We start from the raw sequence: 57,671 nt of genomic DNA, 5'->3' as shown, positions 1-57,671 counted from the left end.
CACCGAGGAATCGATCGACGAGCTCGATATCGACGACCTGATCGACCTGGCTTACAACAACTCCTCAGAAGACTGACGGCGACATTCGCCGACGAGTCACGCTGACCCTAGGAAGAGCTAGCACACTAATGACGAAGCCCGAAGACAATACTCAGAAGCTCGCTCAGGCATTGCGCGTCTCGCTCAAGGAGACGGAGCGGTTGCGTGCCCGCAATCGCAAGCTCGACGCGGCTCTTCGCGAACCGATCGCGATTGTGGGTATGGCCTGCCGGTACCCGGGTGGGGTCAGTTCGCCTGAGGAGCTGTGGAATCTGGTCGCGGAGGGAACGGACGCGACCTCGGAGTTCCCCGGCAATCGTGGCTGGGATATCGATCGCCTCTATGACGCGACCGGGGAGACACCGAACACCACCTACACCCGCGAGGGCGGATTCCTGCATTCCGCAGGCGAATTCGACCCCGCGTTCTTCAACATCAGTCCCAATGAAGCCGCGCTCATGGATCCGCAGCAGTTCCTGCTGCTGGAGACCTCATGGGAGGCGTTCGAACGGGCGGGCGTCGACCCCGGCTCACTGAAGGGCAGCCGGACCGGCGTCTGGGTCGGCATGATGTACCACGACTATCCGGCCAATGCGAATTCGGGATCCATTGCCTCCGGCCGGGTCTCCTATGTGTTCGGCCTGGAAGGGCCGTCGGTCACCGTGGACACGGCGTGCTCGTCCTCATTGGTGGCAATGCATTCCGCGGCGGCCTCGCTGCGGTCGGGGGAGTGCGATCTGGCTCTGGCCGGTGGTGTGGCCGTGATGGCGACGCCGGAGACCTTCGTGGAGTTCAGCCGTCAGCGGGGCTTGTCTCCGGATGGTCGGTGTAAGTCCTTCTCCGACACGGCCGATGGGGTCGGCTGGTCCGAGGGCGTCGGTGTTCTGGTGTTGGAACGACTCTCCGACGCCCAGCGCAATGGGCATCAGATTCTCGCGGTGATCGCCGGTTCGGCGGTGAATCAGGATGGCGCATCCAATGGTCTGACCGCACCCAACGGTCCCTCGCAGCGACGGGTCATCCGCCAGGCTCTGACCAATGCGGGGGTGTCCCCGGCGGATGTGGATGTCGTCGAAGCCCACGGCACCGGTACGACTCTGGGTGATCCGATCGAAGCCCAGGCGCTGCTGGCGACGTACGGGCAGGAGCGTGACGCGGACCGGCCATTGTGGTTGGGCTCGCTGAAGTCCAATATCGGTCACGCCCAGGCCGCGGCCGGCGTGGGCGGTGTGATCAAGATGGTCATGGCGATGCGCCACGGTGTGCTGCCCAGGACCCTGCATGTGGATCAGCCCTCCACGAAGGTCGATTGGTCCGAGGGTCACGTGCGTCTGCTGACCGAGCCCGTGGCATGGCCGGAGGCGGATCGTCCGCGGCGTGCCGGTGTGTCCTCGTTCGGTATCAGCGGCACCAACGCACACGTCATCGTGGAGCAGGCCCCGGTGACCGAGCCCGTGGTGGATCAGGTGCCGGCGGTGAAGACCGTCCCGGCCGGTGGGCTGCTCCCCTGGGTGGTTTCGGCACGCACCGCCGAGGCTCTCGCCGATCAGGCTGCTCGTCTGACATCGCATGCGGCCGAACATGATCCGATCGATTTCGGCTTCTCGCTGGCGTCCACGCGGGCTGTTTTCGAGCATCGCGCAGTGGTGGTGGCCGAGCACCGCGATGGTCTCCTGGCGGGAGTCGAGGCGCTGGGCCTCGCCGAAACCACTCCCGGCGTCGTGACCGGTCGTGTGGTGGCGGGCTCGACCGGTGTGGTGTTCTCCGGTCAGGGTGCGCAGTGGGCCGGTATGGCTGCCGAACTGCGCGCCGCGTACCCCGTGTTCGTCGAGGTGTTCGATGCGATTGTCGCCGAGCTGGATCCGCTGCTGGGGCAGCAGGTTTCGTTGAGCGAGGCGTTGGCGGACGCTGATCTGGTTGATCGGACAGTGTTCGCGCAGGCGGGTTTGTTCGCGTTCGAGGTGGCGCTGTTCCGTCTGCTCGAATCCTGGGGAGTGCGTGCCGATGTGGTGGCCGGTCACTCGATCGGTGAGGTCGCTGCCGCGCATGTGGCCGGAGTGTTGTCTCTGACGGATGCGTGTGTGCTGGTGGCCGCGCGCGGCCGTTTGATGCAGGCGCTGCCCGCCGGCGGGGCGATGGTCGCCGTCGGTGCGTCCGAGGCCGACGTGCTGCCGCTGCTGGTGTCCGGCGGGGTGTCGATCGCGGCGGTGAATGGTCCTGCGTCGGTAGTGCTCTCCGGTGTCGAAGACGCGGTCGCCGCCGTTGTCGAGGGGTGTGCCGAGCGTGGTTGGCGTACACACAGGTTGCGGGTGTCGCATGCTTTCCACTCGGCCCTGATGGAGCCGATGCTGGCCGAGTTCGCCACGGCGATAGCGGGTTTGGCGTTCGCTCGTCCCACCATCCCGCTGGTGTCCACGGTCACCGGCGCACGGATCACCGACGAGATGATCGATCCGTCGTATTGGGTCGGTCAGGTCCGCGACACCGTGCGGTTCGCCGACGCGGTTGCCGCGATGGCGAATTCGGGTGTGTCCCGGTTCGCCGAGGTCGGACCCGACGCCGTGCTGACCCCCATGATCGCCCAGACTCTCGACGACGCCGCCACGGTGGTGGCCTTGGCGCGCCGGGATCGGGCCGATTCCTTCTCCGTGCTGTCCGGGGTGGCCGGGCTGTTCGTGTCCGGTGCCGACGTCGATTGGGCCGGTTTCTATGCCGGCTCCGGAGCTCAGCGAATCGACCTGCCCACCTACGCTTTCCAGCATCGGCGCTTCTGGATCGCCGCGGGCGCCGTCGGTGGCGATGCCCGGGCGATGGGCCTGGCGGCCACCGGACATCCCCTGGTCCCGGTGGTGGTGTCGCAACCGGATTCCGACGCGGTCACCCTCACCGGCCGACTGTCGGCGCAGACGCATCCATGGTTGGCCGATCACCGGGTGATGGACACCGTGCTGTTTCCTGGCACCGGTTTGGTCGAACTCGCCTTGCAAGCCGGGCAGCAGGTCGGTTGCTCGACCGTCGAGGAGTTGGTCCTGCGGGTGCCGCTGGTGCTGCCGGAGTCGGCAGGCGTCGCGGTGCGCGTCGTGGTCGGTGCCCAGGACGCCGCAGGCCGACGCGGGGTGAAGGTCTATTCCTGCCCCGATGACGGTGTCGATGCGGTGCCGTTGTGGACATTGAACGCCGAAGGCGTACTCGCATCAGGATTCGACAGCGCGCCAGCGGATTTGGCGCAGTGGCCGCCCGTCGGCGCCACCGCCGTCGATATCGACGGTGTCTACGACTCCCTTGATGCGCAGGGCTATCACTATGGTCCGGTGTTCCAGGCGCTGACCTCGGTGTGGCGGGGAACCGACGGCCTGCTCTACGCCGAGGTCGAGCTGCCGGAGCCGGCCCGTCCGGACGCCAAGCGGTTCGGCGTGCATCCGGCATTGCTCGATGCCGCTCTGCATGCCCTGCGCTTCGCCGATGGCATGCCCGCGGAGGGTGCCGGGCTGGCCTTGCCGTTCGAGTGGTCCGGTGTGGCCGTGCACGCGACCGGAGCGGGCGCGCTGCGCGTCCGGCTCACCCGCGTCGGCGAGCACGCGGTCACCCTGGATCTGGCGGACCCGACCGGTACCCCGGTGGCGACGGTGCGGCAGCTGGCTTCCCGGCCCATCGATCCCGCGCAGCTCACGGGCGGCGCATCCGCGGTCGGCAATGCGCTGTTCCAGGTCGGCTGGGCGCCGATCTCGGTCGGCGCGGCCGAAGTCGGCGCGGTGTCCTGGGCGGATCTCGGTGACGAGGTTCCGGCCGCGGTCGTGCTCGATTGCCCGCAGGGCAACGACCCCGCGGACATCCACGCCGCGACCCATGCAGCTCTCGCGGTGGTTCAGTCCTGGATCGCCGATTCTCGGTTCGCCGAGTCGACGCTGGTGGTTCGGACCAGTGGAGCCGTATCGGTTGCCGGGGAGGACATTACGAACCTGGCCGGTGCCGCCGTCGGCGGCCTGGTTCGCTCCGCGCAGGCGGAGAACCCGGGCCGGATCGTCCTGGTGGACACCGACTCCGCGCTCGACGGGCTGCTCGGCGGGATTCTGGCCGCGCAGGAACCACAGGTGGCCGTGCGCGCCGGGCAAGTGCACGGTGCGCGGCTGAGCCGGGCCACCGCGACGAACGCTTCGGCGACCGACCCCTTCGATCCGGACGACACCGTTCTGATCACCGGTGCGAGTGGTCTGCTCGGTGGACTGTTCGCCCGGCACCTGGTCGACACCCATGGTGTGCGTCGTCTGTTGCTGCTGAGCCGACGCGGAGAGGCCGCTCCCGGCGCGGCCGAGTTGCGCGCAGAGCTGCAGCGGCTCGGCGCAGAGGTCGAGTTCGTCGCGTGTGATGTCGCCGATCGCGACGCGCTCGCGCAGGCGATCGCGACTGTGCCTGCCGCACAACCGCTCACCGGCGTGTTCCATATGGCCGGCGTCCTCGACGACGGCGCCATCGCCTCGCTGACACCGGCCCGGATGGACGCGGTGCTGGGACCCAAGGTCGATGCCGCGCTGCACCTGCACGAACTCACCGCCCAGCTGCCGCTGAAGGCGTTCGTGCTGTTCAGCTCGGTGGCCGGTGCGTTCGGCAATGCCGGACAGGGCAACTATGCCGCGGCCAATGCGTGCCTGGATGCGCTCGCGGCACTCCGCAGGGCCTCGGGCAGCCACGGGCAGTCTCTGGCGTGGGGTCTGTGGGACGGGGGCATGGCCGGGCAGCTCAGCGACGCTGACCTGCACCGCATTTCGCGTTCGGGCCTGCTGCCGCTGTCTGAGGACCAGGGCCTGGCGCTGTTCGACGCCGCCACCGCGAGCGAGGTGACCGCCCCCATCCTCGCCCGCCTGGACCTGGACAACCTGCGTGGCGCCGAATTCGCCGTGCCCGCACTGTTTTCCGGCTTGATCCCGGCTCGCCGCCGAGCGGCCTCGGGTGCGGCGACACCCTTGCGTGCTCGTCTGGCCAACACTCCCGACAGCGAGCGTTTCGGTGTGCTCGTGGAGATCGTGCGCGGTCAGGTGGCGGCGATCCTCGGTCATCAGGACACGAACGCGATCGCGGCGGACAAGGCCTTCGGCGAGCTGGGCTTCGACTCGATCACCGCTGTCGAGTTCCGCAACGCCCTCAAAGCCGTCACCGGCCTATCGCTGCCCGCGACACTGGTATTCGACTACCCGACACCGCAGGCGCTGGCGAAATATCTGGCCGATGAATTCACCGGCACCGGCCGGGAGGCCGAGGTCACCGCCAGCGCGGCCGTCGGCGACGAGCCGATTGCGGTGGTAGCGATGAGCTGCCGCTATCCGGGCGGCGTCGCCTCCCCCGAAGACCTGTGGAATCTTGTCACCTCCGGCATCGATGCCACCGGCGAGATGCCGACGGATCGTGGGTGGGACATCGAGGGCATCTACGACCCAGAACCCGGTCACGCGGGCAAGACGTACACCCGTCAGGGCGGATTCCTGTACTCCGCAGCGGAATTCGACGCGGAATTCTTCGGGATCAGCCCCAACGAAGCCGCGATCATGGATCCGCAGCAGCGCTTGCTGCTGGAGGTCTCGTGGGAGGCGCTGGAGCGCGCCGGTGTGGATCCGGCGATACTGCGCGGCAGTTCCACCGGTGTCTTCACCGGCATGATGTACCACGACTACGCCCAGGGAACCGGGAACAACGCAACCGGGAGCTTGGTCTCGGGCCGGGTCTCGTATGTGTTCGGCCTCGAAGGCCCCGCGGTCACCGTGGACACGGCGTGTTCGTCCTCGCTCGTGGCCATGCATCTGGCCGCACAGTCGCTGCGGTCGGGGGAGTGCGACCTGGCGCTGGCCGGTGGTGTGGCGGTGATGGCCACCCCGGAGACCTTCGTGGAGTTCAGCCGTCAGCGGGGCTTGTCCCCGGATGGTCGGTGTAAGTCCTTCTCCGACACCGCCGATGGGGTCGGTTGGTCCGAAGGTGCCGGTGTGCTGGTGTTGGAGCGGTTGTCCGACGCCCGCCGCAACGGTCATCAGGTGCTCGCGGTGATCGCTGGTTCGGCGGTGAATCAGGATGGCGCGTCGAATGGTCTGACCGCACCCAACGGTCCGTCGCAGCGGCGAGTGATTCGCCAAGCGCTGGCGAATGCCGGTGTCTCGCCGGTCGAGGTGGATGTGGTGGAGGCCCACGGCACCGGTACGACGCTAGGCGATCCGATCGAAGCCCAAGCGCTGCTGGCCACTTACGGCCAGGATCGTGCGGCGGATCGTCCGCTGTGGCTGGGGTCGCTGAAGTCCAATATCGGTCACGCCCAAGCCGCGGCGGGTGTCGGTGGCGTGATCAAGATGGTGATGGCGATGCAGCACGGGGTCCTACCCCGAACGCTGCACGCTGATCAGCCCAGCACGAAGGTCGATTGGTCCGAGGGCCATGTGCGGTTGTTGACCGAGTCGGTGGCGTGGCCGGAGGTGGATCGTCCGCGTCGTGCGGGCGTGTCGTCCTTCGGTATCAGCGGCACCAACGCGCACCTCATCGTCGAGCAGGCTCCGGTAGCTCCAGTGGCGGAGTCGGCGCCGGTGGTCGAGACCGTTCCGGCGGCACTGCCGTGGGTGGTTTCGGCGCGCGGTAGTGACGCTCACGCCGGCCAGGCTGCTCGCTTGGCATCGTCTGTGGGCGAACATGATCCGATCGATATCGGCTTCTCGCTGGCGTCCACGCGCGCTGTGCTCGAGCATCGTGCTGTAGTGGTGGCCGAGGGGCGTGAAGGATTCCTCTCGGGACTACGGTCGTTGGCTGCCGGTGTGCAGGCACCCGGCGTGGTGTCCGGTCGCCCCGTGTCGGGTTCGACAGGTCTGGTGTTCTCGGGTCAGGGTGCGCAGTGGGCCGGTATGGCTACCGAACTGCGTGCGGCTTACCCGGTGTTCGGCGAGGCTTTCGATGGGATTGTCGGGCAGCTGAATCCGCTGCTGGGGCAGCAGGTTTCACTGAGCGAGGCTTTGGCGGACGGTGATCTGGCCGACCAGACGGTGTTTGCGCAGGCGGGCCTGTTCGCGTTCGAGGTGGCGTTGTTCCGTCTGCTCGAATCCTGGGGTGTGCGTGCGGATGTGGTGGCCGGTCATTCGATCGGTGAGGTGGCTGCCGCGCATGTGGCCGGGGTGCTGTCTCTGACCGATGCGTGTGTACTGGTGGCCGCTCGCGGCCGGTTGATGCAGGCATTGCCCACCGGTGGGGCGATGGTCGCGGTCGGCGCATCGGAGGCCGATGTGCTGCCGCTGCTGGTGGCCGGTGGGGTGTCGATCGCGGCGGTCAACGGCCCGTCGTCGGTCGTGTTGTCCGGTGTCGAGGACGACGTCGTGGCTGTTGCCGATCGTTGCGCCGAGCAGGGTTGGCGGACCCACCGGCTGCGTGTCTCGCACGCTTTCCATTCGGTTCTGATGGAGCCGATGCTGGCCGAGTTCGCCACGGCGATCGAGGGTTTGGCGTTCGCCCGTCCGAGCATCCCGCTGGTATCGACCGTAACCGGCGCTCGGATCGTCGACGAGATGTGTGATCCGTCGTACTGGGTGGGTCAGGTTCGGGAGTCGGTGCGCTTCGCGGATGCCGTTGTAGCGATGGCTGATTCGGGTGTGTCCAGGTTCGCCGAGGTCGGTCCCGATGCGGTACTGACTCCGATGATCGCCCAGACCCTCGAGGACGGCGCGGCCGCGGCGGTCGCGTTGGCGCGTCGGGATCGGGCCGATGCGCCGACACTGCTGGCCGGAGTGGCCGGGTTGTTCGTCACCGGCGCCCAGGTCGATTGGGCCGCTCTGTATGCCGGTTCCGGTGCTCGGCGAATCGACCTGCCCACCTATGCTTTCCAGCGTCGGCGCTATTGGATGGCCCCGACGTCCACCGGTAGTGGCGACGCCCGGGCGATGGGTTTCGTGGCCAGCGGGCATCCGCTGGTTTCGGCCGTGGTCTCGCAGCCGGATTCCGAGGTGGTCACGCTCAGTGGCCGTTTGTCGGCGCAGACCCAGCCATGGCTGGCCGATCACAAGGTCATGGACGCTGTCCTGCTGCCCGGCACCGGACTGGTCGAACTCGCCCTGCAGGCCGGAGAACACGTCGGCTGCCCGACCCTGGACGAGCTGATCCTGCAAGCGCCGCTGGTACTTCCGGAGTCTGCCGGGGTCGCGGTGCGCGTGGTGGTCGCCGCCCCGGACGGCGCGGGTCGTCGCGGTGTGCGGATCTTCTCGTGCCCCGACAGTGGCGTCGATTCCGCGTCGTCGTGGACGTTGAACGCCGAGGGCGTGCTCGCGCCGGACGAGGTGGTGGCGGATTTCGATCTTGCCGCGTGGCCTCCGGCCGGTGCGCAGCCGATGGATGTCGACGGCGTCTACGACGAGCTGTTCGATCTCGGATACGGCTACGGCCCCCTGTTCCAGGGTTTGCAGGCCGCATGGCAGCGTGATGGAGAACTGTTCGCCGAGGTCGCGCTACCGGATCCGCAGGGAGCCAACGGTTTCGGCATCCATCCCGCATTGTTCGACGCCGCTCTGCACGCCGGAATCGTGCACGGTCGTCGCAGCGGCGGCGGTGATGCGCCGGTGCTGCCCTTCACCTGGAATCGGGTGGCGCTGCACGCGGTCGGCGCTGCCGCGGTGCGGGTGCGTATCGCGGTGCAGGACAACAGGTTCGCCGTCCAGCTTGCCGACGCGCAAGGGCAACCGGTGTTGTCGGTGGATGCCCTGGTTTCCCGGCCGGTGTCGGCCGAGCGACTCGGCGGCCGGCGCGCGTCGGAAGCCCTTTTCGGTATCGAGTGGGTCGCCGCCGGGTTGTTGGACGGGGTGACGGTCGAGCCGGATCGGCTGGCGCTCCTCGGTTCTGACCAGGGCGCTGACGGGGTGCCCGGCCACCGTGATCTCGCGGCATTGATCACCGATCTGGATGCGAACCCCGATGTGGTTGTCCCTGAGATCGTCCTGCTGGACTGCCCCCGTGGGGACGGCCCCGAGCCGGAGGCCGCCCGGCAGGCTGTCACCGGTGTCCTGGATACCGTTCAGCGGTGGCTGGCCGAATCCCGTTTCGCCGGTTCCCGTTTGGTGGTGCTCACCAGGCAGGCAGTGACCGTCGCCGATGTGGAGCAGGTGCGCCTGGATCAGGCCCCGGTGTGGGGGCTGGTGCGGGCAGCGCAGGCGGAACACCCGGGTCGTTTCCAGCTTCTCGATCTGGATGACGGCGGTGAGCCGTTCGCTGCCGCAACCGCGGTCGCCGCTGTCGCGTCGGAACCCGAGGTCGCTCTCCGGGGCACGAGCGTGCTCGTGCCGCGTTTGAGCCGCCACGCATCGGGCACGATTGTTCGATCGGCGGCGTCGGGCACGGTGCTGATCACCGGAGGCACCGGTGGCCTCGGTGCGGTGATCGCCCGGCATCTGGTGACCGAACACGGTGTGCGCCAACTGCTTCTGACCGGTCGTCGTGGCCCGGATGCGCCGGGAGCCACCGAACTTCGGGACGAACTCGTCGAGCTCGGCGCCGAGGTCACCATCGCCGCGTGCGACGTGTCCGATCGAGACGCGCTGGCCGCCTTGCTCGACACCATTTCCGACCAGCACCCCCTGACCGGAGTGATCCACGCGGCCGGAACCGCCGACAACGGCCTGATCGAATCGATTACGCCCGACCGCATCGAGCAGGTTTTCCGGCCCAAGGTCGACGCCGCCTGGCATCTGCACGAACTCACCCGCGACCGGTCGCTGGAGTTGTTCGTGCTGGTGTCGTCGGCCGGTGGCCTGGTGCTGGCCGCCGGCCAAGCGAACTACGCCGCCGCGAATGTCTTCCTGGACGCCCTCGCCGCCCACCGTCGCGGCCTGGGACTGGCCGCGACATCCATCGATTACGGGTTGTGGGCGCGGTCCACCGCGCTCGGTGCCGAGCTGTCCGAGAGCGACTTCGACCGGATGCGGCGGCAGGGCTACCCGCCGCTGGCCGAGTCCGAGGGCCTGGCACTGTTCGACTCGGCGATCGCCACCGACCAGGCCCAACTGGTCGCGCTGCGAGTCGATCCGGCCATCCTGCGCACCCAGGGCGAGCGGATCCCGGCGCTCCTCCGTTCGGTCGTCCCGACGCCCGTGCGCCGCCAGACTCGCACCGCGGCAGGTCAGGCCTTCCTACGGAAGCTGGCCGGTCTCTCCGACAGCGATCGCGACAGCGCGCTGCTCGAACTCGTCCGGTCCACTGCCGCAGACATTCTCGGGCACGCCTCCATGGCGGCTGTCGAACCCCAGCAGGCATTCCAGCAGCTCGGTTTCGACTCGCTCAGCGCTGTCGAGTTCCGCAACAAACTCAATACCGCGACCGGTCTGCAACTACCGGCGACCCTCGTCTTCGACTACCCCAATCCGCAGGTCGTCGCGGAGTTCATCGGTTCGCAACTCACCGGCACCGGAGCCGTCGACGAGCTCGCGACCAGTCGTGTCCGAGCCGACGACGAGCCGATTGCCGTGGTGGCGATGGGATGTCGCTATCCGGGTGGCGTCATGTCGCCGGAGGATCTGTGGAGCCTCGTCGTATCGGGTGCCGACACCACCGGTGAGTTGCCGGTGGATCGTGGCTGGGACATCGAGGGCATCTACGATCCCGAACCCGGCAAGGTAGGCAGGACCTACACGCGCCGGGGCGGATTCCTGTACTCCGCAGCGGAATTCGATGCGGAATTCTTCGGGATCAGCCCCAATGAAGCCACGATGATGGACCCCCAGCAGCGATTGCTGCTGGAGGTCTCGTGGGAGGCATTGGAACGCGCCGGGGTGGATCCGGCGGTGCTGCGCGGCAGCTCGACCGGTGTGTTCACCGGTGTGATGTACCACGACTACGCCCAGGGAACCGGGACCGGAGCCAGCACCGGCGGCAGTCTGGTCTCGGGCCGGATCGCTTACACACTGGGATTGGAGGGCCCGGCCGTCTCGGTGGACACGGCGTGTTCGTCGTCGCTGGTGGCACTGCATCTGGCCTCGCAGTCGCTACGGTCGGGGGAGTGCGATCTCGCATTGGCCGGTGGTGTCGCCGTGATGGCCACCCCGGACATGTTCCTCGAGTTCAGTCGTCAGCGCGGGCTCGCACCGGATGGACGATGCAAGTCCTTCGCCGACGCCGCCGACGGCGTCGCCTGGTCCGAGGGCGCCGGAATGCTGGTGCTGGAACGACTCTCCGACGCCCGGCGCAACGGCCACCAGATTCTCGCCGTGATCGCCGGTTCGGCGGTGAACCAGGATGGCGCGTCGAATGGTCTGACCGCACCCAACGGTCCCTCGCAGCGGCGGGTCATCCGCCAAGCGCTGGCCAATGCCCGCGTGACTTCGGCCGACGTGGATGTGGTCGAAGCTCATGGCACGGGAACGACTTTGGGCGATCCGATCGAAGCCCAGGCGCTACTCGCGACCTACGGCCAGGACCGCGAGGCGGATCGTCCGCTGTGGTTGGGTTCGTTGAAGTCCAACATCGGTCACGCTCAGGCCGCGGCCGGTGTGGGTGGTGTCATCAAGATGGTCATGGCGATGCGCCATGGCCTGCTGCCGCGAACACTGCACGTGGATCAGCCCAGCACCAAAGTCGATTGGAGCGAAGGCCACATCCGGCTGCTGACCGAGGCCGTCGCGTGGCCGGACGTTGATCGTCCGCGTCGTGCCGGTGTGTCCTCCTTCGGTATCAGCGGCACCAACGCCCACCTCATCGTCGAACAGGCTCCGGCAGCGGCCCCGGCTCCGGTGGCCAAGACCGCTCCGGCCGGTGCAGTGCTGCCGTGGGTGCTCTCGGCACGCACGGACGAGGCTCTTGCCGAGCAGGCTGCCCGCCTGACGTCCCACACTGACGACCACGATCACGACCCGATCGACATCGGCTTCTCGCTCGTGACTTCGAGAGTGCTGTTCGACCATCGCGCCGTGGTGTTGTCCCCCGAGCACGACGGCCTGCGGGCCGGCACTCGGGCGCTGGGGCGCGGCGAAACGGCTCCGGGTGTGGTGTCCGGTCGCGTGATGCCGGGCTCGACCGGTGTGGTGTTCTCGGGTCAGGGTGCGCAGTGGGCCGGTATGGCCACTGAGCTGCGCGCGGCGTACCCGGTGTTCGCCGAGGCGTTCGACGCGATCGTCGCCGAACTGGAACCGCTGCTGGGGCAGCAGGTTTCGCTGAGTGAAGCCTTGACCGGTGCTGAGCTCGTGGACCAGACGGTGTTTGCGCAGGCGGGTTTGTTCGCGTTCGAGGTGGCGCTGTTCCGTCTCCTCGAATCCTGGGGCGTGCGTACCGATGTCGTGGCCGGTCACTCGATCGGGGAAGTGGCAGCTGCCCATGTCGCGGGTGTGCTGTCTCTGACGGATGCGTGTGTGCTGGTGGCCGCGCGCGGCCGGTTGATGCAGGCATTGCCCACTGGTGGGGCCATGGTCGCTGTCGGCGCCTCCGAGACCGACGTTCGGGCGCTGCTGGCGGCCGGTGACGTGCCGGCCGGTGAGGTGTCGATCGCGGCGGTCAACGGCCCGTCGTCGGTGGTGCTCTCCGGTGTGGAAGCTGCTGTCGTGGCTGTTGCTGAGCGGTGTGCCGAGCAGGGTTGGCGGACGCACCGGTTGCGGGTGTCGCATGCCTTCCATTCGGCGTTGATGGAGCCGATGCTGGCCGAGTTCGCTTCGGCGATCGAGGGTTTGGCGTTCGCTGGCCCGAGCATTCCGTTGGTGTCGACGGTGACCGGCGCCCGGATCGGTGACGAGATGTCGGATCCGTCGTACTGGGTCGGTCAAGTCCGGGACACCGTGCGCTTCGCCGACGCGGTCACCGCGATGGCGGGTATGGGTGTGTCCAGATTCGCCGAGGTCGGTCCCGACGCGGTACTGACCCCGATGGTCGCCCAGACTCTCGATGACGGTGCTGCCGCGGTGGTGGCGTTGGCGCGTCGTGGTCACGCGGATCCGTCGGCCGTGCTGGCTGGAGTGGCCGGGCTGTTCGTGACCGGCGCTCACGTCGACTGGGCCGGCCTCTACGCCGGCACCGGAGCCGGGCGAATCGACTTGCCCACCTACGCTTTCCAGCGCAGCCGCTACTGGATGCTCGACGGCTCCGCCGCCGGCGGTGACGCCCGGGCCATGGGTCTCGCCGCCACCGGACACCCCCTGGTCTCAGTGGTCGTGTCCCAACCGGATTCCGACGCGATGACCCTCACCGGCCGGCTGTCGGTGCAGGCACACCCCTGGCTCGCCGACCACACGGTCATGGACACCGTACTGTTCCCCGGTACCGGGCTGGTCGAACTCGCCCTGCACGCCGGCGAACAGGTGGGCTGCTCGACCCTCGAGGAACTGGTCCTCCAGGTCCCGCTGGCACTCCCGGAGTCCGCGGGACTCGCGGTGCGGGTGGTGGCCGGTGCTCCGGACGAGACCGGCCGTCGCGCGGTGCGGATCTTTTCCCGCCCCGAGGACGGTGTCGATGCCGCGCCGGCGTGGACCTTGCACGCCGAGGGTGTGCTCACACCCGGAATCGGCAGTGCGCCTGCCGATCTGGTGCGATGGCCGCCGACCGGTGCGGTCGCTGTGGACATCGACGGTGCGTACGACTCGCTCGATGCGCAGGGCTATCACTATGGACCGGTGTTCCAGGCACTGAAGTCGGTGTGGCGCGCCGCGGACGGGCTGCTCTACGCCGAGGTCGAACTGCCCGAGGCGGCCCGCGCCGAGGCGGAGCGGTTCGGTCTGCATCCGGCGCTGCTGGATGCGGCGTTGCACGCGTTGCGTTTTGCCGAGGACACATCGGCGGAGGGCGCCGGGCTGGCGCTGCCGTTCGAGTGGTCCGATGTCACCGTGCACGCGGCCGGCGCCGACGCCCTGCGTGTCCGGCTCACCCGTGCCGGTGAGCACGGCGTTGCCATCGATCTGGCGGACTCGACCGGTGCTCCGGTGGCCACTGTGCGGCACTTGGCCTCCCGGCCGATCGATCCCGCACAGCTGACCACGGGCGCTTCCGTCGTCGGCAATGGGCTGTTCCAGATCGACTGGACGCCGATCACGGTGCGTCCTGCCGAGGCCACCGCGGTAGCGTGGCCGGATCTCGGTCAGCAGGTCCCGCCGGTGGTCGTGCTGGAGTGCCCCACGGGCAACGACCTCGCCGCCATTCATGCTGCGACGCACGACGTTCTGGAGATCCTCCAGTCCTGGATCGCAGACCGGCGATTCACCGAATCGGTGCTGGTGGTTCGAACCGGCGGCGCGGTTTCGGTTGCCGGGGAAGACATTACGAACCTGGCCGGTGCCGCCGTGGGTGGTCTGGTCCGCTCCGCGCAGGCCGAGAATCCCGGCCGGATCGTATTGATCGACAGCGACTCCGCACTCGACGGGCTGCTCGGCGGCATCGTGGCCGCGGCCGAACCGCAGGTGGCCGTGCGTGACGGGCAGGTGCACATCGCGCGGTTGGGCCGAGCGGCCGCCACCGGGGCGACCGTCGCTCCCGCCTTCGATCCGGACGACACCGTTCTGATCACCGGCGCGGGCGGGTTGCTCGCCGGGATGTTCGCCCGGCATCTGGTCGCCGCCCGCGGCGTCCGTCGCCTGTTGTTGTTGAGCAGGCGCGGCGAATCCGCGCCCGGTGCTGCGGAACTGGGCGCAGAGCTGCGGCAGCTGGGTGCCGAGGTCGAGTTCGCCGCGTGTGATGTCGCCGATCGTGGCGCTCTCGCCGAGGTGCTGGCAGGCGTGCCCGCCGATCGTCCGCTCACCGGCGTGTTCCACATGGCCGGTGTCCTCGACGACGGTGCGATCGCTTCGCTGACCCCGGCACGCATGGATACGGTGCTGGGGCCCAAGGTCGATGCCGCGCTGCACCTGCACGAACTCACCGCCGGACTGTCATTGCAGGCGTTCGTACTGTTCAGCTCGGTCGCCGGTGCGTTCGGCAACCCCGGCCAGGGCAACTACGCCGCGGCCAACGCGTGCCTGGATGCGCTGGCGGCACACCGCCGGGCTTCGGGTGGCCGCGGTAGTTCCCTGGCCTGGGGCCTGTGGGACGGTGGCATGGCGGGGCAACTCAGTGACGTTGACCGTCAACGCCTTTCGCGTTCGGGCATGCTGCCGCTGTCGGAGGAACAGGGCCTCGCACTGTTCGATGCCGCTCTCGAGATCGACGCGGCGGCACCGGTCCTTGCCCGTCTCGATTTCGAGAGCATCCGCAGCGCGGGCACCGCCGCGCCGACGCTCTTCGCGGGCCTGATCCCGGCCCGCCGCAAAGCGGCTTCGGGTGCCTTCACGGCGCTGCGGGCTCGGCTGGCGAACACTCCCGAGAGTGAACGTTTCGATGTGCTCGTGGAGATCGTGCGTGCGCAGGTCGCCACGATTCTCGGTCATCAGAAGGTGAACGCGGTCGCGGCGGACAAGGCCTTCGGCGAGTTGGGCTTCGATTCGATCACCGCTATCGAGTTCCGCAACGCTCTCAAAGCCGTCACGGGGTTGCAGCTGCCCGCGACCTTGGTGTTCGACTACCCGACACCTCAGGCCCTGGCGAAATATCTGGCCGACGAGTTCGCCGGCATCAGCCGCGATGTCGAGGTGACCGCCAGCAGAGCCGTCGACACGGATCCGATCGCCGTCGTCGGAATGGCCTGCCGCTATCCCGGGGGCGTCACGTCCCCCGAGGAACTGTGGGAACTGGTCCGGGTCGGCGGGGATGCGGTGTCGACCCTCCCGACCGATCGAGGCTGGGACATCACCGGCATCTACGATCCGGAACCGGGCCGCGCGGGCAAGTCCTACACCCGGGAAGGCGGATTCCTGCACACCGCTGCGGAATTCGACGCGGACTTCTTCGGCATCGGCCCCAACGAAGCCACGATGATGGATCCGCAACAGCGCCAACTCCTGGAAACGACCTGGGAGGCGCTGGAACGCGCCGGTGTGGATCCGGCGGTGCTGCGCGGCAGCTCGACCGGTGTGTTCACCGGCGTGATGTACCACGACTACGCCCAGGGCAGCGGGAACAGCGCGACCGGCAGTCTCGTCTCCGGTCGCATCGCCTACACCCTGGGATTGGAGGGCCCGGCCGTCTCGGTCGACACGGCCTGCTCGTCGTCCCTGGTGGCCATGCATCTGGCCGCGCAGTCGCTGCGGTCGGGTGAATGCGACCTGGCGCTGGCCGGTGGTGTCGCGGTGATGGCCACCCCGGAGACCTTCGTGGAGTTCAGCCGTCAGCGCGGGCTCGCACCCGATGGACGGTGTAAGTCCTTCTCCGACACCGCCGATGGTGTCGGGTGGTCGGAGGGCGCCGGAATGCTGGTGCTGGAACGACTCTCCGACGCCCAGCGCAACGGTCACCAGGTGCTCGCGGTGCTCGCCGGTTCGGCGGTGAATCAGGATGGCGCGTCGAATGGTCTGACCGCACCGAATGGTCCGTCTCAGCGCCGAGTGATTCGCCAAGCGTTGGCCAACGCCGGGATCTCGCCGGTCGAGGTCGATGTGGTGGAAGCCCACGGCACCGGTACGACGTTGGGCGATCCCATTGAAGCCCAAGCGCTTCTGGCCACCTACGGCCAGGACCGTGCGGCTGATCGTCCGCTGTGGCTGGGCTCGTTGAAGTCCAACATCGGTCACGCTCAGGCTGCGGCCGGTGTGGGTGGCGTGATCAAGATGGTGATGGCCATGCGCCACGGCGTGCTGCCCAAGACGCTGCACGTCGATGCACCCAGCACCAAAGTCGATTGGAGCGAAGGCCATATCCGGTTGCTGACCGAGGCAGTCGCGTGGCCGGAGGTGGATCGTCCGCGTCGTGCCGGTGTGTCCTCGTTCGGCATCAGTGGCACGAATGCCCACGTCATCGTCGAGCAAGCTCCGGTGGTGGATCAGGCACCGGTCACGACGACGGACCGTGCTGAGGGACTGCTGCCCTGGGTGGTTTCGGCACGAAGTGGCGAGGCGCTCGGCGGTCAGGCTGCTCGCCTGGCGTCCCATGTGGCTGATCGCGACCTGAATCCGGCGGATGTCGGCTTCTCCCTGGCGTCCACGCGTGCTGTTTTCGAGCATCGCGCGGTTGTGGTCGCCGAGAGTCATGGCCTGCTCCCGGGCGTGCGGTCCTTGGCTGCCGGTGAGCAGGCCCCCGGTGTGGTGACCGGCCGCGTGACGTCGGGTTCGACGGGTCTGGTGTTCTCGGGTCAGGGTGCGCAGTGGGCCGGTATGGCCACTGAGCTGCGCGCCGCGTACCCGGTGTTCGCCGAGGCATTCGACGCAATTGTCACCGAGCTGGATCCGCTGCTGGGACAGCAGGTTTCGCTGAGTGAGGCGCTGGCGGACGCTGATCTGGTCGACCAGACGGTGTTTGCGCAGGCGGGCCTGTTCGCGTTCGAGGTGGCGTTGTTCAGGCTGCTCGAATCCTGGGGAGTCCGTGCCGATGTGGTGGCCGGTCATTCGATCGGTGAGGTCGCTGCTGCGCATGTGGCGGGTGTGCTGTCTCTGGCGGATGCGTGTGTATTGGTGGCCGCGCGTGGCCGGTTGATGCAGGCGCTTCCCACTGGCGGAGCGATGGTGGCGGTCGGTGCTCCCGAGGCCGATGTGCTGCCGTTGCTGGTCGGTGAGGTGTCGATCGCCGCGGTGAATGGCCCTGCGTCGGTGGTGCTTTCCGGCATCGAGGACGATGTCGTCGCCGTCGCCGACCGTTGTGCCGGAAAGGGCTGGCGCACGCACAGGTTGCGTGTTTCCCATGCCTTCCATTCGGCGTCGATGGAACCGATGCTGGCCGAATTCGACACAGCGATACAAGGTTTGGCGTTCACCCGCCCCCGCATCCCGCTGGTGTCGACGGTGACCGGTGCACGGGTGACCGACGAGATGTCGTATCCGTCGTATTGGGTGCGCCAGGTCCGGGAGACCGTACGGTTCGCCGACGCGGTCGCCACGGCCGCCGAGCTCAGCGTGTCCAGGTTCGCCGAGGTCGGTCCCGATGCGGTGCTGACCCCGATGATCGCCCAAACTCTCGACACCGCAACCACAATCGCCCTCACCAGACGGGACAACGCGACCCCCGTGACCCTGCTGACGGGCCTCGCCCGCCTGCACGTCACCGGTGCGACGGTGGATTGGACCCGCTACTACGCCGGAGTCGGTGGCACCAAGACCGACCTCCCGACCTACAGCTTCCAGCACCGCCGCTTCTGGGCCACCGGCCCACTGCACACCGGCGAGGCGCACGCGCTCGGCCTGCGGTCCACCGAGCACCCCATGCTCGGCGCGATGGTGGCACAGCCGGAGAGCGGCGGCGTCAGGTTCACCGGCCGCCTGTCCACGGCCACCCATCCCTGGCTGGCCGATCATGACGTGCTCGGCACGGTGCTGCTCCCCGGCACCGGATTCGTCGAGCTCGCCGTGCACGCCGGAGACCAGGTCGACTGCCCGGAACTCGAGGAACTCACACTGCTGGCCCCGCTGGTGTTGCACGGCCACGGCGGAGTGCAGATCCAGGTGATCGTCGGCGACAGCGACGAGACCGGTCGCCGAGGGCTCGACATCTACTCGCGCAAGGACGCGGACGATCCGTCGCTCACGTGGACCCACCACGCGCACGGCACGGTGAGCCCGGGCCAGGAGGCCGGCGACGACGGCTGGGCCGATTTCGTGCAGTGGCCACCGGCCGGTGCCACGGCCGTGCCGTTGGACGGCGCCTACGACGAACTCGCGGGGAACGGGTACCACTATGGGCCCGCCTTCCAAGGGCTGTCGGCCCTGTGGCGTCGCGGAGAGGATCTCTTCGCCGAAGTCGCTCTCCCCGAACAGACCTCGGCCCAGGGCTACGGTGTGCATCCCGCGCTGCTCGACTCGGCCATGCACGCACTGTCCTTCGGCCTTCCCGAGGGCGTGGACGAGCATGCCGAGCGGCCGACCCTGGTGCCGTTCGCGTGGTCTTCGGTGCGTGTGCACGCGGACGGTGCCCGCCGGGTGCGGGTCCGGTTGACCTGGCGGAATCAGGCAGAAGTCACCCTCACGATGGCCGATTCCGTCGGTGCGCCACTGCTTTCGGTACGGTCGCTCGCCTTGCGCCCGCTGTCGGTCGAACTGCTCTCGGGGGCGGCCCGGTCCTCGCAGGACGCGCTGTACGAGCTCACCTGGCGGCCCGGTCCGGAACTGCGTCCGGCGGCGGGAGTCTCGTGGGCCGAATGGGGCGCGGCGGAGCCGGCGTCGGTCCTGCTCTTCCGGCCCCCGGTCGACGGCGACGACGTGCCGGTCCGGTTGCGGGCGGTGCTGCACCGCACGCTCGGCGTCATCCAGCAGTTCCTGAGCGAAGAGCGGTACGCCGCAACCACTTTGGCTGTCATCACCGACTCCGAGGCCGACCCGGCCGCGGCCGCGGTGTGGGGTCTGGTGCGCGCGGCGCAGGCGGAGAACCCCGGGCGGATCGTGCTCGTCGAGGCGCGTGCGGAGACAGCGGCGGATCACCTTGTCGGCGCGGCGATCTCGGGTGAGCCGGAACTGGCTGTCGATGCCGACGGGGCGCGGGTGCCGCGCCTGGTTCGCGCCGCGTCGCCCGACCCGGAGCCGCAGGCACCGTGGGATCCCGAACGGACGGTGTTGATTACCGGTGGTACCGGCGGGATCGGCCGCCACATCGCCGAGCATCTGGTGACCGAACACGGTGTGCGGAACCTGGTGCTGGCCGGTCGTCGCGGACCGGACGCCGTCGCGGATCTGATCGCGGAACTCGGCGCTCTCGGCGCCCGGGTCCGCGTGGCCGCTTGCGATGTCACCGACCGGAATGCCTTGCGGGACCTGCTCGCTTCGATACCCGCGGAGCATCCGCTCGGTGCGGTCGTGCACGTGGCGGGCGTCGCCCACAACGGTCTGGTCGACACCTTGACGCCCGAGCAGATCGACTACTGCCTCGGTGCCAAGGCCGACGCCGCGTGGTATCTGCACGAACTCACCCGCGACGCCGGACTGTCCGCATTCGTGATGATCTCCTCGGTGGCAGGCTCGATCCTGCCTGCCGGGCAGGGCGGTTACGCGGCGGCCAACGTCTTCCTCGACGCCCTCGCCACCTCCCGGCACGCCGAGGGCCTCCCGGCCACCTCGCTCGCCTACGGCCTGTGGGACATCGAAACCGGCCTGTCGCAGTGGCTCAGCCAGGCCGACCGGCTGCGTATGCGTCGCCAGGGCATGCCGCCGCTGGCCGCGGACAAGGCGCTCGAATTGTTCGACGCGGCCGTGTCCACGACGCGTCCGGTGCACGTGCCGGTCGAGATCGACCTGGCGGCGTTGCGCGCCCGGGACGCGGTGCCCGCACTGCTCGGCGACCTGGCCAAGCGGGCCGGGCGTCGGCACAGCGGCGGAACCCAGGACGCGGGAGCGCTGCGCAGGCAGCTGGCACAGCTCTCGGAGTCCGAGCAGGAACAGTGGCTCCGGACCCACATCCTCGAGAACGCCGCCAGGCTGCTCGGGCACGAGAGCGCCGACGCGCTCGACCCCGAGCGCGACTTCCTCGAGGCCGGGTTCGACTCACTGGCCGCCATGGAGTTGCGGACCACGCTGAATGCCTCCACCGGCCTGACCCTGCCGACCGCCGCGATCTTCGATCACAAAACGCCTGCGGCACTGGCCCGATACCTGCGGAAGGAGCTCACCACAGCCACCCGAGACGACAGCGAGCGGGTGAGCGAGGACGACTCGTTGTACGGAATGTTCCGTGGCGCAGTGGAATCCGGGCGAGTCGGCACCGGCTTCGCCCTGTTGAATCTGGCGGCGGAGCTGCGCGAGCAGTTCGCGTCGGCGTCCGAGCTGGATCGGCTACCGGTGCCGGCGCGAGTCGCGGCGGGTTCGGCGCTGCCGCGGATCATCTGCCTCACACCGCCACTGGCCACCGGCGGCGCGCATCAGTACGCCAGGATCGCCTCGCACCTGCGCACTGCCCGTGAGGTCGTGGCGCTGTCGCCGATCGGCTGCCGGACGGGAGAACCCCTGCCGGCGACGCCGACGGCGGCCTTGCAGGCCCTGGCGCGCAGCGTTCTCGAAGCGGCGCAAGGAGATCCGTTCGTGCTGCTCGGGTACTCCTCGGGCGGCCTGCTGGCCTACCTCCTCACCGAGCACCTGGAGGCGGTGGGCGGACCCGCCCCCGCGGGCGTGGTCATGCTCGACACCTACCGGGTGGACGATGGCGGCGGCGAATGGCTGCTGCGGGCGATGGCTGAGCACATGGTGTCCAACGAGGCGACATTCGGCCGCTTCGACCAGGCCCGCTTGTCCGGTATGGGTTGGTATGTCCGGCTGCTCCAGGAGATGGCGCCCGGTCCCGTTGTCACGCCGGCCTTGTTCGTCCAGTGCGCCCAGTCATTCCTGGAAAGTTCGGCGGAGCGCGCGGACTGGCAGGCCCAGCCCTGGGACGCAACGCATTCCGTCGTGCCGGTCCAGGCCGATCACTTCACGATCCTGGAGGACGGCTCGGCGGATGCCGCGGACGTGATCGAGGGCTGGCTCGCCGGTTAGGGGCGACGACCGGGTGAGCCCAGGCTCACCCGGTCGTTCTCTCCTGGGTCCGGTGTCGAAGTCGGCGAGTGTGAGCCCGGAAAGTCTGTACTCGGGGCTCGTCTCCGGGGTCCTGGCCGCCGGGTACCCGCCGGTCGAGGAACTAACGTGGTGGATTGACCGTCACGGGGAATGACTTGATAGTCGCAAGGACAGGTCCCGGGTTGTTTATGTCCTCGAGCTCCATCGGCTCCACGAGCGCGTAGACATCGTTCTGTGGGGGAAAGTTGGTGACATTGGAGTTCCTGAGAATGGCCCGCTTCACCGTGTCGGTTTTGATGACTCTCACCGAGGAGATGGTGTCGTTCATCGAATCGCCGACGTAGGCGATGTCGCCGGTGTAGATCATCTCCGCGCCCTTGCAGTCGCCGTCCTTATAGGCAACAACCGAGATGCCTGGAGCCACTTTCAGCGAGGACACAACGTCGTTGCCGACGTGCCCTGTGCCGTCGCCGAGGTTGTAGGTGCCCTCCTCGAGAATCACGCTTGCGCCGCCATAGTCGCGGTCGGCGAACAGCTGAACCTTGCCAGATGATGGAGGCATAGCAAATCTCCCAACTAGTGGATGATCATCCGAGGGTGTTCACAACAACGTCTCCCAGCGACACCTGTGCTGGGTGGCTGTACGGTTGCGAAGCTGGTGGGTGCCTTGCGTGCCTGGTTCGATCTCGGTGTCGTACATGACCATACAGTTGTTAGCTAAATTGTTGCTGCCGTTTCGACTAAACGTTCAACCGGCGGCCCGCCCTCACTGCTGTCGGAGCCATTGGTTGATCGCGGCGATGTGGATGGTGGCCAGGTAACGGATGGCGAGTTTGTCGGCGCCTTGTCCGAGAAGGTCGATGCGGTATTCGGGGCGGCGATTGCTGCGGGTCCCGGAAAGCTATGTGCGCCAAGTGATCTGACAAGCGGTGCCGAACCAGCGGATCACTGGTGTGAGCGTGCCGCTGCTTCCCGGTATCGGGCCAGCAAGTCCGGCGACGGGTCTGCGGTAAAGGTGCGGGTTGTGGCCAATGGCCAGGCAGGGGGCTGCGGGGCCGACGACATCACCCACGCGGCCTGGCGAGCGGCTCCTGCGGCGACGTATTCACCTGGAACGGGAACATCGACGGGCACCCCGAATACCGCCGGCGCGATGGCGCACACGGCTGCCGAGCGTGCACCGCCACCGGTCAGCGTGACCCGGTCGACGGGCACCGAACCACGACGGAACACGTCGGCAGCAGCGGCGGTCAGGCACAGCAGCGACTCCACCGCCGCCCGGGCGATATTCTCCCGGGTCATCGACTCCATCGTCATGCCGTACAAGGAGCCGGTGGCGTGCGGAAGATTCGGCGTCCGTTCGCCTTCCAGGTAGGGCACCTGCACCAGCCCGCCCGCGCCGGGTGCCGCCGCCAGCGCCAACGCCGACAGCTCGTCGAGATCCACGCCGAGGACGGTGGCAGTCGCCTCGAGGATCCTGGCGGCGTTGAGCGTGCACACCAGTGGAAGGAAACGGCCGGTAGCGTCGGCGAAGCCCGCCACCGTGCCGGACGGGTCCCGGACCGGCGTGGTCGTGACGGCGGCGATCACGCCCGAGGTACCCAGCGAGAGCATCACCTCACCGGCGTGCAGTCCCAAACCCAGTGCTGCGCCGGCATTGTCGCCGCACCCGGGCCCGACGATCATCTCCGACCGGCCCAGCGCAGGGTCGGAGGTGCCCGCGGGCGCTGTCGGCGCCGAGACCGCCGGCAACACGATGCCCTGCGCGTGGGTCTGGCTGTACCGCAAGGCCATTGCCAGCAGCTCACGCCGGTAGACACCGGACACCGGATCGAAATAGCCGGTGCCCGACGCTTCGCTGCGGTCGGTGACCAGGTCGTCGAGCGACCTCGCACCGCACAACCGCCAGGTGAGCCAATCATGGGGCAACGCGATCGCTGCGATCCGGGCGGCGTTGGCGGGCTCGTGGTCGGCGAGCCAGCGCAGTTTCGTGATGGTCAGCGACGCGACCGGTGCGGTGCCGACCGCGTCGACCCAGCGCCGCACACCTGCGTCGTGATCGCCGTCGCCCATTTCGTGAACGAGGTCGCGTGCGGCAGCAGCGGATCGGGTGTCGTTCCACAGCAGCGCCGGACGGATCACCGCGCCGCGGGCGTCCAGGCAGACGAGTCCGTGCTGCTGCCCGCCGACCGAGACCGCGGCCACGTCGTCGAGGCCGCCGGCCTGCTGTATCGCCGATTGCAGTGCCTGCCACCAATATTCGGGATCGACCTCGGTGCCGGGCGGGTGCGGGGCGGCACCCGAGCGCACCGGGCGGCCGCTGTCGGCGTCGCGGATGACAACCTTGCACGATTGGGTCGAGGAATCGACCCCAGCCACCAGTGTCATGGCCTCATCCGATCACATGCTCGACGGCGAGCTGGTGCAAGCGCACGAAACCGTAGTCGCGCGTCGCGGCGGTGTCGGGGTCGAACAGTTGGTCTCGCGCCGCCGCGAACGCCTGTACCGATTCCCCCGCGCCCAGCGTCGGCTGGGCGAGGTCGAACACTCCGGCGTGTGTCATCGCCTCCTGCACGCGAGGGTCGGCCCGGAACGCGCGGGCCTTGTCGGCCAACATCAGGTACGTCGACATGTTCGCTCGTGCCGATTCCCACACCCCCGGCATGTGTTCGGTGCGTGAGGGTTTGTAGTCGAAGTGCCGGGCCCCGGTGTAGGGCGGGCCGTCGGGGTAGCCGGGGAACCCGTTCTCGAGCAGGTCCACGGTGAAGAACGCCGACATCAAATCGCCGTGGCCGAAGACCAGGTCCTGGTCGTATTTCGCGCCGCGCTGCCCGTTGAGGTCGATGTGGAACAGCTTGCCGCTCCACAACGCCTGCCCGATCGCGTGGGTGTAGTTGAGTCCCGCCATCTGCTCGTGGCCGGTCTCGGGATTGACCCCGACGAGATCGGCATGGTCGAGCTCCGCGATCAGCGCGAGGGCGTGTCCCACGGTCGGCAGCAGGATGTCGCCGCGTGGTTCGTTGGGTTTGGGCTCCAAGGCGATGCGCAGGTCGTATCCCTGCGCCTTGATGTAGGCCGCGACGGTGTCGATGCCCTCCTTGTACCGTTCGAGCGCGGCGTAGAGGTCCTTGGATCCGTCGTATTCACTGCCCTCACGGCCGCCCCACATGACGAAGGTGGTGGCATCGACCTGTCCGGCCAGATCGACCGCGTGCAGGATCTTCCGCAACGCGAAGCGGCGGACCGCCCTGTCGTTGGCGCACAGTCCGCCGTCCTTGAAGACCGGATGGGTGAAGGTGTTGGTGGTGACCATCTCGATTGCCAGACCAGCGCGATCGGCCGCGTCCTTCACCCGGGCGACTCGCTGCTGCTGAGTGGCCTCGTCGGCGTCGAATGGGTAGATGTCGTTGTCGTGGAAGCTGATTGCCCACGCCCCGAGCTGGGCCAGCCCGTCGATGTAGTCCCACGGAGCCAGTGTCGGCCGGGTCGCAGTACCGAACGGATCGATGCCGCTCCAGCCGACTGTCCACAGTCCGAACGAGAACCTGTCCTGCGGGGTGGGTTGGCGGGACATCGCACGATCCTCTCATTTGTTTATCCGATGAACTTAATTGTCGGGTGGGTTACGGTCAATCCGTGAATCGAGGTTCTTCGCTGGCCGGACGCACGGCGCCGACAAGTGCCCGCCAGACATCGCTCCGGGCGGCGAACTTGGCGTTGGTGCTGACCACGGTGCTGCGGAACCCTGCGGGTGTGTCGCGCGCGAGTATCGCCTCGGCGACCGGCATGACCCGAGCCACCGCGTCTCGCCTGGTCGACGAGCTGGTCGCCGGTGGCATCCTCGCCGAGCTGCCGCGCGCGGCCGCACCGAGCCGCGGGCGGCCGGCGACGCCGATCATCGCCGCAAGTCGCCTCATTGCCCTAGGGCTGCAGGTGGATACGAATCGTTTGACCGCTCGAGCGATCACGTTGTCCGGGGAGATCGCCGGCGAACGCAGCGAGATCGGCGACTGGCGAAACAGCCGACCCGCCGCCTGCTTGGCCCGACTCGGCGAGCTCAGCACAGAACTGATTACAGCGCTGACCGACGACGTGCGGATCGTCGGGGTCGGCTTGGCGCTGCCCGGGGTCGTGCGCGCCGACACCGCCACACTCATGACCGCACCGAATCTGGGGTGGCCCGAAGTGCGTCCCGCGGAGTTCATCGCTGCCGGGGCACGCGCCGGGTTGTCGGTGCGAGTCGGCAACGAGGCGGATCTGGCCGCCCGGGCAACGGCCGAATACGCTCCCGGCCGCCCAGGAGCGGTCCGGGACTTCTTCTACGTGTCCGGCGATACCGGTATCGGCGGGGCGGCGGTGATCGACGGCAAGGTGATGGCCGGACCATACGGGGGCAGCGGCGAAATCGGGCATGTCACCGTCGATCCCGGCGGCGGTGCCTGCGCGTGTGGTTCCACGGGCTGTCTCGAGTTGTACGCCGGCAGGCAGGCCCTGGTTGCCGCCGCCGGATTGCCCACCGGCACCGGCATAGCCGAGCTCGCCGCTCACGCGGTCGCGGGGAACGCCGCAGTTCTGCACTCCCTCGAGCGTGCCGCGTGGGCCCTCGGTATCGCGCTGGCGGCGGCGATCAATATTCTCGGCATACCGGTCATCGTGCTCGGCGGGCATTTGGCAGCGCTGGCCGATTTCCTACTGCCCCCGCTCATCTCACACCTCCACAGCCGCGTGGTGGCGGCACAGTGGATTGCCCCGCGAGTCGAGGTTGCCCGACCGGATACGGCGCCCGGCACAACCGGTGCCGCCTATCTGGCCTTGGAGGAACTGATCCACGACCCGGCAGGCTGGATCCCCGAGCGGGCAACCGACGGCACCGCCTAGCTCGGCAGCGCCGCCGATCTGTGCCGGCGGATCAGCTCGGCCACCGCTCGGCAATTCGCATCGATGAAGAAGTGACCGCCCGGAAACGATTGCGCGGCAAAGCTTCCGGAGGTGTGTGCGCTCCACGCCTGGATATCCGCGAAACTCGCATCGGGGTCACGGTCGCCGACCAGTGCGACGATGGGGGACTTGACCATCGCGTCCGTCGTGCACGCGTAGGTCTCGATGGCTCGGTAGTCGTTCCTGACGATCGACAGGATCAATTCCCGAAAGTCGGGATCCTCGAGCAATACCGCGGGCGTGCCGCCGATCCGAAGCAATTGTTCGCACAGTTCTCGATCGCCGAGCAGATGCACGCGCCCGGTTTGTGTCGCCGCCGGAGCGCAGCGGCCGGAAGCGAACAGCACTGTCGCCGTTGCCCCTACCTCGTCCTCGAGCCGCCTGCACGCCTCGAAAGCCACGACGGATCCCATGCTGTGGCCGAACACGGAAAAATTCTCGGCATCCCCGACAGCCTCGATGACCTCGGGAAGCAAGCCGTCGACCAACCCTGAAATATCGCCCACGAGCCGTTCGTGCCTTCTGTCCTGCCGCCCCGGATATTGAACGGCGAGAACGTCGAACTCCGAACCGACGGACTCGGCCAATGGTCCGAAAGAGAGGGCGGATCCGCCGGCGTGGGGAAAGCAGACCAACTTGTGGGAGCCATTCCTCGGTGCAGGGGTCAGGTGACGCAGCCAGCTATTGCCCATAGGGTGGAGAGCCTTTCCTCGGATTCAACATCCGAACGGTACCGTGCAAGGGCTCGAGCCGGGTGCGGGGGAGCGTCAGGGCTGTTGTGGCGCAGGGGAATCCGTAGGGGCGCGGCGGAACGGGGCGGCCACGTCGGGGCGCAGGGGGAGCGCGGTGGCCGATTCGCGGCGTCGGAGGGCCTCGGTGGCCTCGGGCTCGTTGTTGGCCGTCAGGCGGTAGACGGCGCGTTCGAGGATCGGAAGGACTTCGGAGACCCGGAGGGTGCCGTCGGCGCATTGGCCGAGCAGGGAGAAGGTCATGTTGGAGAGGACGACGGCGATGTCCTCGAGGTAGCGGGGCTCGGCGCCGGCGAGCACGGCGGCGGCGATGGGGAGGACGGCGTCCAGGCCGTGATTGTCGAGGCGTTGGTTGGCCGGACCGATGCGGGCCCGATGGTAGGCCTCGAGCATGATCGGGTGGCGTTCCCAGGGGTCGAAGACGTGGCGGATGACGCGGAGCAGGCCGTCGCGGATGGATTCGCCGGGGGGCGGGGATTCCATCGGGATATAGGTGTTGTCCTCCATCCAGGCTTCGATGGCGGAGACGAGCAATTCGTCGCGCGTGGGGAAGAGCTTGTAGATGGTGGTGAGCGAGACGCGGGCGCGGCGCGCGACTTCGCGCAGCTGGACGGCGTCGTAGCCGTCGGATTCGAGCAGGGTGCGGACCTCGAGCAGGATCCGTGCCCGTAATGCCTCTTCCGTCTCCTTGGCCATGCAGTTACAGTAACGCCGTTACTTGAGTAACCGGGTTACTCGTCGAGTCCGCACGAACCTTCCAAGGTGTCCAATGCCAGATATCTCGCGTCGCTCCCTGCTGTCCGGAGCAGCCGCCACCGCTGCTCTGCTCGCGACCGCGCCGGTCGCCCGCGCAGGAATCGCCGCCCGGGTCGAGCGGGTGGAGCTCACCCGTGAAGACCATCGCGTCATCGTCATCGGCTCGGGTTTCGGTGGCGGCGTCACCGCCCTGCGCCTGGCCGAGGCCGGCGTCCAGGTGCTGCTGCTCGAGCGCGGACTGCGCTGGCCCACGGGGCCGAACGCGCAGACCTTCCCGCATGCCACCGCACCGGACAAGCGCATGCTGTGGCATCGCTCGAGTCCCGAATTGTTCGGCAAGCCGGTGGCTTTCGACAAGTACACCGGTCTCGTCGAGGCGGTGCCGGGGCAGAACATGACCGCCCTGTGCGCGGCGGGTCTGGGCGGTGGATCGCTTGTCTACCAGGGCATGTCGCTCCAGCCCACGGAGGCGGTCTTCAGCGCCCATTTCCCGGACGGACTCGACTGGGCATCCCTGAATTCCGTTTACTACCCCCGGGTCGCCCGCATGCTCGGTCTGGCCGTGGCCCCCGACGAACTGATCAACACGCCGAACTACACCGCCGCAAGGGTTTTCGCCGATCACGTCCGCAGCGCCGGTCTGCCACTGTCGAAGATTCCCATGCCCATCGACTGGAACTTCGCACTCGCCGAACTCCGCGGCGAGATGGCCCCCTCCTACACCAATGGTGACGGGGCCATGGGCGTCAACAATGGCGGCAAGCACTCGGTCGACGTCACCTATATCGCCGCCGCCGAGGCCACCGGCCGCGTCACCGTCGAGACCCTGCACGAGGTCACCGATATCGAGCGCGCGCCGGACGGCCGCTGGGTCGTGCACGTGAACCGCACCGATACCGCGGGCACGGTGCTGGAGAACAAGATTCTCACGACCAATGCCCTGGTCATGGCCGCGGGCAGCCTCAATACCACCCGTCTGCTGGTGCGCGCGGGGGCGAAGGGCCAGATCCCCGATCTCCCTGACGATCTCGGCCGCGGGTGGGGCACCAATGCCGACCGCATCTACGTCTGGTCCGCTCCCACCGAGGAATTCGGGCCCGCCCAGGGCGGTCCGGTCGTCTACGGGAGCCTGAACTGGGACGACCCGGACAGCGCGCACACCGTCATCCAGGCGTCCATTCCGCCGCTGTCGATGGACGCGCACAGCACCATGATGGTCGGCTATGGGCTCAGCACCGGCCGCGGCGAGTTCCGCTACGACTCGGCGACCGATGCCGCGACCCTGTACTGGCCCGCCGACGGCGATGCCGCCATCCAGGACAACCACATCGGCCCCGCGGTGCAACGCATCGCCGGACCGTCGAGCGTGCTGCTCGACACCAATCTCGCATTCCCCTCCACCTGGCATCCGCTGGGCGGCGCGAGCATGGGCCCGGTGTGCGACCTGGACGGCCGCGTCCACGGCCAACCCGGCCTGTACGTCCTCGACGGCGCGCTCATGCCCGGCAACACCGCCGCCTGCAACCCGTCGATGACCATCGCGGCCCTGGCCGAACGCGCCCTGGACCATTTGGTGGCCACCGATGTGGGGCAAGCGATTTGACCTCGCCTACGGATCGCGCGGTACCGACCTGGGCTTGATTTCCTGCGGTCCGCACGCAGATTGCGGCGATACCGCAGGTCTGCTGGCAATCCTGGCGTGGCGTTTTCGGGTTGGTGTTAGATTTCGATCGGACTCCGGGTGGCGTTCGAAAGTGCTGGCGCCGTGGCGTTTTCGGCGGGCGACGGGGGTGGAGCCGGGGAGATGCCAGTGATCGAGCCGCTGGGGGCGGGCGAGCCGGGGGTGATCGGGCGGTATCGGCTGCTGATGTACTCGGCAAGGGCGGACCGAATGGGGCGGTCCGACTCGCCGCGTCGAGCATCCGCGTACGCACCGTGCGGTCCTGCCCGAACGGTGAGGCGGTGCTCACAGCCGGCGCACAGGTCTCACAGCTGACCCATAGCTTCGGTACAGCTTCGGCCCAGTGATCTCCCCGACGCTGTAACAATGTCAGTTCTGACCTCGGGAAACACCCCGATCGAGCGCTCCGCCATGCGGCGTGCCGACGGCAGTCCCGTCAGCGTGCTCGTGGTGGACGACGAACCGGCGCTGGCCGAATTGCTCGCCCTGGCCCTGCGTTACGAGGGCTGGACCGTCGGCACCGCGGGGGATGGGCGCGCGGCCGTCGCCAGGGCGCGCGAATTGCGGCCCGATGTGGTCGTGCTCGATGTGATGCTGCCCGATATGACCGGTCTCGAGGTGCTCGACCGGCTGCGCTACCTGCTCCCGGATCTGCCGGTCCTGCTGTTGACCGCCAAGGATTCGGTCGAGGACCGGATCGCCGGCTTCACCGCGGGCGGCGACGACTACGTCACCAAGCCCTTCAGCATCGACGAGGTGGTGCTGCGGCTGCGGGCGCTGCTGCGGCGCGCGGGCATCGCGACCGAGGACAGCGGCTCGCGGCTGGTGGTCGGCGATCTGACGCTCGACGAGGACAGTCACGAGGTCACCCGCGACGGCGTCGACATCGCGCTGACCTCAACGGAATTCGAGCTGCTGCGGCTGTTCATGCGCAATCCCCGCCGGGTACTGAGCAAAGCGCAGATCCTGGACCGGGTCTGGAGCTACGACTTCGGCGGCCGCTCCAACATCGTCGAACTGTATGTCTCCTATCTGCGTAAGAAGATCGACAGCGGCCGCGCGCCGATGATCCACACACTGCGAGGTGCGGGCTATGTCCTCAAGCCGGCTCAGTGAGTCCACGCAGGAGCTCGGCGAATCCGAGCTCGGTCCCTCCACCAACGAGCGGGGTGAGTCCATGAATCGACGCGATGAGCCCGTGAACGAGCTCCCCGTACCCTCTGGCCGGCCCGCCGAGCCGAGGCCCCGCCGCCGCTGGTCGCTGCGAAGGCGGCTGCTGGTCGGACAGGTGGTGCTGCTGGTGGCCGTGGTCGCGGGCATCGGCATCGCGACCGAGCTTGCGCTGCAACAGTTCCTGGTGCACCAGGTGGACGTCGACCTCACCCAGACGACAGAGCATGCCCTCGGCGACGTGGGTGGCGGCCCCAGCCTCGGCCCGCCGCCGGACCAGCACAATGCCCCCGGCCCGCCGCCCTCGACAGGCGAGTCGTCCGGTCCGGGACCGGAATTCCTGAATCGCCGCAGCATCCAATCGGATACGGTCGGCGCGCTCGTGGACCGCGACCACTCGATGAGCGCGGGCCGTGTCGGCAACGACGGCGTGCAGTCCGCCCTGTCGGAGTCGGCCCGCAAGCAGCTGGCCGCCGTCACTCCCGATAAGCCCGTCTCGATGGATATCGAGGGCCAGGGCCACTATCGTGTGCTTGCCGAGACCACCTGGTCGGGCAAGACGGTGATCATCGGTCTGCCGCTGGACTCGGTCGACGCCACCCTCATGCGGGTGCTCCTGATCCTGCTGATCGCCACCGCCGTGGTCCTGGTGGTGGCGACCTCCGCGGGCATCTGGCTCATCCGGCGCGCCCTGACCCCGCTGGATCGGGTCGCCGCCACCGCCGCGCGGGTCGCGGACCTGCGGCTGGATCGCGGGGAAGTGACACTGCCCGTGCGGGTTCCGGTCGCCGACGCCGACGCCCGCACCGAGGTCGGTCAGCTCGGCATGGCCATCAATCGCATGCTCGACCACATCGCGGGCGCGCTGGAGGCCCGGCACGCCAGCGAGACCCGGATCCGGCGGTTCCTGGCCGACGCCAGCCACGAACTGCGCACCCCGCTGTCCTCCATCCGCGGTTACGCGGAACTGGCGCTGCGGGAACGGGATACGTTGCCGCCGGTGGTCGCGCACGCCATGAGCCGCGTCGACTCCGAGTCCCGGCGCATGACGACCCTGGTGGAGGACATGCTGCTGCTGGCCCGCCTGGACGCCGGGCGCGGGATCGAGCACACGCCGGTGGATCTGACCCGGCTCACCGTGGACGCGGTGAGCGACGCCCACATCGCCGGACCGGATCTGCAGTGGGCGCTGGAATTACCGCCCGAGCCGATCGTGGTCACCGGCGACACGGCCCGCCTGCACCAGGTGCTGGCCAACCTGCTCGCCAATGCGCGTGTGCACACCGGACCCGGCACCCGGGTCACCACCGCCCTGGCCGAGGACGGCCGGGGCGGGGCGATCTGGCGGGTCACCGACGATGGACCGGGCATCCCCACGGAATTGCAGCCGGAGGTCTTCGAACGCTTCGCGCGCGGTGATTCGTCGCGCTCGCGACGTGCCGGCAGCACCGGGCTCGGCCTGTCCATCGTGGCGGCGGTGGTGAAGGCGCACGGCGGCGCCATCGACGTCGAAAGTCGTCCCGGCCGCACCGAATTCACCGTGCGCTTGCCCGCCGCGGGCTGAGCGCACGGCGGCGGTCAGCCCGCGGCGGTGACGGTCAGCCGAAGGAGCCGGTCGGCGGCTGCGGCTGGGCCTGGGGCTCGGGCTGGGGCTGCGGCTGATCCGGGCCGCGATCCTGGTCGCCCGGCCGGTCGTGCCGATCCTGGTCGCCGGGGCGGTCGTGGCGGTCCTGGTTGTCGCCGCCGCGATCGTGATTCCAATCGGGGTCGGCGATCTGGCTGACCACCGGAATCCCGGAGTCGGTGGTGGCGGCCGAGGCGGGGATGGCCAGCGCGGCCACCGGCACCGCGGCGAGCGCACCGGCCACGGCGATGCGGGCGGTCACGCGGCGCAGGCGGGACGGGGTCACAGACGAGGATTTCAACGCGCAGAACCTTTCTCGGAGGGACGGCGGGCCGACCGGCCTGCCATGACTCCTATCCAAAAGCCCCTACGTGGGCGGGCCATGGGTCCGACCTATGTGCCAGCTGGGAATCCGAGCCGGTGCCGCGCCACAGTAGGCTGAGCCGCGTGGGACGACCGGACGCAGCACACACCGCCCCCGCCGCCCAGAGCGGCGCACCCATGCAATTCGTCGCGGACCTGCGCGATCTCGCCACCCCCGACCCGGATTCACGCCGTCTCACCGATCCCGGGCACGCCGCCGAACTGGTGGCGGCCGAGACCCGGGACCGGCTGCGCGCGGTATTCGCGGCCATGCCCGCCGACCCGGTCATCCTGCTGTCCGGCGGCGTCGACTCGATCTTCCTGGCCGCCACCGCCGTCGCCCTGGGCCGGCGCCCGCACGCCCTCACCGTGCTCACCGCCGACGGCACCGACCGTGCCAACGCCACGGCCGCCGCCACCGCTCTCGGCCTGCCGCACGACATCGTCGAACTGGACGGCCCCGCCGTCGCGGCATTGGCGCGGGAATCGCTGGAACGCCTGAAAGTGCCCGAGCTGTGGGAGGTTTCGTACGCCGTCCCGATGCTCGCCATCCAGCCGGTCCTTGACCGCCTCGGCGTCACCGGCCCGATCCTGACCGGCAGCGGCGCGGACGCCATCTTCGCGGGCGGCAAAACCCTTGCGCACCCGATCGATTCACCCGAGGCCACCGCGGAACTCGACCGCATCACCCGCACGGAATCCGGCCACAACTTCACCGTCGACCGGCTCGTCCCGGACTTCTATCCCCGCATCCTGGGTGACCGCGCCGACCATATCGTGCACGTCTTCCAAACCGTCCGCTTCTGGGAGCTCGCCCAAACTCTCGCGCCCCCAGCACTGTTCGGCCTGCACAACAGAGCCCCCGCCGACAAGCTGTGCGTCCGCATCGCCTGCGAGCGGCTGCTGCCCGAATCGGCCCGCTCCCTGGCGTGGGCCGAGAAGTCCGCCATCCAGCGGTCGGCAGGCATCATGGGTGCGCTGGCCGAGGCCGCCCGTGCGTACACCGCCGACCTCCCCGGCGCACGCACCTACTCCGATCCCGGCACCGAGCCCTTCGACGCCGTGGCCACCCGCCTCTACCTCGCGCTTCTCCTGCGCGACTAGGTTCTGTCTCGCAGTGGTGTGGGCGGGCCTGTGGCCCGCCCTCACCACTGCCGGAGCCATTGGTTGATCGACACCGTGGAGCTGGATGCCACCCTCGAGGCGTAGCGCGCGAGTTCCCGGCTAACCCTTCTGGTTAGCCATGAACTAACTCTTTCGGCTATTTCTTCCGCGAATCGGGCATTGGGCTCGGTTTTCTCGTGCGTGCCGAATTAGCCTCGCTGTCATTGCCAGTCGAAATCCTGGAGGTGGGCAAGGTTATGGGATCGCCGGCGTCGGTTACCGTGCCGCAAGAATCGGATGCTTCGAATTCGCTGCCACGCGTCCTCGCGCTCGACGCGGCGCGGGGCATCGCGGTGCTGGGCATGTTCGCAGTGCATGTCGGGCCGCCGCGGGGCCAGCCGGGCGCGTCCTGGCTGACGGTCTTCGAGGGCCGGTCCGCCGCGCTGTTCGCGGTATTGGCGGGTGTGTCGCTGGCGCTCATGTCCGGCGGGGCGCACCCTGCCACCGGGATCGCGGCCCGCCGCAGCCTGATTCGCATCGGCTCCCGAGCCGTGTTGGTCGCGCTGCTGGGTCTGGCGCTGGCGCAACTGCATTCCGGCATCGAAATCATGATCATCCTGACCTACTACGGCCTGTTCTTCCTGCTGGCCCTGCCCGCCCTGCGGCTGGAGGCCCGGGCGCTCGCGATACTCGCGGCGGTGTGGGCGATCGCCGGGCCGGTCCTGTCCTTCGTCATCCGAAGCCACATGCACCAGAACGCTTCCGGCGGCAACCCCATCTTCGAGATGTTCACCTCGTGGTCGGGTCTGCGGCAGGCGGGCCAGATGCTGGTGCTCACCGGCGGGTACCCGGCGCTCACCTGGATGCCGTTCCTCTTCGCCGGTATGGCCCTGGGCCGCTGGGGGATTCGCGCACTCCGGCCGCTGCCGGTGATTGGCGTCGGTGCGCTGCTGGCCCTGCTCGGATACGGCGGTTCGTGGCTGGTACAGCACCCGCTGGGCGGACGCGCGCACCTGGTCAACCTGCTCACCGCGAGTATGAGACAGGCCGGGGTCACCGACTTCGATCCGGGCCAGATCATCGATATGACGGGTTTCGGCGCGGTGGCGACAACGAGCTGGTGGTGGCTGACCGTCGCCACCCCGCACAGCGGCACCCCATTCGAGGTGTTCGGCGCGGCCGGTGTCGCCTTCCTGGTGATCGGTGTCCTGATGGCACTGGTCCCGCGTGCCGGTATCGCCTTGCGGCCCTTGATCGCCGCGGGCTCCTGCGCGTTGAGCCTCTACATCCTGCAGGCGGTGGCGGTCAGCGTCCTGGTGCCGATACCCGACGAGAACGCGACCGCACCGCCGGGCGGCATCCACGGTCCGGGCTGGGAACTACTGGCACTACTCGCCATAGGTTCCCTGGTGCTGGCGACGCTGTGGCGCAGCCGGTTCCATCGCGGTCCGGCGGAACGGCTGCTCCACACGATCACTCGGGGTGTGACGAATGCTCTGGTCAGGCGTTCTTCCCTGCCACATCCATGACGACCTCGAACTCCAGCAGCGACGCGTCCATGGAGACCGGCTTGCGGGCCTTGCCCGCGTGCGCCTCGCGGGCCGGACTCACGCCACGCGGCGAAAGAGTCCTCCGAATCCCACTGGGTGACAATGAAGTACCCGGTGCGCAAAACTCTTCTCCAGCTCGGGTATATGCCTACGTGGGCAACAGCTTTCACCGAACATGCTGATGGGGTGGCACCGCACCGCGATGCCACCCCATCACACACTTCGAGACACTTGCTACCGGCGAGGCGGGCGACCGATCCGACTGTCCTGGTTCAGTTTCCGGACGCCTGCAGCCCCGCGACGCGGAATTCGTGACTCATCCCCGAGCACACCACGTCATTGCGGACCGAAACCGTGCACGTGGCCCCGGCGTAGTAGACCGAGGTCGTGTACTGATCGACCGCCGGCACGATCGCGGGATTGCCACCCTGCTGGGTGTGGCTGCCATTGGAGCTCCACTGCGGGTGCGAGGGAAAGTAGGCGGTGTCGATGGCAACGGCCGGCACGTAGGGCACCGGGATCGTCATACCCGCGATCGTCATCGACATGATCGACGCCGGAGTCGGAAGATCGCACCCCACAACACCATTCGGCGTAATCGAACAGTTGTTTCCCGCCATGTTGAACCATGCCACCCCATTGGCGTCCACGTAGGGCGCCGGATCGATGAAATCGGCGTGGGCCACACCCGGAACGAAGCTTGCGAACAACCCGGCGACCATTGCGCCGCCGGTGACCACTGCTGACCTAACCTGCATCGCACATCTCCTTTGATGAGTGTTCAACGGATCATGTCGTATACGTGTAGAGGCTGGTGGGAGATCTTGTCACGCATGAAGAAGGGGAGCCCGGACACCACGCCCAGACTCCCACAGTCGTCATGGCCGGTCAGGACCGGTCGAACTTCCCGTCCTTCACGGCCGCGTTGAAGATAGCCCATTGGTCGGCGGGGAACATCAACTCGGGGCCGCCGGGGTTCTTCGAATCCCGGACGCCGGTCTCGGTGCCGAAGTGCGCGACCTCCACGCAAGCCTCCTGAGATGCTGAACGGCTGCTCTTGTACCACTGGGCACCCAGTCGGGTGGTGCTCATACCGCATACTCCTTCGCTTTGTGGGCCAACAAGTCCCGTGTGCATTGCTCATCCAACGCACGGCGCTTGATTTCCACAAGAGCGCTACGGTAACGGTCTACCTTGTCGGCCTGATCGAGATAGAGAGCCCCGGTGAACCCTTCGACGTAGACCACGGGCGGCTCGATCCACTTGGTCTTCAACTCCGGTGATGATCGGGGCGGAAACTCCAGCAGAACGAAGTGGTACGTCTGAAGCCCCAGATGCGCGCCGACCGCTTGCGGCACAACACCGATCGACACATTACGCCGCTGCCCGATCTTGATCAGTTGATGAATTTGATCGGCCATGACAGCTGGTCCGCCGATCTCGTGGCCCAATACCGACTCCGACAACAGGACGGCTGCCGAGAACGCCGGATCTTCCAACCGCTCTTGGCGTTTCATGATCAATTCCACACGCTGTTCGACGGCCGAAGTGGGCATTCCGGGGAAGGCCGTCCACTCCAGGGCACGCCGATAGGCCGGCGTTTGGATCAGGCCCGGAACGAAGGTCGTCTGCCATGCGGTGAACCGCCGGGCGGACTGCTCGAGCCCTAGGTAAAGGTCGAAGTGTTCCGGCACGCAGTCGCCGTACGAGTGCCACCAACCGGGGCGCTGGGCTTCTTCTATCAGTCCGAGCAGGGCGGCAGTATCTTCGTCGGAGGCTTCGTAAAGCTTACAAAGGGCTTCGACGTATAGGGTTTTCAGTTTGACCCCGCCCTGTCCGCCTTCGAGCCGCCACATGGTCTGCGGTGAACACTGAATGACGGCACAAGCCTTGGAGACGCTGACTCCGGATGTCTCACGCAGCCTCCGAAGCTCACGCCCCAACATTCTGCGGGGAACAGTCGAACCGATCATTCCGTTAGCCTCACTATCCTTTGTGTGCTGATTTGGAATGGTTTTCGTGCTGGGGTTTGGAAGACGGGGAGAAAATTCGAGTACTCCTGCCCTGGAATCTTCCGCCAATGAACGGGCGGCTGTCTACTGGTATTCACCCCCGGCCGCCGGGAACCTGAACAGCCAACCCGGTCAACAAGTTCCGATCGCGTGCCTTCGAGAGCGGGTCGCACGTTCAGGCCGTACCGGCGGCCGGGGGCCACCAAACATCAACGCCGACAACCGGAGCGTCAGCCATGTACGGCATACCCATCGAAAACCACGAAGCGATCAGCGCGATGTCGATCGGTTACGCGCGCGATGTCCTCCGAGTCCACGACTCCTGCCCGATGTCCGTGTGCGGCAAGAAGCGTCAGGCCGTCGCCGTGATTCGTGCGGGCGACCGGACGACAGGGAGCAGGCCATGACCATCATCTCGCATGACGCACCGGACTATCCGGTCATGAATCTGGAAGCGGCACAACACGGTCTGAAGCAGCATCAGCACTGCGACGACAACTGCGACGCCCGCCGATACTTCACCGACCTGGTCCCGAATCTGGAGCGCGCAGACCGGGAGGTCAAGCCGCTCAGGGGAACCTGGAACATCTGGTGATCGCTGCACCGGCGTGGCCGGGAAGGTCCCCACTCCGCAATACCGTTCGCACCATCTCGGCATCGCTCAACCCGGATTCCCGCGATTGCCTTCATCATCCGCGCGGCAGGAACTGGCCCTCCTCCGCACTCGATGGCGGCCCGATGAATTCGAACCGCCACGGGTGGTGAGCGTCGTCAGTGAGCCCGTTGAGGCAGCGGGATTGCCGTAGCGTCCGTGACTTTCCTCAAGGCGATCAACAGAATTGCCCATCAGCGATGGTGCTCACTGAACTTCCCCACTGACGCTGACCGAAATTCCCCATCTGTCCCGTGTGGCTCCGCCGTGAAGGGCGGGCCCCTCCGATGCTGGTGGTTACCGTACCTGACCAGCACTTTCATTCGGAGGAGGACCGCTTTTCCAGGTTGACACGTGAGGAAGACGTGGAAATCAGTGCCCTACGAGCGCGAGGTTGGACGATCTCTCAGATCGCCCGGCATACCGGACGTGACCGCAAGACGATTCGCGCCTATCTGGCCGCGCGTTCATCGCCCGGCCACCTTCAGGAGGATCTTGCCGCCACGGAGGAGATGCTGCACCGCGTCCTGGATGTGCTCGAGGGGGTACACGCCCGACACGGGGACAACGAGGGTGCCGTCGGCCACCAGCGGTGCCGCCTCACGAATGACGGGCACCACCTTGTCGCGGTAGTCGAAGTCGCCGACAAAGAATCCGCGGACGGTGAGGTGCTTGCCGACCAGTGCCGAGGTGTCGACCCACATGGGCTCGTCCCTGGCCCAGGCATAGCTGACCAACCATCCACCGTCGGAAAGCAATTCGAGCAGCCGCCCCACCACTGGGCCACCGACGGCTTCCACCCCCAGCGCCACTCGCGCGTCGCCGATCACTGCTCGAACATCGCCGACCGCATCGGGGTCGTCGACGTGGACCACGTCGGCCCCGGCTGCTGTGAGCTCTGCGAACGTCGCGTCGTCACGGGCCAGGTTGATCGTCTTCAGTCCACGAAGTTTGGCCAACGCAATCAATGACCGTCCCACACCGGAGTTCGCGGCGTTCTGAACCACCCAGTTACCGGGCTGCAGGGGGGTGCATTCACTGAGCATCAGCCCTGCCGCCGGGGGGTTGCTGCCCAGCATCGAGTACTGCTCGATGTTGCCGCCGGCGGGGAGCGCGAACAGGCCGTCGGCGGGCACGACGAGCCGCTCACGCCACGCACCGGCATACAGGGGTAGCACGACCAGATCGCCGACTTGAAGTCCATCGACCTCGGCGCCAGTGGCAAGAACGCGCGCGACGCCCTCTGCGCCTGGTATGTGGGGCAGGGGTGGTCGCGCCAGCATGCCGGTGACAACCAGTAGGTCGTGCTTGTTCAACGGCGAGACCTCAACGCTCAACAGAACCTCATGCGGGCCCGGTGGCGGCGGCTCCTCGATGTCGACGACGCGGAGCACCTGCGCGGGGTCGCCGAACTGCTCAATCTGGATGGCGCGCATATTGATCCCTCTCCATCGAAGGTTGGGCCGCTGTGTGAGCCCGCCTAACGGATCGCCCCTATTACCCCGCCGGAAGCTGTCAACCTCACTGAAGCACCGTAGAGCGGTATCTACTGAGTGGTCCGGGTGCGGCTCTACGCACAGCCTCAGGCCCCGGGAACCGACAGCCCCTATAAGCGGAACCGCTCACGGGCGGGGAATTTCAGCGAGCACAGGTGGGGAACTTCGGCGAGCGCCGTCATCAGAACGTCTCCGATTATTCCGTATCGCAGCCAACCTCTGCGGCATCCGCCGCTAAATCGACTTCGACAGCGGACGCAGCATGCCGCGATTCGCATGGGCGCTGTCAGGACGACGACCCACGCGGCCCGATACCGGTACCTTTGCTGTTCTCGTCGCAATGCCGGGCAAACATGTGGTCAGTCGAGCATGACCAGGTACATCGACGTCGGCGTTTCGATCGACACAGCGGTACACGATCGGGCATATGATCTGGGCGGTACTTTGCCGCGATATTGGCGGGGTGGCTAAGGAGACGGAAGCATGCCCGCTTTGGTTGACCTTGCCGTGGGGATCGCGCCCATCGCTGGTGGATTGGCTCTCGGTGCAGCGGCGGGATATCTGAAGGGCCCGGATGTCCGCAAGACGATCAAGCAGGATATGGAACTGCTTGAACGCCTACCTCCGGAGGCGGTGGAGCGGCGAGCCGAACTCCAACGGAGCATCGATAGTCGCATCGACGACCTGGTCGCGACCGTCAACCGATACCGGCTGCTGCGCAGAGCGGCCGCCTCCTATCGCGGCAGCTTGCGCGACATCCTGCTATTTATCTGCACGATTCTGTTTACGGCGGTCTGGTGGAGCGTCGATCATCATCAGAGCAGCTGGCTACCGATGTTCGTTGTTCTGATTTTGATTTCAGTGTGGGCGGCCGTCTATGCGTTCAGCGGCCTGCGCAGATCCCTACTCAGTTACCGGCAAAGGAAGGTCTGATCTACAACACCACTGCCAGCTGGCGCCACTGAGGTGCGCAGTTCTTTCCGTAGAACTACTCCTGCCACGTGTGATGCGATGCGCGCTGCTGGGCGGCGGATCCGGCAAGAAATAGCAACAGCCACAACCACTCTCGTGATGCCCTGGGTCGCCGGCCGGTTACACCACTACTCCCGCGCCGTCCAGGCAGATACCATCGGGCCGTCATCATGTCAGTAGCCGGTGAAGTCTTCCCCGGTCTCGATATTGCGGTACTGCTCGATACTTTTCTGATAGTCCGCTATGACAGCGCCGGCCAGGAACAACATCCAGGTGCAGTCCATTCTGGTGTCGGCCAGATTGTAGTTTTCGTGCGGATCGCTGCTCAGGTCGAACACCTGCGGGAAGTACGGTTGGACTATGGGTTTGTCTATTCCTTCGGTGTAGCGGAACACGACTTTGCCGTAGTCCACCTTCACCGACATCAGCTGGTCGTCGAGCCCGAACAACGCGACGTATCTGCGTGGCGACTTCTCGGTGTGGCTGGTCAGGAACGCCGAGGCATCGAGGCCGTCGATGGGCCTGTCGCGGGGGACGCGGCCGGATTCGCCGAGCATCCCGGCCAAGGTCGGCAGCCAGTCGAGGCCGGCCAGCATGTCGTTGCTCACGCGTCCGGCAGGCACATGGCCCGGCCAGCGGATGATCGCCGGTACCCGGTAGGAGCCCTCATAGGGTGGGGTGAAGAAATTTCCTCGCCAGGGTCCGTTCGAACCGCCTGGGACGCTGAGGACTCCGCATGTGGCGTTGTCGCTGGAGAGTACGACGATCGTGTCCTCGGCGATCCCGGCGTGGTCGATAGCGTCGAGAACCTGACCCACGCGATGGTCTATCTCGGCGATGATGTCGGCGTACAGGCCGAGCCGGTGCGGTGCCGTCCGGTCGAATTCCGGGTGCACCCGCTCGGGCGGATGGATGTGTGTGAAGCCGATGTAGGTGAAGAACGGCTGGTTCGCTGCCGCCTGCCGCGCAATGTATTCCGTGGCCCGCTCGACGATCTTCTCGTCCAGGTATGGGCGGATTTCCAGGTCGAGGTCGCCGGTCGCCTCGGCCGGCCGGCCCTTTCTGGCTTCCCAGAGTTTGGGTGATTCGCCGACTCCCATGCCGATCGCCAGAGGCAGGGGGAATCCGCTGTCGAGTAACTCCCGGTAGGCGACGTACCCGGTGTAACCGGCCTCGTCCGTGGTGTTCTTCAGTCCCCACCACTCGTCGAAACCCTGATCGGTCGGCAGCCTGCCCTCGGTCGCGCCGAGGTGCCATTTCCCGTATGCGGCCGTCGCATAGCCGGCGTCGGACAGCAGGTTGGCCAGCGTGTATTCCCACGGGCACAGCCCGTAGGGTTTCGGCAGCATCGGCACCTGCGTGGTTCCGGATCGCACCGGCAGGCGTCCGGTGAGGATGGCCGAACGGGTGGGGGTGCATTGCGGTTCGACGGTGTAATTGGTGAGCCTGGTGCCCTCTGCTGCGAGGGCGTCGATACGTGGGGTAGGCGTCTGGCCGCCGTAACACCCCCAATCGCCCCAGCCGACGTTGTCCAGCAGCATGAAGACGATATTCGGTCGAATGCGCTGCGCCATGTCGATCAACCCCTTTTCCGATACGTCATCGTCTGGGATGGGGCAGGAAACGCGAGGTGGCGAGGTCCTCGGCAAAGAAAATCCGCGCAGGCCCACGCCTGATCAGCATCGTTCCTCTGCGGGCGCGCGCAACCATCATCAAAGCACACACCAGGTCACCCGCAAATAGTGAGTCCCGTGCACTGACGACGTTCGGTCGGCGGGCTCAGATGGCCCCTGCCAGTTGATCTTCCACGCAGCCGCGCTCGCCGGTTGGTCAGCGCGGTATGCGGTGGAGGCTCAGGCGGTCATCTCGTAGAGCTGCCGAGTGCCTGTCATCCTTTTGCCCAAGCCCAGGCCGTCAAGCGCCAATCGGTGCCGACCTTGCCCAGTGCCGCAGTGAAGACCGCGCCGGTTTGCGTGACCTGCTCGCCCTGAAGGTTGTACGAGAAGGTGCACGGAACGACGACATACCCGAAGTCGCCGGTGACATCGACATGGCGTGGCTCACCGAGATCGATGCGGTAGCTGGAAGCCCCGACGTGCTCAGCCTCTGCGAGCGCGGCCCTCCACCAGTCCTCTGCGGCTGTGGGCCCCTGCCACACGTGTGGCGACATTCCGTCCAGAATCTGCATCGGGTCAGCGCACGCCGCCGCCATCGCCTTCTCGTCACCGTTGTTGAAAGCGTCGACGTACTGGTGCACCACCGCCATCGGATCGCTGGAGCCAGGCACGGCAGATCTCCTCTCTCGTGGTGCGTCGTTCATTGACCGCTGGGAGTGATTCGTAGCTGCCGTGCCGATGGCCGTACATCAATACGGTCGCTGTCGCGACGATGTCACAAGTGCCCCCGACACCCCCGGACAGGCGCCGCGGCTTCGAACTGCGCGGATCGCGGCAATACAGGATGGCGTGTGTTACAACCCGCAGTAGTCCGGGAACCGTTGTGCGACTGCGGTGTCGAAGGCCGCAGATTCATCCTGTCTGTCAAGATCACCCGACCACTGTTGGATCCTCGAAGAAACGGCGACACCCTGCCGCCTCGAACTACCCGGCATGAGCGGACGCAGGTACGGCCCGAGATCATTTCGGGCCGTAGACCGCGCTGAGGATGGGCCGACTATGACCCACGGCTCGATTGGACAGAGTAGACGGAAGCGCAAGCGATCCAGCCCACCCGAACTCGACCTCCATCCGAGCCAAGCCTCGGCGTAGGAGACCGTACGTCTACTTGCGCTTCTTGCCCCTGTTCTCCAAGGCCTCGACACCCGATTGCGGGGTGGCCGACTTGGCCTTCTTCTCCGCTCGTTTTTCCTTCAGGGATTTCCCCTGAGCCTTGGACATCTTGCTACGCGGAGATTTGTCGGACAACTGGTACGTCCTTTGTTTGGAAGACCTCTACGGCCTCGTGGCCTCGACAGTACGCCATCCTGGCTCTTCCCAGCCCCGGATCAGAACAAGGCGTGCCGACGGCAGGACCTTGCATCGGCGCGCGATCGCCTTCGGCATAGCCGACAACATCCAGGCAGACGGTCCGATAGTCGGCAATTGCGGATATTCCGCCGCCTCGGATCGGCAGGGCCAGTTGGACTTTCGCCTGCCCCGCGCGGGTCGCTTCGAGCCGCGCGAGAAGCGCAGCTGGGTGTGTTCAGCAGATGCCCGTCCGAAAAGGGTGACCAGCACGAGGAGGATGCGTAGGTGTGGGCGGCGCGATGAATTGATGATTCGCTCGCCTGTATCCGGGTACGACGCGCCTGGTTGCGGTTGGGTAGTTCACCCGATCCAATTGCCGGTCATGTCCTGCACTTTCGCGCCGTCGAGGTCGGCGAGTTTGACGGCGACGAAGTTTCGGGCGGTGTCGGAGGTCTGGACTCGGAACGGGAGGTCGGTGGCGTCGAGTGCTTCGACGATGGCCTGGGCGGCGGATTCGGGAGATTGTGCGTTGGCGAAGGCGCCCTCGGTGCGCTTGCGGTAGGCGGCCAGCGCCGAAGCGTACGGTCCGGTCGCATTCGTGGCCAGCATTTCGCGTCCGCCGACGTTGGCGACGAATTCGCTTGCGACGGCACCGGGTTCGATGACGCTGACCGCGACGCCGGACTGCGCGGCTACCGGCGCCAACGCTTCCATGAAGCCCTCGACGGCGAACTTTGCGGCACAGTATGCCTCGTTGAACGGCTGTCCGATGACCCCGCCGACACTGCTGACGGTGAGTACTCGTCCGTGTGCGGCGCGCAGTTGCGGGAGCGCGGCGCGGGTGACTTCGAGGACGCCGAAGAAGTTGACCTCCATGACGGCGCGGATCTCGCCGATGTCTTCCAGTTCGAGGGTGCCCAGGTGGCCGGCGCCCGCGTTGTTGATCAGCGCGTCGAGGTGGCCGTGGTTGTCGACGACGCCGGAGACGCAACGGTGGACGGAGGCCGGATCGGTGACGTCGAGCTGTCGGACCTCGACGTGGTCGGCGACGCCGTTGTCACGAGCGAGCTCGACGAGTGCGGTCGAGCGGGCGGTGTCGCGCATGGTGGCGATGACTTGCCAGCCGGAGCGGGCGGCGTGGATGGCCGTGTGCAGTCCGATGCCGGTCGAGGTGCCGGTGATCAGGACGGTTTTCCGGTCGATGGACGGGCTCATGGGTTTCCTCCTGGCTATCGGTTATGAACCATAACCATAATACATCATAATTATGATGGGGTATCGCTATAGTGGAGGGCATGTCGAGCGAGCAGGAGCAGCGGAAACTGACGGCCGAGGTGGTGGGGCTGTTCGCGGCGATCAATCGCCGCTACGCCACCGAGGCGGAGGCAGCGGCCGGCGCCCATGGGTTGACGCCCATGCAGGCCAAAGCGCTGCTGGCAGCGCAGGAACCGGTCGTGACCCGGCGGATCGCCGAACATCTGCACGCCGAGCCGTCGAATGTCACCGCCCTCGTCGACAAATTGCAGACCCGCGGCCTGATCGAGCGCCGGGAGAATCCGAACGACCGTCGAGTACGCCTGGTCGCGGCGACCGATCAGGGCAAACGCGTCGCCGAGGACCTACAAGCCCGCATGCCCTTCGCCAGCCAACCGCTGGCCCGGCTGACCACCGAGCAACAACACCAACTCCGCACCCTGCTCACCATCCTGCTCACAGACTGACCGACAACCGATCAATGGCCCTCGAAATACGCGACATTCGGCGTGAGCGCGCACCGCTGACGATCGTGAGGCACTCTGCCCGTTGACTTTCCGCAGGTCCGTGTCGGCCGCTTCGAACCGCGCGGGTCGCGGCATTTCCGGATGGTTGGTGTAGATCGGTTCCCGGTCTAGGTTCGGCTCATGGACACCGTGGTCGAATCTGCACCGTACGTGACGGATTGCATCAAGTGTGGATCGCCGGCCGAGGCTACTGTCGTCGAAGCCCTGACGGGTGGCAAACATCAGTGGGATCTGCACGGGACATGCCGAAGGTGCGAAACCGAATGGTATGAGTGCGGTTTCGAACCGCCGCCGGCGAGTGTTCGAGCGGCGATCCTGGCGGCCAACGGTCCGAGCGTTCTCGAACTCCGCGCCGGGAGCGCCACGCCGGCATCGGTAATGCGTGTCCTTCGCCAAGTCCGACCGCAGTCGCTGTCGCAAGCGCGGTCCATGGCCGCCGAACCCCTGCGCGGGCTTCGAGGGACCCTCGTGGAAATAGAACTCTTGGCGCGCCCCCTCCGCGCCTCCGGTGCCGTAGTCGGCATTCGGTCGAGCAGCACCGACGCCCTTTGAACCTTCACGTGTCGACGGATCGCCAGACTCCGAACTGCGGCGAATCAGTAGGCAACTCCCTGCGAACGACCGTGGCGAACGCTGCGCTCCTGCTCGAAGCGACGATGACAGCGGCCGATCACGCCCTCGGCATCTACCTCGATCCGGTCATCGCTACTCCGCACGAGCGTTCGCGAACACAGTGAACTCCGCATGATGATGGCAATAATCCGCGGCAGTCGAGACGACCTTCCCAGCCCGGAACCCCGGTGAGCGGCTAGCGGAAAAATTCGCTCAAGGCGGCCGCGACCGGTGCGAAATCGTCGGGATTGTGGGTCAGCCCGGCCAGCAACGTAAACCGTGAATCCGGCAGGGCCGCATCGAGTTTCTCCATGCTTTCCAGCCCATACCGATCGCTGGCGGAGCCCGCCAGCAGCAGGGCCGGTGTGGTCACGGCGGACCAGCGGTTCAGGTCCGGATCCATCGCGGCGAGGCATTCGAGGTCGGCGATCATCCCGGGCGCGCGGGCGGCCATGGCGGCTCCCATCGCACGCAGGACGCTATCCGGAGCCGGCGGATCGATGATGGCCTTGAAAAATTCGAAGACCGCGTCGGCGGGGTGGTCGGCGACGAGCTCGCGGGCTCGGTCCAGTGTCGGTCGCAGCGGGCCACCCGCGAACGCCAGGGGTGCCTCGTACAGTGCGAACCGCCGGATGTTCGGAATGCCTGCGGCGAGTGCCTCCAGGGTGACCAGGCCGCCGGCGGAGTGTCCGAAAACGAAGCTCGGGCCGTCCTGGCGTTCGAGCACGGCAGTGAGGTCCTCCACCTGCCGGGCGAAAATGCTTGGCCGCGTGCCGTTTCCGCTCGGCGCATAGTCCCGTCGACCGACCAGTACCACTCGGTAGTCGGTGGCGAGCAGCTCGGCCAGCGGCTGGTACATCTCCGTGGTGACCAGCGCGCCGTGCAGGATCACCAGCGGCGGCCCGTCGCCGAGCGTATGGAAGACGATGCGGGTGCCGTCGGCCGAGACGACGCTGTCGGTTGTTGTCCACATGGACCTATCGTGCACGCCACATCTCTCACCGCGCTTGCGAAGACCTTGCGCCGCTGCGGCAGTCGATGTGGGAGCTACCGGCCGGGCGGGGATTGCCGAGCAGAGCTTGATTCCGGATGACGGCGAGACCGCCCGAGGCTGCCATGGACATGAGCGCTGGTTGAGATGTCAGGTGGCCGAGGCCATGTGGGTGCGCTCGGCCTCATCGCGGGTGTGCAAGTGCCGCAGGTCTTTTCGATGAGCACTGCGTGTGGATAGACGTTGATCGACACCGGTCCCCGACCTCTCGTGATCCTGCGCGTTCCAAGATCCTCGGCACACCTCGGCTAGGGGCTGAGCCAAGTCAGCTGCTACCCGACAACGCCCTGCATTCGGCATGGGCGAGGACTGCTGACTGCCGTGAGGCGCTCGGCCCGTTGCTCTTCGGCAGTCTCCCGCTGGCCGCTTCGGGACCGCGCGGGAAGCCAGAAGCGGACATTCAAGGCACGTGTGTCATCGGTCCTGCCCACCACAGCGCGGGTTCATGCCGGCTTCGGGCGCTGGTGACCACATTCAAGTCTGGCGCCCGACTGGTCGTAGACATCGGGAAAAGCGCACGTGCCTAGCCAAACTGTGACACCCTCGTCGTGCCACGACACGTCAAAGTGCGCGTCGCCGATCACAGACTCCGAATAGTCGCTGTCGTCGTAGGCGATCGTGAACACATCCCCGGGACACATCCAGTAGTCCTCGGGGATCGGCTCCATCCAAACCTGAAGCAACTTGTCGGACGTGTTGCTTAACCTGATCTTTGGCACCCGTGGAGAGTAGGGCAGGCACGAACCTTCTCCACACAAGCGGAACCGACGTCAACCGCGATCTAGGTAGGCGACTGATTCCCGTGCACTGATGGACACGCGCCATTTGGCAGCGAGCATTGCCGACGGCCGGGAGTCGCTCGAGCTTTGATCTTCCGAGCCGGTTAGGATCCCTCGGCAACGAAATCTGAAGGTGTGGAGGGGGATTCAGATCGATTCCGGTGAGGTGGTTTCTGACGGCCGTGGGTTTGGTAGTGATGGGAGGAGCGGTCGGCGCCGTAACCCATAGCGGTGCGGTTGGCGCGGTGGCGATCGCGGTGGTCTTCGTGGTGTTGATCGGCAAACGATTCCGTGATGAGCACCGCAAGGCGATGGCCCGCGACGCCGCTCGCCATGGCGAGCACCGCACTCCACCGCTGACATAAGAGAGCGCAGGTCCTGGCCGTACATTCGTGCGAGAGCTGGTAGCGGCGGGCCAGCCCGGAACGCATCCGGCAGTAGCCTGCGTCCCACCGACGTCAAAGACCCAGGGGTCGTTGATCTTCCGAGATGCCGCCCTGGCCGGTTAGGTCAGCGCGGGTCGCGGCATTACCGGATGTGGGCCAGATTGCGTGATCGTCTCCGTCTGCGCTCAGTGTGGTTGTCGCGGAATGGTTTCACGTTGGATGGAGGTGGCCGCGAGCCTCGTGGTCATGCCAGCCGGAGGATCAGTTTGCCGCCGGCCCGGCCGGACAGGCTCAGTTCCGCGGCTGTGCGCCAGTCCTCCAATGGGAAGGTGTGGGCGACCGGCACCGTGAACTTGCCGTCAGCGGCCAACCTGGCGTAGTTGCCCAGCACCTGGCCGGGGTCGTGGATAGCGTTCTCGCTGAACTGGGTTCGCGCGCCGAGTTCGTGGGCTGCGGCGAAGTCGCTGACGGTCAGCACGTCTGCTGGTTTGCAGACGGTTCGGACGACCTCGGGCAGGCAGTTGCTCACCGGCGCGGTATCCAGGGCGAGGTCGACGTGGCCACCGGTCAGCTCCAGGACCCGGTTGGCCATGCCCTCGCCGTAGACGGTGACCTGGGCGCCCAATGCGCGCAACGCATCGGCATAGGTCTTGCCTGCGGAGGCGATGACCCGGGCGCCCCGCTGCAACGCCATCTGCACCGCGGCATATCCGACGGTGGTTCCCGCGCCGTTGACGAATACGGTGATGCCGTTGGCCGATTCGGGGACGCCGAGACCGGCCAGGCCGTGGTGAGCAGTCTCGACCGCCATCGGCAGCGCGGCGGCGGCAACCGGCCCGAGGCCCGGTGGACGTGGGAACCATCGGTCCAGAACCGCGTTGTCGGACGCGCCGGCTGTCGCCCCCCGGAACGGTGCCGGGCCGAGAACCGGGTCGCCGACCTCGACGCCGGTCACGCCGGAGCCGATCGCATCGACGATGCCGGACACCTCGAGTCCGATACCGCGGGGGAGGGTGCCTGCGAACAGGCCGGTGCACAGCGCCCAGTCGGCGGGGTTCAACCCGCAGGCCTGGACAGCGATCCGGATCTGGCCCGGACCCGGCGTGGGAATCTCGACCTCGTCGAGCCGCACGACGTCGAGGGGTGAACCGTGTTCGTGGAAGCGAAGGGTGCGCATGAAGTCTCCTGACTAGTGACAGCAGATGCTGTCGTCACTAACGGTAGCTGACGACAGCATCTGCTGTCACTATGCTGGGGGCATGGCACGATGGGAAGGCAATACGCGCGCTCGCCTGGAGCGAGCGGCACTGGACCTGTTCGCCGAACAGGGTTACGACCGTACGACGGTCGCGCAGATCGCCAAGCGCGCGGGCCTCACCGAACGGTCCTTCTACCGCTGGTTCCCTGACAAGCGCGAGGTGCTGTTCGGCGGTGAGGAACTCGAGCAGTGCTTCGTCGCCGCCATCGAGGCGGCTCCCGAGGGCTCGGATCCGTTGACCATGCTGATGGCCGCGTTCGGCAAGGCGCCCGAGGTGATCCGCCCCCGCGAATTCCTGCGGGAGCGATCTGCGGTCATCGCCGCCAATGCGCCTCTGCTGGAACGCGAACTGATCAAACTCGCCACCCTCTCGCAAGCCCTGACGTCCGCCCTGGAGGACCGCGGTGTCGAGCCCCGGACCGCACGGCTGGCCACCGACGCGGGCATGGCCATCCTCCGCCAGACCGGCCGACGCTGGATGTCCGACGAAAATGCCGACCACACCCAACTTCTGGCCGACAGCGCCGCGGATCTACTCGCTGTTCTCACCGCAAACACGCCGAACGACTCGACGAGCAGAGGAGGTCGCCACAGTTGATCGCTGTTCGCGACCGAACGGCTGCTGCGCTCGATCAGGGTCGTGTACAGCTTGATTCGGGCGTTTCCGCGACCCGCGCATAACCGGAACTCGGCATGAGCGCGCACTTGAGTTCGCTAGAGCCAGCCAGGCGATGCGGCCGGAGGGGCGGTCTCGAGGCGGTGCCGGCGGCGGTTGGATCGCCGAGTCGCGTACAGAGGTTATTCGGCTTCAGAACGTGAGTTGAGCTCTGAACAGGGCCTTTGACGTACAGGCCCTCATCGCTGGCAATCGGTGAGCCGGCCCATCAACTGGTCCGGGGCCAACGAGTCCATCGACTGTCCGGACCGGTCACCGCAATTCAGATAGCGCAGGGCCGCCTCGGTGACACCGCCGAACCCCAGGGGGTGAGCGCGACCACGCTCGAACGGGTGCCCCAGGCCCCTGTTCCCGATTCATGGGTGGCTCGAGGCGCTGCTAGAGTCTCGATCCGCGGATCTTCCCGACACATCGTCGGGAAAAAGCTCTCCGCAGAGAGATGAAGGCACCGACAATGAATGACTTCCCCGGAGTCGACGGCTTCCTCGGCACGAGGGCGTCGTGGGCGATGGACACCATGGTGCTAGTGATGGCGGTCGTGGTCGCAGTCTTGGCGTGGAGCGTCTATCAGGCCAAGGTGAATCGAAAGTTCGGTCTGCACAAGGGAATTCAGATCCTGCTCGCGGTCGGCCTGCTCGCCGCGGTGGTTCTGTTCGAAATGGATGTGCGCTTCAACGGGTGGCAGGACCGTGCCGCCGGCGTCGTCGGCGGCACGGCATCCACCGCGGTCTGGACCGCGCTCGTCATCCACCTGACTTTCGCCGTGTTCTCGGTGGTGCTCTGGCCCGTGGTGATCATCCGGGCGGCGCGCAACTTCGATTCACCCCCGCGTCCGGGTGCGCACAGCACCTGGCACCGCCGGTGGGCGCCGATCGCGGCGATCGGCATGACCCTCACGGCGGTGACCAGCTGGGTGTTCTACGGGTTGGCGTTCGTCGCCTGAACCGGCGAGCGTGGCACTTGAGTCCTCAGTGGAGGCTCGGAGAAAGCGCTGTCCCCCACTCGGTATGACGTGGTTGCGCCCACACATCGGGCGGTACGACGGCCGGGATCGCCCATGCAAGTCGAGGATTTCGAGTACTGATCGTTGGAGAGCTCCACGTGGCCTGGTTGAACATGATATTGGCCAGCACGGCTCCAGCGACCGCGCCGCCAACGTGGGCCACAGTCCAGACTCCGGTCAGGGTGGTCTGCCGCGTCGTCCGGCGAGTCAATCAGTCAGGAAACAGCGGGGTGAAGTGCGCGCCGGAGACCGGCCCGAACAGCAGGATCAGGGAGGCCAGGCCGAAGACTCTGGCGATGGAGTCTTCGAGCAGCTGCAGCTGATCTGGCCAACGCCCTCAACTCAACATTTCCGGATGATCTGCAGCGCAACAGGTTCCGGCCGACGGCAGCCGCTGGACGGATCCAACTAGTGTTCCGCGCCTGAAATTCGTTGCAGATATCGTGCGAGGGAGTCGAGGATCTCCTCGGCTGTCTTGCGCCAGACGAACGGGCGAGGGTTGGTGTTCCACTGGTCGACCCAGTTGCGGACGTCTTTCTCCAGTGCCGCAACGCTTTTGTGGACGCCGCGGCGCAGGAGTTGTTGGGTGAGGAAGGCGAACCAGCGTTCGACCTGGTTGAGCCACGACGATCCGGTCGGGGTGAAGTGCACGTGGAACCGTGGGTGGGCGGCGAGCCATTGCTGGACCTGCGGGGTCTTGTGGGTGGCGTAGTTGTCGCACACCACGTGTACGTCCAGTTCGGCGGGCACGGCCTTGTCGATGCTGGTCAGGAATTTCTTGAACTCGGTCGCGCGGTGGCGGCGGTGCAGTTCGCCGATCACGGTGCCGTCGGCGATGTTGAACGCGGCGAACAGGCTGGTGGTGCCGTGGCGGGCGTAGTCGTGGGTGCGGCGCTCGGGCATGCCCGGCATCATCGGCAGGACCGGCTGCGACCGGTCCAGAGCTTGAATCTGTGACTTCTCGTCCACACACAGCACGACCGCCCGTTCGGGCGGATTGTGGTACAGGCCAACAACATCCACGACCTTCTCGATGAACAACGGGTCGGTGGAGATCTTGAACCCGTCAGTGAGATGTGGTTTCAGCTCGAACCGCCGCCAGATCCGCCCCACCGTCGATTTCGACAGCCCCGTCCGCTCGGCCATCGACGACCGCGACCAGTGCGTGGCATCAGAGGGGACCTGTTCCAGGGTCATCTCCACCACCTGCTGAACCTGATCCAGCAGGATCGACGGCGGCCGACCGGGTCTCGGTTCATCGGCCAGGCCTGCCAACCCGTACTCGATGAAACGGCCCCGCCACTTACGCACCGTCATCGCCGACACGCCCACCTCGGCCGCCACATGGGTATTGAACGCACCCGGCTCGGCGCAGGCCAGCACGATCCGGCACCGCAGCGCATACGCCTGCGTCGACGTCGCCGCCCGCGCGCCCCGCGCCAACTCCCGACGCTGAGCCTCGGTCACCACCAAATCCGGACCCGACCTTGGCCTACCAGTCCTCACCACTGCCGAATCCTATAATTAGCCAACGGATTTCAGGCGCGGAACACTAGTGGCTCGGCTAGGAACGTTGGAGTGGGAATTCGGGCTCGATACTCCGCGCGTCCGGCTCGGAGCTTGGTGTCTTCGAGGTCTATTGAAGGGCGAGTGTTCGTGCAGGTGTCGTGAATTGGTGGAAGCTGTCGACGAAGTCTTTCAGGGCGTGGCGATCTTCGTCACCGGGCGGGCGGTGGCCACGTTCGGCGGTAACCACGACGAGGTCACCGGCTCGTAGCTGTAGGACGTCCCAGCACACCGGCAACATGAGAGCGTGGACCGTACGTCCATGGCAGCTGATTGTGAGATAGGAGCTGTATCGGCTCGCTACGGCTGCCAGGTCCTCGGCGATGTCCTAGGTGAGCGCGCCGGCCGCTCGGAATTCCTCAAAATGCATGTCATTTCCCCCGCGCCTTCCTGTTCGCATCACTTCTGCCCAGACTATGCATCGTTAGGCACTCAACGCACCAAGCTCGGCAGTTGCGGCCGTTCCGCCGGCGTCGGATCGGCACGGCCAGTTGATCTTCCGATGCCCGGCGCTGGCCGGTTCGGTCAGCGCGCCACGCGGCATAGGACGTTCGCAATGGCTTACCGCGGTCATCGATACTGCCGAAATCACTGACAGGTTGCAGCCCTATCGTGCCTGCGTCTCAGCGCTGCCGACGTACTCAAAGACGGCACCGTCGGGATGGCGGAGAATCGCGCGGAGCCCGTTCGGAGTGGGCTGTGGGGGAGCGATTTCGCTGGCACCGGCACTCCGTGCTGCCGCAACGACCTGATGGAGGTTCTCCACAACCAAGGTCGCCGCGACACCCTCGAAGCGCGTTGCGATCTCCTCGGGACCACTGAACAGCAGAAACGGTCCGACTGCGGCCAGCTGCAACCCACTGAACTCGAATGAGTTGGCCGCCTCGCCTGTCAGCTGTTCGTAGAACGGAATCGCAGCGTCGAGGTCATCCACTTTGTGACGCAGGGTCACCGAAGTAACTGGCACACAGGACATCGTCGCATCAAACGCACCGGACCGCCGTTCAGCCGCCCCGAGGTGATCGCGTAGTCAGCGAATGGATGTACTCAACTCGGCAGTATCGGACGTTCTGCGCCGCAGCGGGTTCCGACCGCCGGCGCCCCGCGCTGGCCGGTTCGGTCAGCGCGGAATGCGACAGAATAGGACGTCCAGAAGCTGGACCCGAATGCCAGACCTAGTACTCGTGGTCGAATGCCGCGATGATCTTAGGTATCGAACCCGACTCCGCTATCCGTGTCTTCACGCAGAGTTCGAGAACGCTGGGGTGAGTCACCCCGAGTCCGTCGCGGAGAGCGGTAATCGCAGCATCGGCGAGGGCCTCGTACGCCCCATAGCGGGCAGGCCACTCGATCGTTCGGCCCCAGCCGATACCGCCGTTCATCGGAGTCCGAGCCCAGCCTGATCGAGCCCAGCGTTCTCGGTCAGCAGCTGAGACCTTGCCCTTCGCACGATCATTGACGGTAGGCGCGACGTCACAGGTCAACTCGTCTGATCCCATCGTGAACCACGCACCTGTGCCTGTTGGCGCAATGAGGGTGAGTTCCCCCATGATCGGCAGCCGTGACAACGACAGCGCCAGTGCCATCGCCAGTGCCGGCCAGGTGTGAGGGAACGTGTCGTCGCCGTCCGCAGCGGATGCTCGTGCCTCTTCGTACTCGTCCGGATCTCCAACCTCATCGTCGACGAGCCCGTCCAACCAATCCTGATAGGCCAGATTGACGATCTTCAAACGAATCGAGGCACCCTCGGTATCAACGGACAAGAACAACACCGCTCGCGGCAGTATCCACGCGATCCTCGGATTCGAGGCTGTGACGCGGCCCAACGGAGTTCCCAGCTCGAGTGCGAGCTGATCCGCAAGTTCGACAAAGGCGTCAACCAGCCAGATGTGGCCGTCGCGCGACGTGTCTTCCACCATGTCGGTGACAAGGGCCAGTAGATACTCGACTTCCCCCTCGTCGATAACGTAGTCGCGAAAGAAGTCGGGGGCGTACTCCGCGTACCCACACGGTACTGACACCATCAGTCCGGTACGGAGTTTCCCACCAAGGTCCTGATCTGACTCAGATTGCCAGCCTGCCTCTCGGTAGAAGCGCTTGAGGTTCTCCACCGTCCAGGTCCACTCGAAATCTGCTGCGAGACGGGCGATGCGGACGGCTCCGGCGATATCGACTTGCACGCACGGATGCTAGCCCTATGCCATGGGAATCGTGCGGGTGCATCAACTCTGTCGTGCGGTGCCGGTGTGACAGTCTCGTTCGCAAACCATCTACAGGCTCTCATCGGGAGAACAGTACGTTCGGCGATCCGAGATGGCCTTGATCCGTGGACCTTTCGAGGCAGTGTTCCTGGCAGCCGAGCGAAGTCAAGGTCCTCAACTCGGCATTACCGGATGTTCTGCAGCGCAACAGGTTCCGGCAGCCGGCAGCCGCTGGACGGATCCAACTAGCCGCAGCATGACACAGACCAATCCAGAAGTGCGATTCTGGCGTCCACGTGACATAAGGCGGCGTCTTTCACCAAGCTAAGGCATACCTCATGACATTCCGGATGGCCTGTACCACAACTCATCTCACATCAGCATGAGCGAGCACTGCCGCCGGCTCTACGACGCTCTGCCCGTCGATCTTCCGATGCCCCGGGCTGGCCGGTTCGGCCAGCGCGGTATGCGGCATGTGCGGACGCAGCGCGACGGTGTCCTCCTAAAGCGTTGTCCCGTTCGACACGCTATCTGACACCTACGGCTTGGCCGACGAGGCGGTCGGCGGTTCGGCCAGGACTCCGGAGTCCGGCAGCCCCGCGTAGTCGGGCAGTTCGACCCCATTGATCGCGCGCTCGACCAGCGCGGCGAACCACTCTCCGGTGAAATCGGGGCCCGGCTCGGCATCGGACCCGGGGATGTCGCGGCTGCGGGCGTTCAATTGGGCGATCTCCTGATTGGCCTCGACGAACGAGCGCATCCGCGCCTCGTAGCGGGCGAAACCGATCTGTGGATTCCACTCGGCAGCAGCCAGCTCGCCGGCCAGCACGTAGGCGCCGACCAGGGCCAGCCCAGTGCCCTGGCCCGACATCGGGGAGGAGCTGAACGCCGCGTCGCCGAGCAGTCCCACCCGCCCACGCGACCAGCGATCCATCACGACCTGGGCGACCTGGTTGAGATAGAAGTCCGGGGTGTCGTCCAGATGCGCGAGGATGCGCGGGGTCAACCAGCCCAGGCCGTCCATCCGATCACGCAGCAGCCGCTTCTGGGCCTCGATATCGCGGTAATCGACATCGACGTCGGCCGCGGGGAAGGAGAACATGGCCATCGCCCGGGTGGCGTCCTGTATCGGCCGCAGCCCGGCCGAGTGCCCAGACTCCTGGTATTCGATCAGCCATTTGTCGAGCCCGAACTTGTTGGGCACGCTGAAGAAGGCCAGCACGTGCCCGAGGTGGCGGACGAACTGCTCGTGCGGCCCGAAAACCATTGTGCGCAGCGCCGAATGCAGCCCGTCGGCTCCGATCACCAGCTCGAAACGCCGCCGGCTACCGCTCTCGAAGACCACCTCGACCCCGTCCGTGTCCTGGGAGAGCTCGGCGATCCGGTCGCCGAAGATATATTCGACATCGTCACGGGTGTCGTCGTAGAGCACTTGCGACAAGTCACCGCGCAGGATCTCGATCTCCGCGATGAATCCGTCGCCGCCGTCGTCGTCCACGCGGAAGGTCTCCAGCACGTTCCCATCCGCGTCCACGGTGTGTGCGCCGATGGTCTGGGTGCAGGCCGTGCGTACCGCCGGGTCCAGCCCCATCCGCAGGATGACTTCCTTGGTCACTCCACGCGCGTCCACAGCCTGGCCACCGGGACGCAGTTCGGCGGCCCGCTCCACCACGGTCACCACGGCTCCCCGCCGGTGCAACCAGTGGGCCAGTGCGGGCCCTGCAATGCTCGCTCCCGCCACCAACACTCTGGTACCGCTCACTGTGCCTCCCATTTGCCCCGCCGAATCACTGTCCGGATCGATTGCTTCTGTTCCGACCCACCGCTGTCGGTGTATCCAGAGGTATCGACGACGGATCCGCCAGGAATTCATCGGTGCACCCGAGATCGTGTCTGCGTTCCTGCGAACACCCTGAACTCGGCAGTAGCGGACGTTCTGCACCGCAACAGGTTCCGACCGCCGGCGCCTCGCGCTGGCCGGTTCGGTCAGCGCGGTATGCGGCGTTCAGCAGCAAAGTGGAACCGCTGCTGCCTCGCGCTACCAATCTCGGCGCACCGCGGCCTTGGGGCCAGCCACCAAGCTCCTCGCTGGCACGTCATCGGCCACGACTGCACCTGCGGCGACCACCGCGTCACGCCCGATGCTGACCCCGGGCAGGATCATCGCCCCGGCACCGATCCATACGTTCTCCGCCACATCGATCGGTGCACCAGTGAGGAATCGGCGCCGTTCCTCCGGGTCTACCGGGTGGCCCATGGTGATGAACGTGGCCTTCGGGCCGATCATCACGCCCCTGCCCAACCGGATACCGGCGTAGTCCAGGAAAGTACACCCCTGATTGATGAACACGCGCTCGGCCAAGTCCAGGTGCAGTCCATGGTCGGTGTAGAAGGGCGGGTAAATCGTGACTCCTGCGGGGAGAGGGCGGCCCAGGATCTGTTCGAGCAGGGCTGCCTTTCCGGTCTCGTCGTCGAAGGGCAGGATGTTGAGACGGGAGGTCAACTCCGTGACCTGCACAACCCGCTCGTGCATCGCTTTGAACTCGGCACCGAGAACCCGTTCGCCCTGGGCAAGGAGCTCGGCATCGTGGATCAGCATGAAGTTGTCGCTCGCCATCCCGCCATACTTGCGCATCTGACCGACGAATGGATACTCGGTCATCGGCAGTAGCGGACGTTCTGCACCGCAACAGGTTCCGGCCGCCGGCGGCCGTGAGACGCTCTGCCCGTTGATCTTCCGATGCCCGGCGCTGGCCGGTTCGGTCAGCGCGGTATGCGGCAGAATAGTGCGTTCGGAGCGATCTACCAGAAGGTCA

At 66.7% G+C, this 57,671-nt stretch carries 36 protein-coding genes and 2 pseudogenes (1 of these 38 running past the window's edge); 15 read left to right on the top strand and 23 right to left on the bottom strand.

The features are described from left to right. Both ACFXIV_RS36620 and ACFXIV_RS36615 read left to right on the top strand, forming a co-directional pair. Positions 1–76, top strand: partial view of an SDR family NAD(P)-dependent oxidoreductase gene (locus ACFXIV_RS36620; protein WP_379401012.1) — the 3' end only. Its footprint begins 15,698 nt before the window's first position; 76 of the gene's 15,774 nt are visible here — the last part of the coding sequence; its start codon lies off the left edge, out of view; it ends in the stop codon at positions 74–76. 52 nt (positions 77–128) lie between these two features. Continuing rightward, the gene (locus tag ACFXIV_RS36615; RefSeq protein WP_379401011.1) at positions 129–21,488 is read left to right on the top strand and encodes an SDR family NAD(P)-dependent oxidoreductase; all 21,360 of its coding nucleotides are present in this window, start codon (positions 129–131) and stop codon (positions 21,486–21,488) included. Positions 21,489–21,630: 142 nt separating this feature from the next. Here ACFXIV_RS36615 and ACFXIV_RS36610 read toward each other — a convergent pair whose 3' ends face one another. From ACFXIV_RS36610 to xylA, 3 genes are all read right to left on the bottom strand, one after another. Beyond that, positions 21,631–22,071 (bottom strand): hypothetical protein, encoded by a 441-nt coding sequence (locus ACFXIV_RS36610; RefSeq protein WP_379401010.1) that lies wholly within the window; start codon positions 22,069–22,071, stop codon positions 21,631–21,633. Between the two features lie 383 nt (positions 22,072–22,454). Next, positions 22,455–23,897 (bottom strand): FGGY family carbohydrate kinase, encoded by a 1,443-nt coding sequence (locus ACFXIV_RS36605; protein WP_379401009.1) that lies wholly within the window; start codon positions 23,895–23,897, stop codon positions 22,455–22,457. Between the two features lie 4 nt (positions 23,898–23,901). Beyond that, positions 23,902–25,083, bottom strand: coding sequence for a xylose isomerase (gene xylA / locus ACFXIV_RS36600; RefSeq protein ID WP_379401008.1), 1,182 nt, complete (start codon positions 25,081–25,083; stop codon positions 23,902–23,904). Positions 25,084–25,145: 62 nt separating this feature from the next. Between xylA and ACFXIV_RS36595 the strand changes: the two genes are divergently transcribed. Then, positions 25,146–26,387 carry an ROK family protein gene (locus tag ACFXIV_RS36595; protein ID WP_379401007.1) on the top strand — a complete coding sequence of 414 codons (1,242 nt, stop codon included), beginning with the start codon at positions 25,146–25,148 and terminating at the stop codon, positions 26,385–26,387. Here the strand turns inward: ACFXIV_RS36595 and ACFXIV_RS36590 are convergent. Continuing rightward, positions 26,384–27,139, bottom strand: coding sequence for a thioesterase II family protein (locus ACFXIV_RS36590; protein WP_379401006.1), 756 nt, complete (start codon positions 27,137–27,139; stop codon positions 26,384–26,386). The two genes, ACFXIV_RS36595 and ACFXIV_RS36590, sit on opposite strands and share 4 nt — an antisense overlap. Before the next feature lie 75 nt (positions 27,140–27,214). Continuing rightward, a complete protein-coding gene (locus ACFXIV_RS36585; protein WP_379401005.1) occupies positions 27,215–27,892 on the bottom strand; it encodes a TetR family transcriptional regulator in 678 nt (225 codons plus the stop codon). Positions 27,893–27,965: 73 nt separating this feature from the next. On the opposite strand from ACFXIV_RS36585, the gene ACFXIV_RS36580 reads away from it, so the two are divergent. From ACFXIV_RS36580 to ACFXIV_RS36570, 3 genes are all read left to right on the top strand, one after another. After that, positions 27,966–29,555, top strand: a complete 1,590-nt coding sequence (locus ACFXIV_RS36580) for a GMC oxidoreductase (RefSeq protein WP_379401004.1) — start codon at positions 27,966–27,968, stop codon at positions 29,553–29,555. 489 nt (positions 29,556–30,044) lie between these two features. Beyond that, positions 30,045–30,749 (top strand): response regulator transcription factor, encoded by a 705-nt coding sequence (locus ACFXIV_RS36575; RefSeq protein ID WP_379401081.1) that lies wholly within the window; start codon positions 30,045–30,047, stop codon positions 30,747–30,749. A 61-nt stretch (positions 30,750–30,810) separates the two neighbouring features. Further along, entirely contained in the window at positions 30,811–32,367 is a 1,557-nt protein-coding gene (locus ACFXIV_RS36570) for a sensor histidine kinase (RefSeq protein WP_379401080.1), read from the top strand. Positions 32,368–32,401: 34 nt separating this feature from the next. On the opposite strand, the gene ACFXIV_RS36565 is transcribed toward ACFXIV_RS36570, so the two are convergent. Next, entirely contained in the window at positions 32,402–32,728 is a 327-nt protein-coding gene (locus ACFXIV_RS36565; RefSeq protein ID WP_354843797.1) for a hypothetical protein, read from the bottom strand. A gap of 146 nt (positions 32,729–32,874) precedes the next feature. Here ACFXIV_RS36565 and ACFXIV_RS36560 point away from each other — a divergent pair, with 146 nt between their 5' ends. Together ACFXIV_RS36560 and ACFXIV_RS36555 are read left to right on the top strand one after the other, a co-directional pair. Then, entirely contained in the window at positions 32,875–33,894 is a 1,020-nt protein-coding gene (locus tag ACFXIV_RS36560) for an asparagine synthase-related protein (protein WP_379401003.1), read from the top strand. Between the two features lie 224 nt (positions 33,895–34,118). Continuing rightward, positions 34,119–35,423: a DUF418 domain-containing protein gene (locus ACFXIV_RS36555; protein WP_379401002.1), complete on the top strand. Its 1,305-nt coding sequence runs from the start codon at positions 34,119–34,121 to the stop codon at positions 35,421–35,423. On the opposite strand, the pseudogene ACFXIV_RS36550 reads toward ACFXIV_RS36555, so the two are convergent. From ACFXIV_RS36550 to ACFXIV_RS36535, 4 genes and pseudogenes are all read right to left on the bottom strand, one after another. Next, a pseudogene (locus ACFXIV_RS36550) lies at positions 35,395–35,554 on the bottom strand (antibiotic biosynthesis monooxygenase family protein); the annotation flags it as partial. The gene ACFXIV_RS36555 and the pseudogene ACFXIV_RS36550 overlap by 29 nt on opposite strands. A 162-nt stretch (positions 35,555–35,716) precedes the next feature. Continuing rightward, entirely contained in the window at positions 35,717–36,202 is a 486-nt protein-coding gene (locus ACFXIV_RS36545) for a hypothetical protein (RefSeq protein ID WP_379401001.1), read from the bottom strand. A gap of 130 nt (positions 36,203–36,332) precedes the next feature. Further along, positions 36,333–36,536 carry a DUF397 domain-containing protein gene (locus tag ACFXIV_RS36540; protein WP_354843786.1) on the bottom strand — a complete coding sequence of 68 codons (204 nt, stop codon included), beginning with the start codon at positions 36,534–36,536 and terminating at the stop codon, positions 36,333–36,335. Then, a complete protein-coding gene (locus tag ACFXIV_RS36535) occupies positions 36,533–37,390 on the bottom strand; it encodes a helix-turn-helix domain-containing protein (RefSeq protein WP_379401079.1) in 858 nt (285 codons plus the stop codon). The genes ACFXIV_RS36540 and ACFXIV_RS36535 overlap by 4 nt, the downstream gene beginning before the upstream one ends. A gap of 469 nt (positions 37,391–37,859) precedes the next feature. On the opposite strand from ACFXIV_RS36535, the gene ACFXIV_RS36530 reads away from it, so the two are divergent. Both ACFXIV_RS36530 and ACFXIV_RS36525 read left to right on the top strand, forming a co-directional pair. Continuing rightward, positions 37,860–38,051, top strand: coding sequence for a hypothetical protein (locus ACFXIV_RS36530; protein WP_379401000.1), 192 nt, complete (start codon positions 37,860–37,862; stop codon positions 38,049–38,051). A 344-nt stretch (positions 38,052–38,395) separates the two neighbouring features. After that, positions 38,396–38,587: pseudogene (locus tag ACFXIV_RS36525) on the top strand (hypothetical protein); the annotation flags it as partial. On the opposite strand, the gene ACFXIV_RS36520 reads toward ACFXIV_RS36525, so the two are convergent. After that, positions 38,576–39,544, bottom strand: coding sequence for a zinc-dependent alcohol dehydrogenase family protein (locus ACFXIV_RS36520; protein ID WP_379400999.1), 969 nt, complete (start codon positions 39,542–39,544; stop codon positions 38,576–38,578). The pseudogene ACFXIV_RS36525 and the gene ACFXIV_RS36520 sit on opposite strands and share 12 nt — an antisense overlap. A gap of 543 nt (positions 39,545–40,087) precedes the next feature. On the opposite strand from ACFXIV_RS36520, the gene ACFXIV_RS36515 reads away from it, so the two are divergent. Further along, on the top strand, positions 40,088–40,537 hold the full coding sequence (locus tag ACFXIV_RS36515; RefSeq protein WP_379400998.1) for a hypothetical protein: 450 nt from the start codon (positions 40,088–40,090) through the stop codon (positions 40,535–40,537). A gap of 212 nt (positions 40,538–40,749) precedes the next feature. Here the strand turns inward: ACFXIV_RS36515 and ACFXIV_RS36510 are convergent, their stop codons facing one another. The 4 genes from ACFXIV_RS36510 to ACFXIV_RS36495 all read right to left on the bottom strand — a co-directional run bounded on the left by ACFXIV_RS36510 (position 40,750) and on the right by ACFXIV_RS36495 (position 44,757). Further along, positions 40,750–42,246, bottom strand: coding sequence for an arylsulfatase (locus ACFXIV_RS36510; protein WP_379400997.1), 1,497 nt, complete (start codon positions 42,244–42,246; stop codon positions 40,750–40,752). Positions 42,247–42,464: 218 nt separating this feature from the next. Then, the gene (locus tag ACFXIV_RS36505; protein ID WP_379400996.1) at positions 42,465–42,863 is read right to left on the bottom strand and encodes a nuclear transport factor 2 family protein; all 399 of its coding nucleotides are present in this window, start codon (positions 42,861–42,863) and stop codon (positions 42,465–42,467) included. 493 nt (positions 42,864–43,356) lie between these two features. Next, positions 43,357–43,500, bottom strand: a complete 144-nt coding sequence (locus ACFXIV_RS36500; RefSeq protein WP_379391326.1) for a hypothetical protein — start codon at positions 43,498–43,500, stop codon at positions 43,357–43,359. Between the two features lie 402 nt (positions 43,501–43,902). Then, positions 43,903–44,757, bottom strand: a complete 855-nt coding sequence (locus tag ACFXIV_RS36495) for an SDR family oxidoreductase (RefSeq protein ID WP_379400995.1) — start codon at positions 44,755–44,757, stop codon at positions 43,903–43,905. Between the two features lie 80 nt (positions 44,758–44,837). Here ACFXIV_RS36495 and ACFXIV_RS36490 point away from each other — a divergent pair, with 80 nt between their 5' ends. Further along, a complete protein-coding gene (locus ACFXIV_RS36490) occupies positions 44,838–45,263 on the top strand; it encodes a MarR family winged helix-turn-helix transcriptional regulator (RefSeq protein WP_379400994.1) in 426 nt (141 codons plus the stop codon). 868 nt (positions 45,264–46,131) lie between these two features. On the opposite strand, the gene ACFXIV_RS36485 is transcribed toward ACFXIV_RS36490, so the two are convergent. Together ACFXIV_RS36485 and ACFXIV_RS36480 are read right to left on the bottom strand one after the other, a co-directional pair. Next, positions 46,132–46,908 carry an alpha/beta fold hydrolase gene (locus tag ACFXIV_RS36485; RefSeq protein ID WP_379400993.1) on the bottom strand — a complete coding sequence of 259 codons (777 nt, stop codon included), beginning with the start codon at positions 46,906–46,908 and terminating at the stop codon, positions 46,132–46,134. A gap of 521 nt (positions 46,909–47,429) precedes the next feature. Continuing rightward, positions 47,430–47,705, bottom strand: a complete 276-nt coding sequence (locus tag ACFXIV_RS36480; protein ID WP_379400992.1) for a hypothetical protein — start codon at positions 47,703–47,705, stop codon at positions 47,430–47,432. A 242-nt stretch (positions 47,706–47,947) separates the two neighbouring features. Here ACFXIV_RS36480 and ACFXIV_RS36475 point away from each other — a divergent pair, with 242 nt between their 5' ends. Then, positions 47,948–48,130 carry a hypothetical protein gene (locus ACFXIV_RS36475; protein ID WP_379421388.1) on the top strand — a complete coding sequence of 61 codons (183 nt, stop codon included), beginning with the start codon at positions 47,948–47,950 and terminating at the stop codon, positions 48,128–48,130. Positions 48,131–48,395: 265 nt separating this feature from the next. Here the strand turns inward: ACFXIV_RS36475 and ACFXIV_RS36470 are convergent, their stop codons facing one another. Then, positions 48,396–49,328 carry an NADP-dependent oxidoreductase gene (locus ACFXIV_RS36470; protein WP_379400991.1) on the bottom strand — a complete coding sequence of 311 codons (933 nt, stop codon included), beginning with the start codon at positions 49,326–49,328 and terminating at the stop codon, positions 48,396–48,398. Positions 49,329–49,410: 82 nt separating this feature from the next. Between ACFXIV_RS36470 and ACFXIV_RS36465 the strand changes: the two genes are divergently transcribed. Both ACFXIV_RS36465 and ACFXIV_RS36460 read left to right on the top strand, forming a co-directional pair. Beyond that, positions 49,411–50,007: a TetR/AcrR family transcriptional regulator gene (locus ACFXIV_RS36465; RefSeq protein WP_379400990.1), complete on the top strand. Its 597-nt coding sequence runs from the start codon at positions 49,411–49,413 to the stop codon at positions 50,005–50,007. Positions 50,008–50,539: 532 nt separating this feature from the next. Further along, positions 50,540–51,028 carry a DUF420 domain-containing protein gene (locus tag ACFXIV_RS36460; protein ID WP_379400989.1) on the top strand — a complete coding sequence of 163 codons (489 nt, stop codon included), beginning with the start codon at positions 50,540–50,542 and terminating at the stop codon, positions 51,026–51,028. 468 nt (positions 51,029–51,496) lie between these two features. Here ACFXIV_RS36460 and ACFXIV_RS36455 read toward each other — a convergent pair whose 3' ends face one another. From ACFXIV_RS36455 to ACFXIV_RS36435, 5 genes are all read right to left on the bottom strand, one after another. After that, complete coding sequence (locus ACFXIV_RS36455) at positions 51,497–52,597, bottom strand: IS630 family transposase (protein ID WP_379400988.1); 1,101 nt, start codon at positions 52,595–52,597, stop codon at positions 51,497–51,499. A 664-nt stretch (positions 52,598–53,261) separates the two neighbouring features. Beyond that, on the bottom strand, positions 53,262–53,606 hold the full coding sequence (locus ACFXIV_RS36450) for a VOC family protein (protein ID WP_379400987.1): 345 nt from the start codon (positions 53,604–53,606) through the stop codon (positions 53,262–53,264). 223 nt (positions 53,607–53,829) lie between these two features. Then, the gene (locus ACFXIV_RS36445) at positions 53,830–54,834 is read right to left on the bottom strand and encodes a DUF6301 family protein (RefSeq protein ID WP_379400986.1); all 1,005 of its coding nucleotides are present in this window, start codon (positions 54,832–54,834) and stop codon (positions 53,830–53,832) included. A gap of 559 nt (positions 54,835–55,393) precedes the next feature. Continuing rightward, the gene (locus tag ACFXIV_RS36440; protein ID WP_379400985.1) at positions 55,394–56,617 is read right to left on the bottom strand and encodes an FAD-dependent monooxygenase; all 1,224 of its coding nucleotides are present in this window, start codon (positions 56,615–56,617) and stop codon (positions 55,394–55,396) included. 276 nt (positions 56,618–56,893) lie between these two features. Then, positions 56,894–57,671: DapH/DapD/GlmU-related protein (locus tag ACFXIV_RS36435; RefSeq protein WP_379400984.1), on the bottom strand; the 778-nt coding region annotated here is incomplete at its 5' end.

The sequence above is a fragment of the Nocardia sp. NPDC059236 genome, from assembly GCF_042754085.1.
Taxonomy (GTDB): domain Bacteria; phylum Actinomycetota; class Actinomycetes; order Mycobacteriales; family Mycobacteriaceae; genus Nocardia.
This window is presented reverse-complemented; position numbering and strand designations above follow the sequence as displayed.

Coding starts and splice junctions, on each gene's coding strand:
- ACFXIV_RS36615 (WP_379401011.1), top strand. CDS start 129: ATGACGAAGCCCGAAGACAATACTCAGAAGCTCGCTCAGGCATTGCGC.
- ACFXIV_RS36610 (WP_379401010.1), bottom strand. CDS start 22,071: ATGCCTCCATCATCTGGCAAGGTTCAGCTGTTCGCCGACCGCGACTAT.
- ACFXIV_RS36605 (WP_379401009.1), bottom strand. CDS start 23,897: ATGACACTGGTGGCTGGGGTCGATTCCTCGACCCAATCGTGCAAGGTT.
- xylA (WP_379401008.1), bottom strand. CDS start 25,083: ATGTCCCGCCAACCCACCCCGCAGGACAGGTTCTCGTTCGGACTGTGG.
- ACFXIV_RS36590 (WP_379401006.1), bottom strand. CDS start 27,139: ATGGGCAATAGCTGGCTGCGTCACCTGACCCCTGCACCGAGGAATGGC.
- ACFXIV_RS36585 (WP_379401005.1), bottom strand. CDS start 27,892: ATGGCCAAGGAGACGGAAGAGGCATTACGGGCACGGATCCTGCTCGAG.
- ACFXIV_RS36580 (WP_379401004.1), top strand. CDS start 27,966: ATGCCAGATATCTCGCGTCGCTCCCTGCTGTCCGGAGCAGCCGCCACC.
- ACFXIV_RS36575 (WP_379401081.1), top strand. CDS start 30,045: ATGCGGCGTGCCGACGGCAGTCCCGTCAGCGTGCTCGTGGTGGACGAC.
- ACFXIV_RS36570 (WP_379401080.1), top strand. CDS start 30,811: ATGAATCGACGCGATGAGCCCGTGAACGAGCTCCCCGTACCCTCTGGC.
- ACFXIV_RS36545 (WP_379401001.1), bottom strand. CDS start 36,202: ATGCAGGTTAGGTCAGCAGTGGTCACCGGCGGCGCAATGGTCGCCGGG.
- ACFXIV_RS36540 (WP_354843786.1), bottom strand. CDS start 36,536: ATGAGCACCACCCGACTGGGTGCCCAGTGGTACAAGAGCAGCCGTTCA.
- ACFXIV_RS36535 (WP_379401079.1), bottom strand. CDS start 37,390: ATGTTGGGGCGTGAGCTTCGGAGGCTGCGTGAGACATCCGGAGTCAGC.
- ACFXIV_RS36530 (WP_379401000.1), top strand. CDS start 37,860: ATGACCATCATCTCGCATGACGCACCGGACTATCCGGTCATGAATCTG.
- ACFXIV_RS36520 (WP_379400999.1), bottom strand. CDS start 39,544: ATGCGCGCCATCCAGATTGAGCAGTTCGGCGACCCCGCGCAGGTGCTC.
- ACFXIV_RS36515 (WP_379400998.1), top strand. CDS start 40,088: ATGCCCGCTTTGGTTGACCTTGCCGTGGGGATCGCGCCCATCGCTGGT.
- ACFXIV_RS36495 (WP_379400995.1), bottom strand. CDS start 44,757: ATGAGCCCGTCCATCGACCGGAAAACCGTCCTGATCACCGGCACCTCG.
- ACFXIV_RS36490 (WP_379400994.1), top strand. CDS start 44,838: ATGTCGAGCGAGCAGGAGCAGCGGAAACTGACGGCCGAGGTGGTGGGG.
- ACFXIV_RS36485 (WP_379400993.1), bottom strand. CDS start 46,908: ATGTGGACAACAACCGACAGCGTCGTCTCGGCCGACGGCACCCGCATC.
- ACFXIV_RS36470 (WP_379400991.1), bottom strand. CDS start 49,328: ATGCGCACCCTTCGCTTCCACGAACACGGTTCACCCCTCGACGTCGTG.
- ACFXIV_RS36465 (WP_379400990.1), top strand. CDS start 49,411: ATGGCACGATGGGAAGGCAATACGCGCGCTCGCCTGGAGCGAGCGGCA.
- ACFXIV_RS36460 (WP_379400989.1), top strand. CDS start 50,540: ATGAATGACTTCCCCGGAGTCGACGGCTTCCTCGGCACGAGGGCGTCG.